Origin of the sequence: Zoogloea sp. (assembly GCF_041908905.1) — a bacterium.
In the GTDB taxonomy this organism is placed as follows: domain Bacteria; phylum Pseudomonadota; class Gammaproteobacteria; order Burkholderiales; family Rhodocyclaceae; genus Zoogloea.
Genome location: NZ_JAYREK010000008.1, coordinates 56,978 through 110,362, shown reverse-complemented (window position 1 = coordinate 110,362; position 53,385 = coordinate 56,978). Strand labels below are relative to the sequence as shown.

Genomic DNA, 53,385 nt, shown 5'->3' with positions numbered 1-53,385 from the left:
TTGATTCCCCGGCCCATCACCGCGCCGTCAACGAACAGGGCAAGGTTGCCGTCCTGGCCTTCGCGAACGCGACCGGCGGCCGCGAGGTTCCGGGTGTTGATCCTCTGCGGCGGCGCCTGGGGCGTCAGTCCGGTGCAGCCGCCCCGGCCCTGTTGTGGTGGGTGCTAGCGTGGTTGATCCTGTCCGTCGTGCTGCATGTGCTTCTGCCCGCGGGGGTTGCGTGATGGTCGCCAATCGCACCGCCCCAGCCTTCTTGGAGTACGCCGCCAACATGATGGCCCGGTTTGAGTACCGGACGCTGACCCTCGCCCAGCGGGGGCTGTTGTACTCGATGCGCCTGGAGTGCTGGGTCAATCAGTTCTTGCCCGAATCGGCGGAAGTTCTTGCCCGCATCCTGGGGTTCGACCCCGCAGAAATCGCCGCCGAGCTTCCTTATGTAATGCCGTTCTTCGAGGTCGAAAACGGCCGCATAACGTCGCCTGACCTGGAATCCTACCGCCATCGCGTTGAAGGCATCCGCGAGCGCCAAGCGCAGGGTGGAAAGGCTGGGGCAGCCAAGACCAACGCCCGCAAAACCCGCGCCGATACTGGCGTTTCGGGCAATCCGGGTAAGCCGTCGGGTAACTCGACGAGTAACCCGCGAGTATCCCGCCGGGTGTCTGTCGAGTCCTTTAACCCTAACCTTAACCCTAGCCCTAGCCAAGGGGGAGATGTTGGGGGCATAGAGGCTGCTGGTGTTTCTGACTTCACCCTGACCCCTGATTGGGAGGTGGAGCGATGAGCACCCAAGCCCAATCCGCCGCCCTGGCTGGGGCCGGGGTTATCAGCCTGCGGGACTATCAGGAAGGTCTGGTGAAGGAGGTCCGCGACTCGCTCAAGGCCGGGCGCCGCCGCGTCCTGGCCTACCTGCCGACCGGCGGGGGCAAGACCCGCGTTGCGACGGCCATCACGCAAATGACCCTGAGCAAGTCCAGGGGCCGCGTTGTCGTGCTGGCGAATCGCAAGCAGCTGGTGCACCAGTTCGCCGCCGCGCTCCGGGCCGCCGGGCTGGATGTGGGCATCCTCCAGGGCGAGAACACGCACGGCCTGCATCACCGCGTTGTCGTGGCCTCGATCGACACCATCCACGCCCGCAACTGCATCTTCGATGACGTGGCCGTGTTCATCATCGACGAGGCGCACGCCTGCGCCGGGAGCGAGAAGTACCGCGCCTTGCTGTTCCGCTACAGCCGCGTGCCCTGCATCGGCCTGAGCGCAACGCCCTTTGCCCGAGGGCTGGGCAAGCCGTACCCCGAGCTGGCGGATAGGCCGCTGTTCGAGGATTTGGTGATTGGCGCGACGGTGCAAGCGCTGGTGGATGCGGGGCATCTGACAGACCTCGAAATCTACGCACCGAGCAGCCCGGACATGACCGGCGCGAAAACCTCTCGCACCGCCGAGGGCGAGCAGGACTATCGGCAGGCCGACATCGAAGAGGCCGCCGACCGGCCGGAGCTGGTGGGCGACATCCTGCGGCACTGGTTCAAGCTCGCCGGAGGCGTCAAAACCATCTGCTTTGCATCGTCCATCGCGCACTCCCAGCACATCGTCGAGCAGTTCCGCGCCGCTGGCGTGAGTGCCGAGCACCTCGACTGCTACATGGACGACGAGACCCGCGCCGACATCCTGGGGCGCTTCGAGCGCGGTGGCTTCACCGTGTTGTCGAACGTCTCCCTGCTGTCCGAAGGCTTCGACGTGCCGGACACGAGCTGCATGATCTTGGCGAGGCCGACGAAGAGCCTCACCCGGTTCTTGCAGATGGTCGGCCGTGTCCTTCGCCCGGCGCCCGGCAAGACCCGCGCCTTGCTGCTGGATCACAGCGGCAGCGTGGAGCGCATCGGGCACCCCTTCGACGACCTACCGCTCGAACTGGACGACGGCAACGCCAGCAAGTCCGGCAGCAAGAAGCAGGAACGCAAGGCCAGCGAGCCGAAGCCCTGCCCGAGCTGCAAGTACGTCCGCGATGCCGGCGTCCATGAGTGCCCTAAGTGCGGCTTCGCGCCGCAGCGCCAGTCGGATGTGGAGGTGGCCGACGGCGAGCTCGTGAAGATCGACCGCAAGGCCCGGAAGCCGGCGACGCCCGACCGCAAGCAGCACGTCTATTCGCAGCTCCTGCACGTGGCCCGCGCCCGCGGGTATTCGCCCGGCTGGGTCTCGCACAAGTACCGGGAGATGTTCGACGTGTGGCCGCGTGGCATGAAAGCCGTTGAGGCCGCACCGACTGCCGAGCTGATGGGCTGGCTCAAGTCCCGCCAGATAGCAGCCGCCAAGGCCCGCGAGAGGGTGCAGGAGGGCCGCCAGCATGGGTAACCGTATCGACGTTCGCACCGCCGCCGCCGGCCGCTGGCGGTCCATCCTGATGACGCTGGGCATGGACGAGAAGGCCCTCAGCGGCAAGCACGGTCCCTGTCCTCTGTGTGGCGGGCGTGATCGATTCCGGTTTGACGACCGGGACGGGCGAGGGACGTACTTTTGCAGCGGCTGCGGCGCCGGTGACGGCGTGAAGTTGGCGATGGGCGTCACTGGCCTGTCGTTCAGGGACGCTGCCCGCGAAATCGAACGGCTGGCGGGTGTGGTGCAGCCCGTGACCGGCAAGCCCGAGCGCACCGACGAGGACAAGCTCGCCGCCCTGCGCCGGGTGTGGCGGGAGTCGAAGCCGATTCAGCGGGGGGACGAAGCCGCCCTCTACCTGGCCGGGCGAGGGCTGCGCCTGTACGACCTGCCGGAAGCCGTCCGGGTGCATCCCGGCCTGCGGTATCAGGACGGCGAGCACCAGGGCGTCTATCCCGCGATGCTGGCGACCGTGACCGCGCCGGATGGCCGCGCCGTGAGTCTGCACCGGACATACCTCCAGGACGGCCGCAAAGCGCCCGTGAGCGCGCCGAAGAAGCTCATGCAGGGGTTTCCCCTATCCGGCGCAGCAATTCGCCTGACGGCCGTTTCTGAGGTGCTGGGCATCGCCGAGGGCATCGAGACTGCGCTCGCCGCTGCCGAGCTGTTCGAGGTGCCGGTGTGGAGCTGCGTATCGGCGCAAGGCATCGAGTCGTTCGAGCCGCCGGCCGGCGTCAAGGAGGTGATCGTGTTCGCCGACCACGACGAGAACTTCGCCGGGCAGGCCGCCGCCTACCGGGCCGCCCATCGCCTCAAGCTCAAGGGCTTCGAGGTGGAGGTGTGCATTCCGCAGGTGCCGGGCGACTGGCTGGACTTTCACAGCAAAAATTTTGAACCACGGAGGTAAGCATGGCGATCAACAAAACGACCCTTCAGCAGATCCTGGACACCGTGCAGGAGCTGCACAACCTCGAGCAGATCGTCACGCGCGAGGCCGTTCGGGAGGTTACGGGGCTCGCCCTGACGACCGTTGATGACCGGCTCGCCGTGCTGGTGGATCGCGGCGACATTACGCGCATCGGCCGCGGGGTGTTCGTGCCGGCAGTGAAGCACCCGCCGGCCCGGCCGATCTCGAAAACCGTGCTCCCTGACGGCACGGTGAAGATCGAGATTGGCGATGTGCTGCTTGATCTGACCCCGAGGGAAGACCGGCACCTGGCCGCGATGATGGCGGGGGGAGCGGCTCAACTGGCGTCAATCGAGCTGGGCCACGAAAGCGCCACGCAGATTGCGGCGCTGCGTATGCGAGTGGGGCGGCTGGAGGCGGAACTGCGGGGCCTCGACGGGGAGCACCAGGGGGCAGATTGAGGGCGAGGGCTTCGGCGCGGGGTGGTTAGCAAAACTTAGTGCCCCGCCCATGTGGTGGGGCTTTTCTTTGGTACGCACGGACTTGGTACGCAGCCCGGTACGCAGGGAATCCGGGCCGCCGGATGCGGTTACCAAAGGGGCGGTTACCAGCGCGGTTACCACGGGAAGTCGCCGTAACAGACCAGACTGTAACGGCCGCTGTAACAGCGATGGGCGAGGGCTCGCCACTTCAGAAAACTTCAGGTTGCGACACCTGCCGGCCCGGTATCCAGGGGCGGTATCCATGCCCGGTATCCATCGCTCCGGCTGTTATCGAATGTTATGGTCCGCCCGTTGGTGGTCTGCCAACTCGGGAGCGCCCTCCTACTACTTTCGATAGATGTTATATGCATGGCTTCATGGCACTATGCCTGCCATTCACAAGAGCAGGAGAGGGAGCATGAACACCAAGAGGCCAATCTGCGGAGCTTCGACGCGATCGAGGCTCGGGGCAATCTGGGGTCTTGCTGTGCTGGCCATCCATTCCGGGCTCATTCCTTCAGCGCAGGCCCAGGTATTCAAGTGCAAGGACGACCGGACGGGGCAGATTGCCTACTCCCAAACGCCCTGCCATGGCTCCACTTCTGGCGGCCAAGTGAAGATCCAGGAAAACAGCATGGACACATCCGGCGAGATGGCGCAGGCCGCGCGCCTGAGCGCCAAACGACTACGCGAAGACCAGGAGCGAGAGGCGGCCCGCGCCGAGTATGTGGCACGGCTTCGAGCCGAACGGAGCGCATCCGAGCGGGCCGAGGTGGCGAGGGAGTGCACCGAGGTGTCCAAGCGGTACGACGAGGCCAAGAGCCGAATGGCGCCGTCGGAGCAGATGCTGAAACTGAAGAATGCCCGGCGGGTCGCCTGCGGGATGGAGCCCGAAGCCGGGGGCATGGCTGGAAGCCCAGCCCCCTTGAACATGCCTGCGCCGACGCCGGCCCCATCGGTCATTACCAGCTGCGACGCCAGCGGATGCTGGGACAACATGGGCGGGCGCTACAACAAGGGCGCCGGCCAAACGTACGTCCCAGCCCAAGGCGGAGGCCACTGCCAAATGGTCGGAGGGATGATGCGCTGTCCGTAACGGCGGGGCTGAGACAACGCGCCACAACGCAGCACACGACGCCTGAGCCCGCTTTAGGGTTTGAGGGTCCGGGCCGTCTCCCCAAGACTTGCGACATCGCAAACCGAGGGACCGACCCATGCACGCACTCACGCACGATCAGCGGAATGGACGGCCGCACCTTCTTCAGTGGGAGGCGGGCCGATGAACTGCACGTACCGATTCAAAGGCGCTGGCGGCGAGGACATCACCATCACCGGCAAGGCGGCCATGATGGCGGCGCTTGCGGATGGGCGACTTGATCATCTGCTGCCGGCGGGGACGCTGCCCGCGATGAACGGGGATGTGGCGGCCGGTGAGGTGCGCCGGGAAGATCCGGCCAGTGGCGAGAAAGAGCTCGCCGCGAAGGTCGCCCCCGAGGAGACGAAATCGAAGACGAAGCCCAGCATGATCACCGTGGATGGCGTGAAGCGCCCGACCACGAACAGCAAGGGCCAGCCGATCCACCCGACCGAGGAAGGGCTGCGCAACTTCTGGCGGTGGTTTGGTGACTCCAAGGCGGTGGATGATCAGGGCCGTCCGCTGGTGATGTACCACGGCACCAGCGCGAGCGAGGACGGCGACGCTTTCACCTCTTTCGACACCTACGGTTCCAACTACGGCCTGATGGGAGCCGGCGGGTATTTCACCGCAGACCCCGTCGTGGCCAGCAGCTACACCACGAAGGGGAAGGGAGCGACCCCGAGCGTCTATCCTGTGTATCTGCGCGTCACGGCGCCGATTGATATGGACGCCAAGGCAGACGCGCCGGCTTGGCGCAAGCAGTTTGATGGATCGGAGGTTTTCCACGAAGGCGGCGACACGAACGAGAGTTGGTATCGCGCGGCCGAGGATGGGCTGCGAGATCAGGGCGTCCCGAAGTGGGAAGGTGCGGAAGCGATGCAGGACGGCATCCGCGCAATGGGATTCGACGGCATCACGCACATTGGAGGCGGCCGCATCCAGGCCGATAGCGCCAAGCATCGGGTGTTCATCGTTTTCGACCCCGAGCAGGTCAAGTCTGCCTTTGGCAACACGGGCGCCTTCAGCGCGCAAAGCCCGGACATCCGCTTCAGCAACTCCCCCGACGAGCCCACCCCGACCGGCATCACCTACGACACCCTGCCGGGCGCCTTCGCCAAGCGATTCCCGAAGCTGGCCGGCGCGATCAAGACGATGCTGCGCCGGGGCGCCCTGGGCCAGAAAGGCGGCCTTGTCGTGCTCGACTCCAACGACAGCGCCGACATCGCCCGCGAGTTTGCCAGCCGCACCGGCTGGGACTACCGCGAGACGATGGAGATGTTCGAGTCGGTGGACGGCGCCGGGGTCAATGGCCTGTTCGACCCGAAATCGGGCCTGACCTTCGCCATCGGTCCGAACCTTTCGCCGGAGACCGTGCCGGGCGTGGTGCTGCATGAGGCCCTGCACGGCCAGCAGCGCAAGGACATCGACGCCAAGGCGCTGGCGCTGATCGACGGCCGCGCGAAGGAGGCTCCGGCCCTGCGCGCCTTCCTCGACCGCGTGGCGGAGCGCATGGACCAGGTGGGCGAGGCCGGCAACGCGACCGAGGCGGCGTCCTACATTGTGGAGATGGCTGTCACCGAAGGGCGCGGCGTGGGCTTCTCGGCGGCGGATGGCCCGATCCTGGCCTGGATCGAGAAGAACATCGGCCGGAAGGTGGCCGACCTGGTGCGCGGCTTCGTGGCGACCCTGCGCGCCTGGGCGCTGGCGCATGGCGTGCCGATGAAGTCGGTCGCCGTTGATGATCTGGTGGCCTACGCGATGGCCGGCGTGGGCAAGGCCGCCCGCGGCAAGGTGCTGACGCTGGACGAGGCCGGGGCGTGGGCGTCGAAGAGCGGGGCGCCGGGCCGGGCCGGCAAACACGCCCGCCCCGCTGCGACGATCGCCGCCGCCTGGGAAGCGCCGGAGCCCTCCAAGCTCTTCGGCGGACGGATCGACAAGGACGCGCTCATCTACACCCTGCAGAACAAGCAGATCGACACGAAGCGGGTGATCGACGCCATCGAGGCGAGGGTCGGCACGATTGCCGACGAGTGGAACCCCTACCTGCAGGAAGAGCTCTTCCACGGCCGCAGCGCGAAGGGCGTCAAGGATTTTCTCTCGAAGGAGATGCGCCCGCTTATCACGCGCATGCGCTTGAACCGCGTGACCCTGGCGGAGTTTGAGCGCTTTCTGCACGCCCGCCACGCCCCGGAGGCAAACGCCCACATCGCCCGGGCCAACCCGGACAATCCCGGCTTGCAGGATGGCGGCTCGGGCATGACCAACCAGGAGGCCGCCGCCTTCATGGCTGCGCTGGCGCCGGAGCGCCGCAAGGTGTTCGACTCGCTGGCCGCGCAGGTGGATGCAATCAACGCCAGCACCCGCCGGCTGCTGGTGGAATCCGGGCTTGAGACCGCGGAGACGGTGAAGGCATGGGAGGCCGCGTATCGGCATTATGTCCCGCTGCATCGCGAGGATGCGGAGCAAGGCGGGCTTGGAACGGGCCAAGGCTTCAGCGTCCGGGGGACGGCTGCCAAGCGCCGCACCGGCAGCACCCGGGCGGTGGTGGACATCCTGGCAAACGTCGCCCTGCAGCGCGAGCGCACCATCGTGCGGGCCGAGAAAAACCGCGTCGCCCAAGCGCTTTACGCCCTCGCCCTCAAGTCGCCCAACCCTGACTTCTGGCTGCCGATCAACCCTGACGAGGCCAAGGCCATGAAGCCGGCAGAGCGCCAGAAGATCGCCGACGAGCTGGCTTCCCTGGGGCTCGACCCGGCCGACGCGCAGAGCTTCGCGCGGGAGCCGGTGGAGCGCTACATCAACCCGGCTACCGGCCTGGTTGCGGAGCGGATCAATCCGACCTTGCGCGGCCGCGACAATGTGCTTTCCGTGCGGGTCAATGGGCGGGATCGCTTCGTGTTCTTCAACCACCGGGACGAGCGGGCGCAGCGGATGGCGGGGGCGCTGAAGAACCTGGACGCCGACCAGTTGGGCCGGCTGCTTCAGGTGTCCTCGAAGATCACCCGATGGTTTGCCGCGGTGAATACCCAGTACAACCCGATCTTCGGCATCGTCAATGCCCTGCGCGACGGGCAAGCGGCCTTGCTGCAGCTCTCGACCACGCCCATTCGTGGCGACGAGAAGAAGGTGTTGGCCGGGGCGCTGCCGGCGATGCGCGGCATCTATGCCGCCCTGCGTGCCGAGCGCGCGGGGGAGACCGCCCCGACCGATGAATGGGCGCGCCTCTTCGAGGACTTCCAGAAGGCCGGCGGGCAGACGGGATTCCGCGACCAGTTCGCGAACAGCCAAGCCCGGGCCGAAGCCCTGCGGCGGGAGCTTGACCCGGCGGCCTGGATGGATGGCCCGCTCGGGAAGATCTTCACCGCCAAGGGGGCGCTGAAGGTGCCGGCGGAGGTGGCGCAGAAGAAGGCCGAGGGCCTCTTCGGGTGGCTGTCCGACTACAACGACATGATGGAGAACGGGTTTCGACTGGCCGCCTACAAGGCCGCGCTTGATCGTGGCCTATCGAAGCAGAAGGCCGCCAGCCTCGCCAAGAACCTGACGGTGAATTTCAACCGCAAGGGGCAGGTCGCGACTCAGGCCGGCGCCCTGTACGCCTTCTTCAACGCCTCGATGCAGGGCTCCGCCCGCATGCTGCAGACCCTGAACGGCCCCATCGGCCGGAAGATCATCGGCGGCGGGCTGGCGCTGGGCGTGCTGCAGGCGCTGGTGTTGGCCGGCGCCGGCTTCGATGACGACGACCCGCCCGAGTTTGTGCGCGAGCGCTCCATCGTCATCCCCCTGGCGGATGGCAAATACCTTTCGGTTCCGCTGCCTCTCGGTTACCACGTCATCCCGGGCATGAGCCGGATTGCCACGGAGTGGGCCATCGGGGGATTCAAGGACACCCCCAAGCGAATCGCCGACATCCTGGGCATGCTGGCCGACACCTTCAACCCGATCGGCAACGCCGGTCTTTCGATGCAGACCCTGGCGCCGACGGCGCTCGACCCGCTGGCGGCCCTGGCCGAGAACCGGGACTGGACCGGCAAGCCTATCGCCCGCGAGGACATGAGCGGCCTTCACCCGACCCCGGGCCACACCCGGGCGAGGGACACCGCCAGCGCACTGAGCAAGGCCGTTGCCTATTGGGCAAACCTGGCGAGCGGCGGCACCGCCTACAAGCCGGGCTTCTTCTCGCCGACCCCGGATCAGATCGACTACCTCATTGGGCAGGTAACGGGGGGCGTTGGCCGCGAGGCGCTGAAGGCGGAGCAGACCGTCACGAGCATGATGACCGGCGAGGAACTGCCGGCGCACAAGGTGCCCTTGCTGGGCCGCTTCTACGGCGACACCACCGGGCAGGCCAGCGAGGGCGCGCGCTTCTACGCAAACCTGAAGGCCCTCAACCTGCACCGGGCCGAGATCCAGGGCCGGCGCAAGGACGGCGGCGACGTGGCAGGCTACCTTGCCGAGCACCCGGTGGCCCGGCTTGGCCTGGGCGGCCCGCTGAGGGCCGAGAGCGAGATCCGCAAGCTCCGCGAGATGAAGAGCGAAGCCGTGAATGGTGGGCAAACGGCGCGGGTGAAGATGATCGATGCGCGCATCACGTCCGTGATGAAGCGGTTCAATGAGCGGGTGGCCGCGTTGGAAGGAGGGGTTTGAATGACGACGCTGGATCTACGGGGCGCCGCGGCCCTGATGAAGGTGAATCCTCGAACCGTTGAGGCGATGGCGCGCGACGGGCGCCTGCCGGCCGCCAAGATCGGCCGTGCCTATGTGCTGATGGAGCGGGACGTGCTGGCCTTCATCGAGCGGCAGATTTCCACCCAGACAGCCGCACGGGGCGAGGGCAAGCCCACCGGGGGCGCCCGCCGGGGTGGGGCCGAGCACCGGGCCGAAGCCTATCCGCTCAGGTAGCGGGTACAGCTTGAAAGGAAAACGGGGTGATCGTGAGGAAAGAGCAGATCGAACAGGGCCGGGCGGCACTCGCCAAGCTGACGCCGGCAGAGCGGCAGAAGCTGGTGAAGTCGCTGGCGGTGATGCACAGCCGCAAGGCGAAGCGGGCGGAGCGGGAAGCCGAGGGCGCCCGAAATAATCAGCAAGGGGCTTGACGACTGCATGATGCCCGGCTGATACTTCGAGCGCCCCTGAGACAACAGGGGCCGGGCGTAGGAACCCGGAGAGCCAAGGCCGATGAGGCCGCGCACGACGCGGCTTTTTCACGTCGGCAGCATGGTTGCGCCTGTTCAATGGCGGGCCGTGCGGGGCAGCCGCGAGGCTGGCCGGACCTTGGCCCGGTATTCCTACCCCCGCACGGTTCCGCCGCCCCCGTAGGAAGGGGCTGCGGAGAACATCACCGCAAGCCAAGGAGCATCACCATGTCCAAGACCGACACCAGCACCGCCGCGCCCGCCCCCGTTACCGCCTCCAAAACCTTCCATTCCTGCAATCCGGCCCAGCAACACCTGTTTGCCGTGCGCCCTGGCGTCTCCGTAGAGGACGCCCTTGAAATCGCTTCCTGCCTCCTGGCATCGGCCCTGCGCACCGTTCGCGGTGCCGCGATGGAGCACGACGACGAGGCCCTGTTCGGGGCGGTCTTCCAGCTCGAGGCCGTGAAGGCGGTCGTGGATGCGGCCGGCCTGGCCGCGCCCACCGAGAATCAGGAAGGGGGCGAATGATGGCCGCCATCAACGCCGCCGCGCCTGCCGCAAACATCGAGCGCGCCCTCAGTTCCCCCATCTACTTCGCCCCGCCGACTTTCTGCCTGTGGGCAACCGAGCGCATCCAGACGCCGCGCCGCGTCATCCTGCCCGGCGAACTGCTTCACATTGATCCGACGATTCGGCCCGCCGAAGGCCGCATGGTGCTGGTGGGTGATCGCCTGGAGCTGTGGGCGGGTCAAGACGATGCGCGGGGCGTGCTGGTGGCCGTCATGACCTTCGAGGACGACGAAACCGAAGGGGGTGCAGCATGAGCGCCCCGGCCTTCACCCCCGGCCCCTGGCGTCGTGCCGGCCATCGCACCATTGCCGCCGGCACCGGCCTGAATGCCGTGACCGTCTGCGAAGTCTTCTCGGGGGGCGTGGGCCTCGACCAGGCGGACGGCAACGAAGCCTTGATCGCAGCCGCCCCCGAGCTGCACGCCGCCGCGGCGGAGGTCTTCGCTTGGATCGATTGCGGCTTTCTCACGGTGGGCGTGCTGGCCGATGACAGCCCGGCCCGCATGGCCGCCTGCGACCGGGCCATCGATGCGCTTGCCGCGGCCCTGGGCAGGGCTTCGGGGAGGTCGGCGTCATGAGAACCCTATCTGACGCCCTGGAGAAGCTGTATCAGCACGCCGAGCCGCACATGGCGCCCGAAGACCTCGACGCGGTAGCTCGCCGGCTGCTGGACTGAAGCCGCCCCAAATTTGGGGACACCCCACAACCATCCCGCCCGCGTGGCGGGTTTTTCGTTGGCGGCGGCGGGAGTCGGGCGAGGGAGAGGAAGCCGACCGTCTGGATTTGGCTACACAGTGGCTACACGAAGTCCGAAAAGCAAAAGGCCAACCCCGAAGGATTGGCCTAAGTGCTTGATGTTGCTGGTGGGCCCAGCAGGACTTGAACCCGCGACCAAGCGATTATGAGTCGCCTGCTCTAACCGACTGAGCTATGGGCCCGTAAAACGGTGGGGCCGCGGTGGCGGCCTGGGTGGATCACGCCTCGTTGTCGAGGAAGCTGCGCAGGCGCTCGGAGCGGCTGGGGTGGCGCAGCTTGCGCAGGGCCTTGGCTTCGATCTGGCGGATGCGCTCGCGGGTGACGTCGAACTGCTTGCCGACTTCTTCCAGCGTGTGGTCGGTGTTCATCTCGATGCCGAAGCGCATGCGCAGGACCTTGGCCTCGCGCGGGGTGAGGGAATCCAGCACCTCCTTGGTGGCGTCGCGCAGGCTGGAGTACAGCGCAGCCTCGGCCGGGGCCAGGGTGGCGTTGTCTTCGATGAAGTCGCCCAGGTGGGAGTCGTCGTCGTCGCCGATGGGGGTTTCCATCGAGATGGGCTCCTTGGAGATCTTGAGGATCTTGCGGATCTTCTCCTCGGGCATTTCCATCTTCTCGGCCAGGGTCGCCGGATCGGGCTCGTTGCCGGTCTCCTGCAGGATCTGGCGCGAGATGCGGTTCATCTTGTTGATCGTCTCGATCATGTGCACCGGGATCCGGATGGTCCGGGCCTGGTCGGCGATCGAGCGGGTGATGGCCTGACGGATCCACCAGGTGGCGTAGGTGGAGAATTTGTAGCCGCGGCGGTATTCGAACTTGTCGACGGCCTTCATCAGGCCGATGTTGCCTTCCTGGATCAGGTCGAGGACCTGCAGGCCACGGTTGGTGTATTTCTTGGCGATGGAGATCACGAGGCGCAGGTTGGCCTCGGTCATTTCGCGCTTGGCGCGGCGGGCCTTGGCTTCGCCGGTGGACATCTGCTTGTTGATGTCCTTGAGTTCCTTCAGCGGGATGCTGATGCGCTGTTCGAGGTCGATCAGCTTCTGCTGTTCCTCGAGGACGGCGGGCAGCATGCGCATCAGCACGGCGGCGTTGGCCGGGCCGGCGGCGATCTCCTTCTTCAGCCAGTCGAGGTCGGTCTCGCTGCCCGGGAAGCTCTTGATGAAGTGCGGGCGCGGCATGCCGGCCTTGTCGACGCAGAGGTTGAGGATCTTGCGTTCGTGGGCGCGGGCCTGGTCGACCATGTGACGCACGGCGTCGCACAGGCGCTCGGTGGTGCGGGCCGTGAAGCGGATGTTCATCAGCTCGTTGGAGACCTGCTCCTGGAGCTTGAGGTAGGCCTTGTCCTGGTAGCCCTTCTTCTGGAGAGCCGCGGCCATCTTCTCGTAGAGGCTGCGCAGGTTGGCGAAGCGTTCGAGGGCTTCGGCCTTCATCTTGATCAGCGACGCGGACTGGGCGCCGCCGCCGTCGCCTTCGGCCTCGTCGTCTTCTTCGGCTTCGTCTTCGACGTCGAGGTCGTCGCTTTCGGCCAGCTCTTCGATGGCTTCGACCGCGTTGGGGTCGATCAGGCCGTCGATGAGCTCGTCGATGCGCATCTCGTCCTTGGAGATCTTGTCGGCGGCGTCGAGGATGTCGGCGATCGTGGTGGGGCAGGCGGAGATCGCCTGGATCATGTGCTTCAGGCCTTCCTCGATGCGCTTGGCGATCTCGATCTCGCCTTCGCGGGTGAGGAGCTCGACGGTGCCCATCTCGCGCATGTACATGCGCACCGGGTCGGTGGTGCGGCCGAACTCGGAGTCGACGGCCGAGAGGGTCTGCTCGGCCTCGGCTTCGGCCTGCTCGTCGTCGACGACGGTGGGCGCGACTTCGGACATCAGCAGGTCTTCGGCGGCCGGGGCCACGTCGAAGACCTGGATGCCCATGTCGTTGAAGGTGCTGATGATCGACTCGATCTGCTCGGCGTCGACGAGGTCGTCGGGCAGGTGGTCGTTGATCTCGGCGTAGGTGAGGTAGCCGCGTTCCTTGCCCAGCGCGATGAGGGTCTTGAGCCGCGTGCGGCGGACTTCGGCCTCTTCAGCGGTCGGCGCCTCGGCGATCATCGGGGCAAGTTTGTCCTTGACCTTCGCTGCTCGCGGCTTGGCAGGCGCTTTGCGCGGTGTTTTGGGCTTTTCCGTGGTCATGGTTGTCCTCGATTGGTCGTCCGAGCGGTAGTCTGTAAGGTCTCGGCGAGCGAATTTCGCGAAACCGAAAATTATATTACGAATCCCGCACTTTTGCAGGGGTTCGGAGTTTCTGTTTGTGCAGTAGTAACTCGGCGAGCTGACGCCGCTCGGCGGGTGTCAGCCCGTTTTCCCGTTCGCGGGCGGTCAGGGCGTCGATTTCCCGGCTGACGGCATCGGCTTCCAGCTTCTTGAGCGTGTCGTTGAGCAAGGGTTCAATCGTCACTTCGTCGAAGGGCGTGTCGGCGAGCTGGCCGGCCATCCGGTCGATGGCCTCGGCGTGGGGGCTGCCGCGGTAATGTTCGAGCAGGGCGCCGATGCCGTGGGTGGGCAGTTCGCCGACGCTCATGGCGTCGACGATGGCGCGCAGCGCCCGGCCTTCGGGGCTGTCGTCGGGGAGCAGGTCGATGGGCAGCCGGGCTGCCCACACCGGGTGCTGGATGATCAGTTTGAGCAGGGTCTCGATGGCCGACAGCGGCTTCTGTCGCGGTGCCAGGCGGGGCAGGGCGTTGCGGCCCCGGCCGCGGAAATCCTGCCTGCCCCTGAAGCCGCCGCCCTCGAAGGGTGGGGCGTCGTCGAAACGGCGCGGCGCCGTGGCCGCCTTGAGGCCGAAGGCCTGCTCGACCTCTGCCTGGGTGAAGCCGGCGGCCTCGGCCAGCATCTTGATGACCTGCAGGCGCAGCAGCGGGGCGGCGATCCGGGTGACCAGCGGCTTGGCTTCGTGAACCAGCCTGGCGCAGCCTTCGGCGGTGCCGAGGTCGATGTCCTTCTTGAGCTCGGCCAGCAGGAATTCGGCCAGCGGCAGCGCGCGGTTCATCGCGGCGCGGAAGGCGTCGGGCCCCTCGGCGCGGACGAAGCTGTCCGGGTCATGCTCCTCGGGGAGGAACAGGAAGCTGAGGGTCTTGTTGTCGGCCAGGTGCTCGAGGCTTACCTCGAGGGCGCGCCCGGCGGCGCGGCGGCCTGCGGCGTCGCCGTCGAAGCAGAACACCACCCGGTCGGTCAGGCGCAGCAGCTTCTGGATGTGGTGGGGCGTGGCGGCGGTGCCGAGGGTTGCGACCGCGTTGCCGACGCCGAACTGGGCGAGGCCGACCACGTCCATGTAGCCCTCTACCACCAGCACGCACTCCTGGTCGCGGATGCTCTGGCGGGCCTGGACGAGGCCGTAGAGTTCGCGCCCCTTCTCGAAGATGGGGGTTTCGGGCGAGTTGAGGTACTTGGGTTCGCCCTTGCCGAGCACGCGGCCCCCGAAGCCGATCACGTTGCCGCGCTGGTCCTGGATAGGGAACATGATGCGGTCGCGGAAACGGTCGTAGCGGCGGCCTTCGTCGTTTTCGAGGACCAGGCCGCATTCGAGCAGGCCGGCGGCCTTGTAGTCGGCGAAGGCGGCCTGCAGGGCCTGCCAGCCCTCGGGGGCGTAGCCGAGCCCGTAGCGGGCGGCGATCTCGCCGGTGAGGCCGCGCTGCTTGAGGTAATCGATGGCCACTGCGCTGCGCTTGAGTTGCTCCTTGTAGAAGCGCGCCGCCTGGGCCATGAGTTCGGTCAGCGACTGGTCGCGGGCGTGGTTGGCGTTGGGCTTGAAGTCGTCCTGCGGGACTTCCATGCCCACCGTGCCGGCCAGCTCCTTGACCGCGTCGACGAAGCCCAGCCCGCTGTACTCCATCAGGAAGCTGATCGCGCTGCCGTGGGCGCCGCAGCCGAAGCAGTGGTAGAACTGCTTGCTGGGGCTGACCGAGAAGGAGGCGGATTTTTCGCCGTGGAAGGGGCAGCAGGCGAAATAATTTATGCCGCCCTTCTTGAGCGGCAGGTAGCGTTCGACGACTTCGACGATGTCAACGCGGGCGAGCAGATCCTGGATGAAGGATTGCGGGATCATGGAGGGCTGCCGGCGCGGAAGGGCGCCGTGTGCATGAATCCTAGTTGCTGAGGCGGGATTTCACCAGCTTTGAAACGTCGGCCATGTCGGCCTTGCCGGCCAGCTGCGGCTTGAGGACGGCCATCAGCTTGCCCATGTCGGCGGGACCGCTGGCGCCGGTGGCGGCCACGGCGGCATCGATGGCGGCGGCGATCTCGTCGGCGCTGAGGCCCGCGGGCTTGTAGGCGGACAGCACGTCGATCTCGAAGCGCTCGGCGCTGGCCAGGTCGAAGCGCTGGGCGCCTTCGTACTGGGCGGCGGAGTCGCGGCGCTGCTTGAGCATCTTGTCCACCACCGCGAGCACGGCGCCGTCGTCCAGCTCGATGCGCTCGTCGATTTCCTTTTGCTTGATGGCGGCGAGCAGCAGGCGCAGGGCGGACAGGCGGGCGCTGTCCTTGGCGCGCATGGCGGCTTTCATGTCTTCGTTGATGCGGACCTTGAGGGACATGGGCGGTTTTCCGGGCGGTGGGTTGCTACGGGCGAACGCTGTGCGCAGGTGTGCTGCGAGCGTGCGGACCAAAACGCAAACGCCACGCGCTCGCGCAGAAGCGCGTATCGCGTGGCGATTGGGAAGCGTGTACTCGGGGTGTTGCTTAGTACATCTTCGGCGGCAGGGTCTGGCTGCGCAGGCGCTTGTGGTGGCGCTTGACGGCGGCGGCCAGCTTGCGCTTGCGCTCGGCGGTCGGCTTCTCGTAGAACTCGCGGGAGCGGAGTTCGGGCAGCAGGCCCACTTTTTCAATGGTGCGCTTGAAGCGACGGATGGCAACTTCAAACGGCTCGTTTTCTTTGACGCGGATACCCGGCATTGCGTGCTTCCTCGAAAATTCTTTGGACGGAAAAACGAAGAGTATAACGAAGTCCCCGGAGACAACCAAGCCCCTTTTTCGCTTTGTGGGCCGTTGGCGGGTAAAATCCTGATTTTTGCGCGGGCCGATCATGCGTGTTCTGGGTATCGAAACCTCCTGTGACGAGACTGGGGTCGCCATTTACGACACTGGCAAGGGCTTGCTCGGCCATCGGCTGCATTCCCAGATCGATCTCCATGCGGCCTACGGCGGCGTGGTGCCGGAGCTCGCCTCCCGCGACCACGTGCGGCGCCTGCCCCTGCTGCTGCGGGAGACCCTGGCCCTGACGGGCTTGTCCATGGGCGACGTCGATGCGATCGCCTACACCGCCGGGCCCGGGCTGGCCGGCGCCCTGCTGGTCGGTTCGAGCGTGGCCGAGGCGCTGGGGGTTGCGCTGGGGGTGCCGACCCTGCCGGTGCATCACCTCGAGGGGCATCTGCTCTCGCCGCTGCTGTCCGCCGATCCGCCGGCCTTCCCGTTCGTGGCGCTGCTGGTTTCGGGCGGGCACACGCAGCTGATGCGGGTTTCCGGTGTCGGTGATTACGTGCTGCTTGGCGAGACTGTCGATGACGCCGCCGGCGAGGCCTTCGACAAGACCGCCAAGCTGATCGGCCTGCCTTACCCTGGCGGCCCGGCGCTGGCGAAGCTGGCCCTCGAAGGCCGGCCCGGGCGCTTCAAGCTGCCGCGCCCGATGTTGCACAGCAAGGATTTCGACTTCAGTTTCAGCGGCCTCAAGACCGCCGTGCTGACTGCCGCCACCGCGCCGGACTTCACGCCGGCCGATCGGGCCGATCTGGCCGCCGAATTCCAGGCGGCGGCGGTGGAGGTACTGGTCGCCAAGGCGATGGCGGCGCTCCGCCATTGCGGCTTGCGTCAGCTGGTGGTGGCTGGCGGTGTGGGGGCCAACCTGGCGCTGCGTGCGGCCCTCGATGCGGCAGCGGCGAAGCGCAAGGCGCGGGTGTTCTACCCCGAGCTGGAGCTGTGCACCGACAACGGCGCGATGATCGCCTTTGCCGGTGCGATGCGCCTGATGGCCGGGGAGCAGGTGGCGCCCTCGGACGGCCGTTTCGCCGTGCGGCCGCGCTGGAGCCTGCAGGAGATCGCCAAACCCCGGGCCGCGGCCTGAGTCCGGCTGGGGAGGTCAGGCGCCGGCGGCGTTCTTCTTCTTGCTGCCGATGCGGCTTTCCTGGCCCGCCATCAGGCGCTTGATGTTGTCCTTGTGGCGCCAGATCAGCAGGGCCGACATCACGCCGATGGCGATCACCCAGTCGGTGCCCAGCCCGAGCGCGAAGGCCACGGCCGGGGCGGCGAGTGCGGCGCAGAGCGCGGCGAGGGACGAGTAGCGCAGCGTGAAGGCGACGCCCAGCCAGACGCCCAGGGTGGCGAGGCCCAGCCAGCTGTTGGCGCCGATCAGCACGCCGGCGGCGGTGGCGACGCCTTTGCCGCCTTTGAAGCCAAGGAAGACCGGAAACAGGTGCCCCAGGAAGGCTGCCAGCCCGGCGGCTGGTACGGCCAGCGTGGCGGCCTCCATCGAGGGGGCCACGCTGGCAGCCAGAAACACGGCGAGCCAGCCCTTGAAGGCGTCGCCCACCAGGGTGAGGGCCGCGGCGAGCTTGTTGCCGCTGCGCAGCACGTTGGTGGCGCCCGGGTTGCCCGAGCCGTAGCTGCGCGGGTCGGCCATGCCGAACAGGCGGCTCACCACGACGGCGAAAGGCACGGAGCCGAGAAGGTAGGCGGCAACAAGAAGAAGGATGAGTTGCATTGTTTCGTGGAGTAGCAAGCTAGAATGGGCGCGATTTTAGCCGGGACGAGCAATGGATTTCATTTTTATCGAGGCGCTGCGGGTCAAGTCGCGCCTGGGCATCTATCCGCGGGAGCGGGTTGCCGAACAGACCCTTGAGTTGAATCTGACTTTCGGTGTGCCCGATGCAGCAGCCGAGCACGACGATATCGCCGACACGATCGACTATGCCCGGGTGATAGAGCGTATCCGGGAGGAGCTCGCGGTTCAGCAATTCAACCTCATCGAAACGCTCGGGGAGTTCATCGTGAAGCTATTGTTCGATGAATTCGGGGCGCCGTGGGTGAAACTGGCCATCGCCAAGATTGGCGTGATGAAGGACGTGCGGCGCGTCGGCGTATTCATCGAGCGCGGGCGCAATGGCGTGTCGCCGCCCGATCACGCGCCGACGGCAGGCCTGCCAGGCTGAGCAAGGCAGGCCCGGCGAGGCTCAGGCTGCGGTGACGGTCGGCGCTTCGGCGCGCAGTTCGTCGAGTTCCTTGCCCTGGGCCAGCCAGTCGATCACCCACTGGGGCTTGCGGCCGTGGCCGGTCCAGCCGATGGCGGGGTTTTCGGGGTGGCGGAACTTGATCACCGAGGCAGGCTTGGCCTTCTTGGCCGGCTTGGCGACCGCAGCTTTCTTGGCGGCGGGAGCGGCGGCCGGGGCCTTTTCACCCTCCTGGCCGATCACTTCATTGAGGCTCATGCCGTGTTCGGCGGCGAGCTTCTGCATGCGCTTCAGCAGGTCTTTCTTGGCGGTGTCGGAACGGCGACGAATCTCGGTCTCGACCTTCGTCTGCAGGCGGCGCAATTCCGCCAGGGAAAGGGATGACAGGTCCATGGTGTGTTTCCTTGATTTGCTGTTCTGGTGACTGGCGCCGGCAGGGAAATAGGCCCTCCGGTCGATCTTTTATTTACGCTATTATTTTGCCACCAATATCCGGCGCGCTGGCAAGTGTTTTACGGATGTTTTTCGCAATTTATTCGATTGCGACCTGCACCGGCCGTGCTTTTAGTGTCGGGACGATGTCATGGGGGTTTATGCCGACCAGAAAGCCCCTTCTGCCGCCGTTGATGTAAATGAGCGGCAACTCGAGAATGCTGGCTTCGACGAATACCGGCAGGGCCTTGCGGGTGCCGAACGGCGAGGTGCCGCCCACCAGATAGCCCGTGTGGCGCTGGGCCACGGCCGGGTCGCAGGGGCTGACCTGCTTGTGGCCCGCCTGTCGCGCGAGCTCCTTGGTGGAAACCTTGCGGTCGCCGTGCATCAGGATGATCAGGGGGTGGCGGCCTTCGTCTTCCATCACCAGGGTCTTGATCACGGCGTGTTCGTCGACCCCCAATTCCCGCGCCGAAACCCGGGTGCCGCCGTGTTCCTCGTAAGCGTAGGGGTGGCTCGAAAATGCAATGCGGTGTTCGCGCAGGAAACGGGTGGCGGGCGTTTCGGGGGAGTTGCCTGAAGAGCGTGACATGGTGGTTCGATATGGGCTGAAATGATCCGTGGGGTTTGCGTGCAATGGCGGGGTTTCAGACGACGCCCTCGTGTCGCAATAGCCAGCGCTTGGTGTCGATGAGAAGGCCGCCGGCGTGATGGGCAAAGCCGCCGAGCCCGTTGGCCGCAATGACCCGGTGGCACGGAATCACGATGGGGAATGGATTGTCGCCACAGGCCTGGCCGACGGCGCGGGGAATGCTCCCGACGGCGTTCGCCAGCTGGCTGTAAGTTCTTGTTTCACCGAGTGGAATCTCGCTGATCGCGGCCCATGTCCGGCGCCGGAAAGGGCTGCCCCGGGGTGCCAGCGGGAGGTCGAATCGATAGGCGGGGTCGTCCAGATAGCGTTTCAATTGCAGAACCGCCTTTTCGGCAATCGGGTCGGAGGGGGTTGGGGTCGTCTCGCCGCCGGGGAGAAAGACGATTTCCAGGAGGTATTGGCTGCCGGTCATGATGCCGAGCGCGCCGAATGGCGTCGGCAGGATGGCCGAAAAGGGCTGGGTGCCGGGGAGGGCGTTGTAATCGGGGGCGAGCATGAAGGAATTCTGCGCCCGCCCGCTCGAGGCGGCAAGGTCACCTATTTCCGCTCGTGCCAAAAAGCCCGCCAAGGGCCGTGGTCAAGGCAATTCCCGCCCGCAATAATCTCTCGCCGGACGGTGCCGGCGGCAGTGCGGAAAGCCCTGCGGCGGGATAAAACAGCCGTTCGCAGCGAGACGGGCAGGGTTTTGCCGGGTGGTCTTTGTCGTGCAGACAGAAAAACGCCCGTCCGTCGCCCGGTTGGGCGAGGGGGCGGGCATCTTAAGCCGGCCGGCCCGGGATGTTCCCGGGCGGAGGGCGTGCTGTCGGGCGCGTCAGGCGCGAACCTGGCCGTCGCCGAAGACGATCCATTTCTGGCTGGTCAGGCCTTCTAGGCCGACCGGGCCGCGGGCGTGGATCTTGTCGGTGGAGATGCCGATCTCGGCGCCGAGGCCGTATTCGAAGCCGTCGGCGAAACGGGTGGAGGCGTTGATCATCACCGAGGCTGAATCCACTTCGCGCAGGAAGCGCATCGCGCGGGTGTAGTTCTCGGAGACGATGGCTTCGGTGTGGCCGGACGAATAGCGGTTGATGTGCGTGATCGCAGCGTCGAGGCCGTCGACCACCTTGATGGCGATGATCGGGGCGAGGAACTCCTCGGACCAGTCGGCTTCGGTGGCCTCCTTGAGCTGGGCGTCGGCGATGCCGGCCTGGCGCAGGATCGCCAGGGACGCCGGGCAGGCGCGCAGCTCGACGCCCTTGCCGGCCAGCATGCGGCCGATGGCGGGCAGCTGGGTTTCGGCGACGGTGGCATCGACGAGCAGCGATTCGGTGGTGTTGCAGGTGCCGTAGCGCTGGGTCTTGGCGTTCTCGACGATGGCGAGGGCCTTGGCCGGGTCGGCGAACTCGTCCACATACACGTGGCAGTTGCCGTCCAGGTGCTTGATGACCGGCACGCGGGCGTCGCGGGTGATGCGCTCGATGAGGCCCTTGCCGCCGCGGGGGACGATGACGTCCACGAACTCGGGCATCGTGATCAGCTCGCCGACGGCGGCCCGGTCGGTGGTCTCGACGACCTGGATCGCCGTCTCGGGCAGGCCGGCGGCGGCGAGGCCGGCGCGTACGCAGTCGGCGATGGCCTGGTTGGCATTGAGGGCTTCCTTGCCGCCGCGCAGGATGGCCGCGTTGCCCGACTTGAGGCACAGCGCGGCGGCGTCGGCGGTGACGTTGGGGCGGGCCTCGTAGATGATGCCGATGACGCCCAGCGGTACGCGCATCTTGCCGACGGTGATGCCCGAGGGGCGGCGCTTGAGTTCGCCCATCTCGCCCACCGGATCGGGCAGCGCGGCGACCTGCTCGAGGCCGACGGCCATCGCCTCGATGCCCTTGGCCGACAGGGTGAGGCGGTCGATCATCGCCGGCTCGAGGCCGTTGGCGCGGGCTTCGGCGAGGTCGCGCTGGTTGGCTTCGAGCAGCTGCGCGGCGCGGGCGCGGATTTCGGCGGCCATCGCGAGGAGGGCCTTGTTCTTGGCGTCGGTGGAGGCGGCAGCCACGCTGCGCGAGGCTTCGCGGGCCTGGCGGCCGACGGTCTGCATGTAGGTCTTGATGTCCATCGTCTTCGGTCTCGTGGTGGTGCGCGGGGGCTGTCAGCGCCGCGTCGGGGCCGCGCTGCGGGTGAGGCGCAGGCAGAGCTGGAGGAACTCGTCCCACACGTCGCCGCCGGCTAGGCCCTTGATCATCCGGTCAATCTTCGCCGCATGCAAGATCGCGGTGCGCAGGGTGGCGGCCGGCAGGCGGGGCAGGGCGCGCTGCACGCCCTGCTTGCGGCGCTCGTCGAAGACGCGCTCGGCCTTCAATAGGGCGGGCAGCGGCTGGCCGTCGTCGAGGCCCTGGCGCAGGTTGGCAAGGCTGCGGATCTCGCTGGTGAGGGCCCACAGCACCAGCAGCGGGGCCTCGCCCTCACCCTTCAGGCCTTCGAGCAGGCGGGCACAGCGGGCCGGATCGCCGTCGAGCAGGGCCTGGCGGAGTTTGTCGACGTTGTAGCGGGCGACGTTGAGCACTGCGCCGCGTACGTCGTCGAGGCTGAGGTCGCCCGGCGGGTGGAGCAGGCCGAGCTTGAGGATCTCCTGGTGGGCGGCGAGGAGGTTGCCCTCCACGTGATCGGCGATGAAGCCAAGGGCTTCGGCCGGCGCCCGCTGTTGCTGGCGGGCCAGGCGCTGGGCGATCCAGTCGGGCAGGCGCTCGCGCTCGGGAGCGTTGAGCTCGACGGCGATGCCGGCCTCGGCGAGGGCCACGAACCAGGCGGCCTTGCGCGTCGCCCAGTCGAGCTCGGGCAGGGTGACCAGGGTGACGACGCCGTCGTCGAGCTGGCGGGCGTAGCGCTGCAGGGCTTCGCCGCCTTCGCGGCCGGGCTTGCCATTGGGGATGCGCAGGTCGACCAGCTTGCTGGCGCCGAACAGCGACAGGTTGCCGGCGGCCGACTGCAGCTCGCTCCAGCGGAAACCCTGGCCGGCGACCAGCACCTCGCGCTCGGCGTAGCCCTGCTTGCGGGCCGCGGCGCGGATCGCATCGCCGGCTTCGAGCACCAGCAGGGGTTCGTTGCCGTGGAGGACGTAGAGCGGGGCGAGCGGCTTGTCGAGTTGGGCGGCGAGCTGCTCGGGGCGCAGGTTCACGGCGTGGGTGCCGCTGCCGGCATCTTGGCGGCGGACAGGCGGCGCAGCAGCTGCTGCACCAGGTCGTTCAGCATGTCGCGGTAGAGCAGGATTTCTTCCTGTTCCTTGGCGAGCAGCTGGGTGTCGTCGAAGGCCAGGTCGCGGTAGAGATAAACCTCGCTGGCGGGCAGTGCCTCCTGGCCGGTCTTGACGTCCACCAGGCGGAAGATGAAGCGGTGGCGCAGCTGGTACTCGCGCACCTTGCCCTGGGTATTGAGGGCCAGGATGACCTTCTCCTTCCGGTCGGCGAGCACGTCGAGGCGCACCTGGGCGTCTTCGGCCCGTTCGGCGATCACGGTGTCGCCGTTGGCGCGGATCTGGCGGCGCAGCGCCGCGGTGAGCTCCGCGTAGGGCGACATGCCCAGGTAGATCGACTCGAAGGGCATCGGGCGCGCGCCGCGCAGCTTGAAGCCGCAGCCGGCGACGAGGAGCGGGGTGGCGCCGAGGAGGGCGAGGGCCCGGCGGCGGCCGGGCTGTTGCGGATGGCTCATGGGCGGGCTTCCTTCTGCAGGCGCTGGCGTTCTTTCTCGTAGGCGTCGTAGCTGGGTGCCGGCGGTTCACGGTTGATGTCGCGGCCCGGCTCGTACTGGCGCCGGGCGTTTTCCTGGCGCAGGCCTTCGTACCAGCCGCGCTCCCCCGGCACGCCGGCGCAGGCGGCCAGGGTGAGCAGCAGGAGGGTGGCGAGGCCGGCGCGCATCGCGGGTTGCCCGGAGGTCAGCAGACGATGTTGACCAGCCGGCCCGGCACGACCACCACCTTCTTGGCCGGCTTGCCTTCCATGAACTTGACGGCCATCTCGTGGGCGAGGGCGGCGGCTTCGATGGTGTCCTTGGGCGCATCTGCGGCCACGCGGACGGCGCCACGCAGCTTGCCGTTCACCTGCAGCATCAGCTCGATCTCGTCCTGGGCCAGCGCGGCCTCGAGGGGCTCGGGCCAGGCGGCGGCGAGGATGTCGTCGCCGTAGCCCAGCTCGCGCCACAGGGCGTGGCTGATGTGCGGGGTGAGCGGCGAGAGCACGCGCAGCAGGATGCCGAAGCCTTCCTCGATGACCTCGGCGGCGAGGGCGCCGTCGCGGGGGGCTTTCTCGAGGGCGTTGAGCATCTTCATCGTGGCCGAGGCGACGGTGTTGAACTGCTGCTTGCCGAGGTCGTAGTTGGCCTGCTTGAGGAGCAGGTGGATCTCGCGGCGCAGGGTGGCCAGGGCCTCGGGCAGCTTGGCCGTGGCGAGGCTGCGCCCGGCGCCGAGCTGCGGGCGGATCTCGGTGGCCAGCAGGTGGCCGAAGCTCCATACCCGGCGCAGGAAGCGGTAGGCGCCCTCGACGCCGGCATCGGACCACTCGAGGGTCTGCTCGGGCGGCGCAGCGAACATCATGAAGAAGCGCGCGGTGTCGGCACCGTATTGCTCGATCAGGGCCTGCGGGTCCACGCCGTTGTTCTTGGACTTGGACATGGTGGTGAGTTCGTGCTCGAGCACCGTGCCGTCGGCCTTGAGGGTGGCGCCGGTGATCTGGCCCTTGGCGTCCTTCTGGATGTCGAGCTCGCTCTCCCAGTAATAATTTTTGCCGCCGCCTTCGGGTTTGTGGAAGAAGGCGTTGTTGAGGACCATGCCCTGGGTGAGCAGGTGGGCGAAGGGCTCGCGGTACTCGACGAGGCCCAGGTCGCGCATCACCTTGGTCCAGAAGCGCGAGTAGAGCAGGTGCAGGATGGCGTGCTCGATGCCGCCGATGTACTGGTCGACGGTCATCCAGTAATTGGTCTCGTCGTCGACCATCCTGTCGGCGCCGAACCGGGTGGCGTAGCGGGCGTAGTACCAGGACGAGTCCACGAAGGTGTCCATGGTGTCGGTCTCGCGGCGGGCCGGCTTGCCGCAGCTCGGGCAGGTGCAGGCCAGGAAGTCGTCGCGCTTGTGGAGCGGGTTGCCGGAGCCGTCGGGCACGCAGTCTTCGGGCAGCACCACCGGGAGCTGGTCGTCGGGCACCGGCACCGAGCCGCAGCTGTCGCAGTGGATGATGGGGATCGGGCAGCCCCAGTAGCGCTGGCGGCTGATGCCCCAGTCGCGCAGGCGCCATTGCACCTTCTTCTCGCCAAGTCCTTGGGCGGAAAGTAGAGACGCGACTTTATCTACGGCTTCGCTGTATGAAAGACCATTCAGTGCGCCCGAGTTAATAAGCTCTCGTTCGCAGAGTTCGCTGGGGTCGTCCGGCTTGAGTCCGTACCACGGCTGCCATTCGCCATTTGGATCCACTTGGATGATATTGGCTCCTCGTGGTGGCCTTGTTCCTCTTGGCATGTCATTGATTGGGCCATGCAACTGATACACGGGCTTAATTTCGATGCCGTACTTCCTGGCGAACGCGAAGTCGCGCTCGTCGTGGGCGGGCACGCCCATCACGGCGCCGTCGCCGTAGCTCATCAGCACATAGTTGCCGACCCACACCTCGACCTGCCTGCCGGTGAGGGGGTGGGTGACGAACAGGCCGGTGGGCAGGCCTTCCTTTTCCATGGTCGCCATGTCGGCTTCCATCACCGAGCCGTGCTTGCACTTCTCGATGAAGGCGGCGAGCTCGGGGTTGTTGCGAGCCGCGTGCAGGGCCAGCGGATGTTCGGCGGCCACCGCGCAGAAGGTGACGCCCATGATGGTGTCGGCGCGGGTGGTGAACACCCACAGCTTGCCGTCGTTGATGAGCTGGCCGTCGTCGCCGGCGATGGCGTGGCTGAAGGCGAAGCGCACGCCGGTGCTCTTGCCGATCCAGTTGGCCTGCATCAGCTTGACCCGCTCGGGCCAGCCGCCGAGGGTGTCGAGGTCGGACAGCAGCTCGTCGGCGTAATCGGTGATCTTGAGGTAGTAGCCGGGGATCTCGCGCTTCTCGACCAGCGCGCCGGTGCGCCAGCCGCGGCCGTCGATGACCTGCTCGTTGGCGAGCACCGTTTGATCGACCGGATCCCAGTTGACCACCTGGGTCTTGCGCTCGGCGATGCCTTTTTCGAGCATGCGCAGGAAGATCCACTGGTTCCACTTGTAGTACTCGGGCGTGCAGGTGGCCAGCTCGCGGCTCCAGTCGATGGCAAAGCCCAGCGACTTGAGCTGCTGCTTCATGTAGGCGATGTTGTCGTAGGTCCACTTGGCCGGCGGGACCTTGTTCTTGATCGCGGCGTTCTCGGCGGGCAGGCCGAAGGCGTCCCAGCCCATCGGCTGCAGGACGTTGTAGCCCTTCATCTTGTGGAAGCGCGACAGCACGTCGCCGATGGTGTAGTTGCGCACGTGCCCCATGTGCAGCTTGCCCGAGGGGTAGGGGAACATGGACAGGCAGTAGTACTTGGGCTTCGAGGCGTCGGCCTGGACGCGGAAGGCTTGGGTAGCGTCCCAGTGCTGCTGGGCGGCGCGCTCGATGTCGGCGGGTTTGTACTGTTGTTTGTCCTGCATGTCCGTAGCGGGTCGTGATTGGAACGAAACCGCGCATTATAAACCCCTCCGGCGGCGCCGGGTTTGACGTGCTCAAGACCTTGATGTGGCAATGGTTTTCGGGCGTGGAAGGGGTTTGTCCTCATGCCACCGTTCGGCGGCTCTGCTACAATTGGGGTATTGCATTGCAGCATTTCCCCATGTCCGAGCCCTTCGTTCGCCTCGAAAACGTCCGCTTCGCCTATGGCGAGAGGGCGATCCTGCGCGATATTTCGCTGTCGATCCCCCGTGGCAAGGTGGTTGCCATCATGGGTGGCAGCGGCTGTGGCAAGACCACCCTGCTGCGCCTCATCGGCGGCCAGGAAAAGGCCGTTGGCGGGCGGGTGGTGGTGGATGGCCAGGACGTGGCCGGCCTTGGCCGGGAGGCGCTCTACGCGCTGCGCCGGCGGATGGGCATGCTGTTCCAGTTTGGGGCCTTGTTCACCGACATGACGGTGTTCGACAACGTGGCCTTCCCGCTGCGCGAGCACACCGACCTGCCCCCCGAGCTGATCGACGACCTGGTGCTGATGAAGCTTCATGCGGTGGGGCTGCGCGGCGCGGCGCGCCTGATGCCGGGCGAGCTCTCCGGCGGCATGGCGCGGCGGGTGGCGCTGGCCCGCACGATCGCCCTCGACCCCGCGCTGCTGATGTACGACGAGCCCTTCACCGGGCTCGACCCGATCTCGCTGGGCGTGATCGGCCAGTTGATCCGGCGCCTCAACGACGCCCTGGGGGCGAGCTCGGTGATCGTCACCCACGACATCCAGGAGTCCCTGCAGATCGTCGATTACATCTATTTCATCTCCGAAGGCCGGGTCGCCGCCGAGGGGACGCCCGACGAGATCCGCCACACGAAAGACCCCTTCGTGCATCAGTTCGTGCATGCCGAGGCCGATGGCCCGGTGCCCTTCCACTATCCGGCCGGCGACTATGGCCAGGCCCTCACCGGAGGCCGCGGCTGATGGGCGGCGTGGTACGCAGGCTGGGTGCGATGGTGGTGAACGGGGTGTGGCAGCTGGGCTTTGCCGCGCGCTTCTTCTGGCTGATCCTGGTGTATTCGGGCCAGTCCTTCACGCGCCTGCACCTCACCATCCGCGAGCTGTATTTCAGCGGCGTGCTGTCGCTGCTGATCATCCTGGTGTCGGGGCTGTTCGTCGGGCTGGTGCTCGGCCTGCAGGGCTACGAGATCCTGCAGCGCTACGGTTCCACCGATGCGATGGGCACGATGGTGGCCCTGTCGCTGCTGCGCGAGCTGGGGCCGGTGGTGGCCGGCCTGCTCTTCGCCAGCCGGGCCGGCTCGGCGGTGACGGCCGAGATCGGCCTGATGAAGGTCACCGAGCAGCTCAAGGCGATGGACATGATGGCCGTCAGTCCCATCGCCCGGGTCGTCGCGCCGCGCTTCTGGGGCGGGGTGATCTCGATGCCGCTGCTCGCGGCGCTGTTCTCGGCGATGGGCATCTTCGGCGGCTGGTTGATCGGAGTGGTCTTCATCGGGGTCGATGACGGCGCCTTCTGGTCGCAGATGCAGGCGGCGGTGGATTTCCGCTACGACGTGCTGAACGGCGTGTTCAAGAGCTTCGTCTTCGGCGTGGCGGTGGCGCTGATCGCGGTGTTCGAAGGTTACGATTGCGTGCCCACTGCCGAGGGCGTGTCGCGGGCGATCACCCGCACGGTGGTGAGTTCGGCGCTGGCGATCCTGGCGCTCGATTTTGTGATGACGTCTTTCATGTTCAGAGGTCTCTGATGAGTCGTACGACGCTCGATCTGTGGGTCGGGGTTTTCGTGGCGGTCGGGATTGCCGCGCTGCTGTTCCTGGCGCTCAAGGTGGGCAGCATCTCGGGGTCGGGTATCCAGTCGCCTTACACCCTCAGCGCCCATTTCGACAACATCGGCGGCCTCAAGGTGCGCGCACCGGTGAAGAGCGCCGGGGTCCTGGTGGGGCGCGTCGAGGAAATCCGCTACGACAATGAACGCTTCCAGGCCGAGGTGGTCTTCACGGTGGATGGGCGCTACAAGTTCCCCGTCGATACCTTCGCCAACATCCTGACTTCCGGCCTGCTCGGCGAGCAGTACATCGGCCTCGACCCCGGCGGTGAGGAGAAGAGCCTCTCTCCGGGCGACGTCATCAAGAAGACCCAGTCGGCCGTTGTGCTCGAAAAGCTGATCAGCCAGTTCATGTTCGACAAGGCGGCGGACGGCCAGCCCGCGCCGGCCAAGTAAGGCGCGGGCGGCACCAACAGAGAGCGCCGGCCGGCTGGCCGGCGGTACGACGATGAAGAAAAGCAAGAACACTCATCAGACAAGGGTTCTCTGGCGCGGCATCGCCACGCTGGCGCTCGGCCTCGGGCTGACGGCCTGCGCGTCCCCCGGCGGGCACCCCAAGGACCCCCTCGAGCCCCTCAACCGGGCCACCTTCAAGTTCAACGAGCAGGCCGACCGTTTCGTGATCCGCCCGGCGGCGGAGGTCTATGATTACGCGCCACTGCCGGTCAAGACGGTGGTCGGCAACTTCTTCGGCAACCTGGGCGACATCTGGATCGGGGTGAACAACCTGCTCCAGGGCAAGGTCGCCGAGGCCCTCTCCGACGGCGGGCGCTTCCTGGTGAACAGCACCGTCGGCCTGCTGGGGGCCTTTGACGTGGCCACCGAGATGGGTCTCGAGAAGCACGACGAAGACCTCGGCCAGACCCTCGGTGTGTGGGGCGTCGGCGAAGGGCCCTACCTCGTGCTGCCGATCCTTGGGTCGAGCAACTTCCGCGACACCCTGGGCCTGGTGGGCGATATCTACGCCGACCCGGTGATCCAGCACAAGGAGGTCGCCACCCGCAACTCCGCCACCGGCCTGCGCCTGGTGCACAAGCGCAGCGTGCTGCTGGGGGCCGACACCACGGCCGAGCAGGCCGCCCTCGACAAATACGAATACCTCCGCAGCTTCTACATGCAGTACCGCCTCAACCAGGTGTACGACGGCAACCCGCCGCGTCCGAAAGACCCGGACGACGAAGAGGCGCGGCGCGACGACCCCGCCGCTCCGGTCGTTGCCTCGGCCCCGCAGAACCTAGCCACGAAAGAAGACCAGGAATGAAAAAGACCTTCTCCCTGCTTGCCGCGCTGGCCCTCAGCCTCGGTGTCCAGTTCGCCGCCTTCGCCAACACCATCACGCCGGACGCCCTCATCAAGGGCGTCACCGACGACGTGATCGCCATCGTCCGCCAGGACAAGGCGATCCAGTCGGGCGACACCCGCAAGGCCGTCGAGCTGGTCGAGACCAAGGTGCTGCCGTACTTCGACTTCGCCCACATGACCCGCCTCGCCGTGGGCAAGGACTGGCGCCAGGCCAGCCCCGACCAGAAGGCCGCGCTGACCCACGAGTTCAAGACCCTGCTGGTGCGCACCTACTCCAACGCGCTCACCCAGTACCGCAACCAGGTGATCGACTTCAAGCCGCTGAAGGCCAAGCCCGAGGACACCGACGTGATCGTCCGCACCGAGGTGCGCCAGGCCGGCGCCAAGCCGGTGCAGATCGACTACGCCCTCGACAGGCAGGCGGACGGCTGGAAGGTGTACGACGTCATGGTGGCCGGGGTCAGCCTGGTCACCAACTACCGCGACAGCTTCGGCCAGGAAGTCCGGACGGGCGGTATCGACGGCCTGATCAAGTCCCTCAAGGACAAGAACAAGCAGCTCGAAACCACCGTCCAGGCCAAGCAATGATCCGCCTCGAGGGTTCGCGCCTGGCCGTCTCCGGCCCGCTGACCATCGCCACCGTCGCCGCCCTCAAGGGCGAAGGCGCGGCCCGGGTGGCCGAGGCCGACCAGGTCGTCGACCTGTCGGCGGCCGGCCCGGTGGACTCCGCCGCGCTGGCGCTGCTCCTCAGCTGGACCCGCGCCGCCCGGGGGGCGGGGCGCACACTCTCCATCGTCGGTGCGCCGCAGGCCCTGCTCAGCCTGGCCGCCCTCTACGACGTCGATGCCATCCTGCCGCTGGCGCGCTGAGCGCCCCAGCCGGCCTTCACTCTCCGACCTGACATGACTCCTGCGATCCGCATTGCCGGCGTCACCAAGCGTTTCCGTTCCCTTCAGGCCCTGGCCGGGGTGGATCTCGAGGTGGCGCAGGGCGAATTCTTCGGACTGCTCGGCCCTAACGGCGCCGGCAAGACGACCCTGATCTCCTCCCTCTCAGGCCTCGCCCGGCCCGACAGTGGCACCCTCGAAGTCATGGGCCACGACGTCGTACGCGACTATCGCGCCGCCCGCATGGCCCTCGGCGTGGTGCCCCAGGAACTCGTCTTCGACCCCTTCTTCTCGGTGCGCGAGATGCTGGTGCTGCAGTCCGGCTATTTCGGGATCAAGAAGAACGACGACTGGATCGACGAGATCCTCCACCACCTAGACCTCACCACCAAGGCCAACGCCAACATGCGCATGCTGTCGGGCGGCATGAAGCGCCGGGCGCTGGTGGCCCAGGCCCTGGTGCATCGCCCGCCGGTGATCGTCCTCGACGAGCCCACCGCCGGCGTCGACGTGGAGCTCCGTCAGGGGCTGTGGACCTTCATCCGCAAGCTCAACCAGGACGGCCACACCATCGTCCTGACCACCCACTACCTCGAAGAAGCCGAAACCCTGTGCGGGCGCATCGCCATGCTCAAGGCCGGCCGCATCGTGGCCCTCGACACCACCGCCAACCTGCTGCAGCGCTTCGCCAGCCACACGCTGCAGGTCAAGCTGGCGGCCCCGGTGGCGCTGCCGCCGCTCCTGGCGGCCAAGGTGCTGCGCGAGGTGGCCGGCGGGCTGGAGTTCGGCTTCGAGCATTTCGACGACGTGGCCGACATCCTGGCCGGCGTGCGCGCGGCCGGTGGTTCCATCATCGACATGGCCCTCGGCAAGCCCGACATGGAACAGGTCTTTGTCGGCATCATGAACCAGAACTGAGGCGACCCATGGAAGGCTTCAAGACCCTGCTCTACAAGGAGTGCCTGCGTTTCTGGAAGGTCGGCTTCCAGACGGTGCTCTCTCCGGTGCTCACCGCGGTGCTCTACCTGCTGATCTTCGGCCACGTGCTCGAAGACCACGTCCAGCCCTTTCCGGGCGTCAGCTACACGGCCTTCCTGGTGCCCGGCCTGGTGATGATGACGGTGCTGCAGAACGCCTTTGCCAACAGCTCCTCGTCGCTGATCCAGAGCAAGATCACCGGCAACATCGTGTTCGTGCTGCTGCCGCCGATCTCCTATCGTGAGTTCTACGCCGCCTACGTGATCGCCGCGGTGCTGCGGGGCGCGATGTGCGGCGTCGGCGTGTTGCTGGCGGCGCTGCCCTTTGCGTCCTTCGACATCGCCCAGCCCGGCTGGATCGTCGCCTTCGCGCTGATCGGCGGCGCCTTCCTGGCCAGCCTGGGGGTGATCGCCGGCATCTGGGCCGACAAGTTCGACCAGCTGGCGGCCTTCCAGAACTTCCTGATCATGCCGCTCACCATGCTGTCCGGGGTGTTCTACTCGATCCATTCCCTGCCGGCCTTCTGGCAGGGGGTGTCGCATTTCAACCCGTTTTTCTTCATGATTGACGGTTTCCGCTATGGTTTCTTCGGTGTCTCGGACGTCTCCCCATGGACGAGCATCGGAGTCGTGTTGACCTGTTTCATCGTGCTTGCCGTGATCACCCTGCAGATGCTTGCACGGGGTTACAAGCTGCGCGCCTGAGGACTGTAAAAAATGTTTCAAGCAAGTGAAATCGAGCGGCTGATCGCCGCGGGCCTCGAATGCGACTTCCTGCAGATCGAGGGTGACGACGGCACCCACTTCACCGGCATCGTGGTCAGCCCGGCCTTCGAAGGCAAGCGCCGGGTGCAGCAGCACCAGGCCGTCTACGCCACCCTCGGCAAGCTGATGGGCAACGAGATCCACGCCCTCCAGCTCAACACCTACACGCCCGCCCAGTGGGCCGAACTCATCAAGGAACTGGGCTGAGAGCCCGTTGATCCATGGATAAACTGCTGATCGAGGGCGGTGTCCGCCTGTCCGGCGAAGTCGCCATCTCCGGCGCCAAGAACGCGGCGCTGCCCATCCTGTGCGCGGCGCTGCTGACCACCGAGCCCGTCACCTTCACCAACGTGCCGCGTCTCAACGACGTCAGCACCCTCCTGCGCCTGCTGGAGCAGATGGGGGTCAAGGTGAGCCGCGACGGCGACGCCGTCACGCTGGACGCCAGCGGGGTGGACAAGCCAATGGCCTCCTACGAGATGGTCAAGACGATGCGCGCCTCCATCCTGGTGCTCGGCCCGCTGGTGGCCCGCTTCGGCGAGGCCCAGGTGAGCCTGCCCGGCGGCTGCGCGATCGGCGCCCGCCCGGTGGACCAGCACATCAAGGGTCTGCAGGCGATGGGCGCGGCGGTCAGCGTCGAGCACGGCTACGTCCACGCCAAGGTGCCGCGCCTGAAGGGCGCCCGCCTCTTCACCGACATGGTCACCGTCACCGGCACCGAAAACCTGATGATGGCAGCCTGCCTCGCCGACGGCGAGACCGTCATCGAGAACGCCGCCCGGGAGCCCGAGGTCGTCGACCTGGCCAACTGCCTGGTGGCGATGGGGGCGCAGATCTCCGGTGCCGGCGGCGACGTGATCCGCATCCGCGGCGTCGAAAAGCTCCACGGCGCCACCCACCGGGTGATGCCCGACCGCATCGAGACCGGCACCTATCTGTGCGCGGCGGCCGTGACCGGCGGCGAAGTGCGCCTCACCGGCACCTCGGCGAGCTACCTCGACGCCGTCATCGACAAGCTGATGGACGCCGGCTGCGAAGTCTTTGCCGAGCGCGACGCGATCCGCCTCAAGGCGCCGGCCCGCCTCACCGCGGTGAGCCTGCGGACCTCGCCGTATCCGGCCTTCCCGACCGACATGCAGGCCCAGTTCATGGCCATCAACGCGGTTGCCGACGGCTCCGCGGTGATCCGCGAGACGATCTTCGAGAACCGCTTCATGCACGCGGTCGAGCTGCAGCGCCTCGGCGCCGACATCAAGATCGACGGCAACACCGCCTTCGTGAAGGGCGTCGCCCGCCTGCAGGGGGCCACCGTGATGGCCACCGACCTGCGCGCCTCGGCGAGCCTGATCATCGCCGGCCTGGTGGCCGAAGGGCAGACCACCATCGAGCGCATCTACCACCTCGACCGCGGCTACGAGCGCCTCGAGGAGAAGCTGAGCGCGCTGGGGGCCCGGGTCAGCCGGCTGCGCTGAGGCCGCGCCGGCTCCGGGGCGGGCCCCTGTGGGGTCAGGCCCCGTGGCTGACCGCCAGGATCCGCAGCTGGATCGCGTGGCCTTCCGGGGTCTGCCAGTCGATGCTCTGGCCCACCGAGAGGCCCAGCAGGGCGCTGCCCGCGGGCGAAAAAATGGAAACCTTGCCGTCGGCGGCGTTGGCCTCGTGGGGCCAGGCGAGAGTCAGTTCGTACTCGCGGCCCGAGGTTTCCTCGCGAAAGCGGGCGCGGCTGTTCATCATGATGATGTTGTCGGGCATCGCGTCGCCGTCGAGGACGTTGGCGCGGTCGAGCTCGGCGCGGAGGCCGTCGAGGTCGCTGCGGTTGCGGGTCGGCGGCTTGGACAGCAGCCCCTCCAGGCGTTCGAGATCGCTGGTGGATACGGTGATTTCGGGTTTCATGCAAAGCTCCTGGAACTGGAAAACGAAAAGGGCCGAAGCCGCCCAGGGCGGTTCAGCCACGGTTGAAGGCTAACAGAACGGGCGCCGCGAACAAAGCCCGCCGGCGGGCCGAAGCGCGGCCTGATCGGCTAGAATCACCTTTTAGGCACACAGATGACCATCTTGAACGGCATAACGCTCGCCCTTTCGAAGGGCCGAATCTTCGAAGAAACCCTGCCGCTGCTCGCCGCCGCGGGGATCACGCCGACGGACAACCCCGAGACCTCGCGCAAGCTCATCATCGGCACCAACCGGCCCGACGTGCGCCTCGTCATCGTGCGGGCCACCGACACGCCGACCTACGTGCAGTACGGTGCCGCCGACATGGGCATCGCCGGCAAGGACGTGCTGATCGAGCATGGCGGCGCAGGGCTCTACCAGCCCCTCGACCTCAACATCGCCAAGTGCCGGCTGTGCGTGGCCGCCCCCACGGATTTCGACTACGCCGCGGCGATCAAGCGGGGCGCGCGCATCCGCGTGGCCACCAAGTACGTCAACGCCGCGCGGGAACACTTCGCTGCCAAGGGGGTCCATGTGGACCTGATCAAGCTGTACGGCTCGATGGAACTCGCCCCGCTGGTCGGGCTGGCCGACGCCATCGTCGACCTCGTCTCCACCGGAAGCACCCTCAAGGCCAACAACCTGGTCGAGGTCGAGGACATCATGCCCATCAGCTCCCGCCTCGTCGTCAATCAGGCCTCCCTCAAGCTGAAGCGCGAGCTCATCCAGCCGGTGCTGGAGGCCTTTGCAGGAGCCGTCAAGCAATGAGTGAACAGATCCGCCGCCTGTCGTCCGCCGACGCGGGCTTCTCCGCCACCCTCGACGCCCTGCTGGCCTTCGAGGGCAGTACCGACGCGGCCATCGAGGACGCCGTCGCCAACATCCTGCAGGCCGTGCGCCGGGACGGCGACGCGGCGGTGGTCGAATTCACCCGCCGCTTCGATCATCTCGACGTCGCCGACATGGCGGCGCTGGAGCTGCCGAAGTCCGAACTCGAGGCGGCGCTGGCCAGCCTCACCGTGGCGCAGCGGGAGGCCCTCGACCTCGCCGCCGCCCGCGTGCGCAGCTATCACGAGCGCCAGGTGCTCGAATCCTGGCGTTACACCGACGAGTCGCCGGGCATGGCGGGCACCCGCCTCGGGCAGAAGGTCACCCCGCTCGACCGGGTCGGCCTGTACGTGCCGGGGGGCCGCGCCTCCTACCCCAGCTCGGTGCTGATGAACGCGATCCCTGCCAAGGTGGCCGGCGTCGCCGAGCTGATCATGGTCGTGCCCACGCCCCGGGGCGAGAAGAACCCGCTGGTGCTGGCCGCCGCCGCGATCACCGGCGTCGACCGGGTGTTCACCATCGGCGGCGCCCAGGCCGTCGCCGCGCTGGCCTACGGCACCGCCACCATCCCGCAGGTGGACAAGATCGTCGGCCCCGGCAACGCCTATGTGGCGGCCGCCAAGCGCCGTGTCTTCGGCACCGTGGGCATCGACATGGTGGCCGGCCCCTCCGAGGTGCTGATCATCTCCGACGGCTCGGGCAACCCCGACTGGGTGGCGATGGACCTCTTCGCCCAGGCCGAGCACGACGAGCTGGCCCAGTCCATCCTGCTGTGCACCGACGCCGCCTTCATCGCCCGCGTGGAGGAGAGCATCGCGCGGCTGTTGCCCGAGATGCCCCGCCGCGACACCATCGCCACGTCCCTGAAGAACCGCGGCGCGCTGATCCACGTGCACGACCTCGCCGAGGCCTGCCGGATCGCCAACCGCATCGCGCCGGAGCACCTCGAGCTGTCCCTCGCCGATCCCTACCAGTGGATCGACCAGATCCGCCACGCCGGGGCGATCTTCATCGGTCACTATTCGGTCGAGGCGCTGGGCGACTATTGCGCCGGCCCCAACCACGTGTTGCCGACCATGCGCAGCGCGCGTTTCTCCAGCCCGCTGGGGGTGTACGACTTCCAGAAGCGCACCAGCCTCATCGACATTTCGGAGGCGGGGGCCCAGCTCCTCGGCAAGGTCGCGTCGGTGCTGGCCCATGGCGAAGGTCTGCAGGCCCATGCCCGCTCGGCCGAGATGCGCCTGAAGGGCTGAGTTCTCCGCCCCTAGCCACAAAAAAGCCGCACCCTCGGGTGCGGCTTTTCATTGCTTCGGCGGAATCAGCCGAGGATCTCCTGCAGCGCCTCGACCAGCTGCACGCACTGGGCGTCGGTGCCCACCGTGATGCGCAGGAACTGGTCGATCCGCGCCGCCTTGAAGTGGCGCACGATGATGCTGCGCTCCCGCAGCGCGGCGGCCAGCTGGGCGGCGTCGCGGCCCGGGTGGCGGGCGAACACGAAGTTGGCGGCGGAGGGCAGCACCTCGAAGCCGAGGGCGCCAAGTTCGGCGGCGAGGGCCTCGCGGCTGGCGATGACCTGGCGCCGGGTGGTCTCGAAGTGGGCCTCGTCGTCCATCGCGGCGCTGGCGCCCACCAGCGCCAGGCGATCCAGCGGATAGGAGTTGAAGCTGTCCTTGACCCGCGTGAGGGCCTCGACGAGCTCCGGCTGGCCGATCGCGAAGCCGACCCGCAGCCCGGCCAGCGAACGGCTCTTGGACAGCGTCTGGGTGACCAGGACGTTGGGGTGCTGCTTCACCAGCGCGACGGCGGTGGGGATCACGTCCAGCCCGCCGAAATCCACGTAGGCCTCGTCGATCACGATCGGCGCGTCGGGCAGGCCGGCGGCGAGCCGGGCGATCTCGGCGAGCGACAGCAGGCGGCCGGTGGGGGCGTTGGGGTTGGGGAAGATTACCGCGCCCACGCCGTCGGCGCCGCGGGCCAGGTAGTCGTCGATGCGGATCGAGAAATCGTCGGCCAGCGGCACCGCCTCGAAGGCGATGCCGTAGAGGCCGCAGTACACCGGGTAGAAGCTGTAGGTGATGTCCGGGAAGAGCAGGGGCCGCTCGTGCTTGAGCAGGGCCTGGAAGGTGTGGGCGAGCACTTCGTCGGAGCTGTTGCCCACGAAGACCCACTCGGGCGCGACGCCGAAATGCCGCGCCACCGCGGCCTTGAGCGCGCTGCCCGTCGGGTCGGGGTAGAGCTTGAGGCGGTCGGCGTCGTCGCCGAGTTCGGCGCGGATCGCCGCCAGCACGCGCGGGCTCGGCGGGTAGGGGTTCTCGTTGGTGTTGAGCTTGACCAGGTTGGCGAGCTTGGGTTGCTCGCCGGGGACGTAGGGCGTCAGGTCGTGGACGACGGGGCTCCAGAAGCGGCTCATGGCAGATCGGCTCGGCGGCAGCGCGTGCCGCAAGGGACGGTGAAAACGCTAGATGCTATCATGCCCTTCGTTCCCCCAGTTTCGACTGTTTTTCCTGGAAAACCACGCAATGCGGCACGCCGAAATATCCCGCGACACCCTCGAGACCAAGATCCGAGTCAAGATCGATCTCGACGGCAGCGGCAAGAGTCAGCTCAACACCGGCATCGGGTTCTTCGACCACATGCTCGACCAGATTGCCCGCCACGGCAGTTTCGACCTCGAGGTCGAGGCCGTCGGCGACCTGCACATCGACGGGCACCACACCGTCGAGGATGTGGGCATCACCATCGGCCAGGCCTTTGCCAGGGCGGTCGGCGACAAGAAGGGTCTGACCCGTTATGGCCACGCCTATGTGCCCCTCGACGAGGCCCTGTCCCGCGTGGTGGTCGACCTCTCCGGCCGCCCCGGGCTGGAGTTCGAGGTGCCCTTCACCGCCGGCATGATCGGCGCGCTGGACACCCAGCTGGTCTATGAATTCTTCCAGGGCTTCGTCAACCACGCCGGCGTCAGCCTGCACATCGACAACCTGAAGGGCCGCAACGCCCATCACCAGTGCGAAACCGTCTTCAAGGCCTTCGGCCGTGCGCTGCGCATGGCGGTGACGCCCGACCCGCGCCAGGCCGGCGTGATCCCGTCCACCAAGGGGGCCCTATGAACAAGGTCGCGATCATCGATTACGGCATGGGCAACCTGCGCTCGGTGGCCAAGGCCATCGAGCATGTGGCGAGCGCCTCCGAGGTGGTGGTCACCTCCGACCCGGCCGAGGTGCTGGCCGCCGACCGGGTGGTCTTCCCCGGCCAGGGCGCGATGCCCGACTGCATGCGCGAGCTCGACGCCCGCGGCCTGCGCCCGGCGGTGCTCGAGGCGGCCCGCAGCAAGCCCTTCCTGGGCATCTGCATTGGCCAGCAGATGCTCTTCGAGCACAGCGAGGAGGGCAACGTGCCCGGGCTTGGCGTGTTCAGGGGCGAGGTCCGGCGCTTCCCCGCCGACAAGATGGTCGGTGCCGACGGCATCCGCCTGAAGGTGCCCCACATGGGCTGGAACGAGGTCTGGCAGAAGCAGGCCCACGCCCTGTGGGCCAACATCCCCGACGGCGCCCGCTTCTACTATGTGCACAGTTACTACGTCGACCCGGCCGATCCGGGCATCGTCGCGGCCACCACCGACTACGGCATCCCCTTTACCGGGGCGGTAGCGCAGGCTAATATCTTTGCCGTCCAGTTTCACCCAGAAAAAAGTGCCGAGGCGGGTCTGCAGCTCCTGTCGAACTTCATGTCCTGGAAGCCCTGATTCCTCGCACCTTTCCATTCCGCCGTTCCGGTTCCAACTCCTCTTCCGCAATCTCTCGCTATGCTGCTGATTCCCGCTATTGACCTCAAGGACGGTCACTGCGTGCGCCTTAAACAAGGCGAAATGGACGCTGCCACGGTCTTCTCCGAAGATCCACGGGCCACCGCCCGCCACTGGATCGAACAGGGAGCCCGCCGACTGCACGTGGTCGACCTCAATGGCGCCTTCGCCGGCAAGCCCAAGAACCAGACCGCCATCAAGGCGATCCTGGCCGAGGTCGGCGACGAGATTCCCGTTCAGCTGGGCGGTGGCATCCGTGACCTCGACACCATCGAGCGCGCCCTCGACGCTGGCATCACCTACGTGATCATCGGCACCGCGGCGGTCAAGAACCCGGGCTTCCTGCACGACGCCTGCAGCGCCTTCCCCGGCCACATCATCGTCGGCCTGGACGCCAAGGAGGGCAAGGTGGCCGTCGATGGCTGGTCCAAGCTCACCGGCCATGACGTCATCGACCTCGCCAAGAAGTTCGAGGACTACGGCGTCGAAGGCGTGATCTACACCGACATTGGCCGTGACGGCATGCTGTCGGGCGTCAACATCGAAGCCACCGTCAAGCTGGCCCAGGCCCTGCGCATCCCGGTCATCGCCAGCGGTGGCATCGCCACTGTGGCCGACGTCGAGGCGCTGTGCGCGGTCGAGGCCGAAGGCATCACCGGTGCCATTACCGGCCGGGCGATCTACGAAGGCACCCTCGACTTCGCCACGGCGCAGGCCCGTGCCGACGAGCTCAACGGGGCTGCCTGACTACATGCTCGCCAAGCGCATCATTCCCTGTCTCGACGTCAACGCGGGTCGGGTCGTCAAGGGCGTCAATTTCGTTGAACTGCGGGACGCTGGCGACCCGGTCGAGGTGGCCCGCCGCTACGACGAGCAGGGCGCCGACGAGATCACCTTCCTCGACATCACCGCCAGCTCCGACGACCGCAACATCATCCTGCACGTGGTCGAGCAGGTCGCCGAGCAGGTCTTCATTCCCCTCACCGTCGGTGGCGGCGTGCGCTGCGTCGACGACGTCCGGCGCCTCCTCAACGCCGGTGCCGACAAGGTCAGCATGAACACCGCGGCGGTCAACAACCCGCAGCTGGTCGCCGACGCGGCCGGCAAGGTCGGCAGCCAGTGCATCGTGGTCGCCATCGACGCCAAGCAGGTCGCCCCGGGCAAGTGGGAGGTGTTCACCCACGGCGGGCGCAATCGCACTGGCCTGGACGCCATCGAATGGGCGCAGAAGGTCGAGTCCCTCGGCGCCGGCGAGATCCTGCTCACCAGCATGGACCGGGACGGCACCAAGAACGGCTTCGACCTCGGCCTCACCCGCGCGGTCTCCGACGCGATCTCGATCCCGGTGATCGCCAGCGGCGGGGTCGGCAACCTCGACCACCTGGCCGACGGCGTCACCCTCGGCCGCGCCGACGCGGTGCTCGCCGCGAGCATTTTCCATTTCGGCGACCACACCGTGCGCGAAGCCAAGGAGCTCATGCGTGCCCGCGGGATCGAGGTGCGCCTGTGAGCGCCGCCTGGCTCGACGAACTCGCCTGGGACAAGGACGGCCTGATCCCGGCCATCGCCCAGGACGCCGACACCGGCGACGTGCTGATGTTTGCCTGGATGAACCGTGACGCGCTGGCGCGAACGGCTGAAACAGGCGAGGCGGTATATTTCTCCCGATCGCGCGGCAAGCTGTGGCACAAGGGCGAGGAGTCCGGCCACACCCAGAAGGTCCGCGAGATCCGCATCGACTGCGACAACGACGTGGTCCTCCTCAAGATCGAGCAGGTGGGCGGCATCGCCTGCCATACCGGCCGGCGCAGCTGCTTCTTCCAGAAGTATTTCGCCGACGGGCGCTGGGAGGCCGTCGAACCGGTTCTGAAAGACCCGAAGGAGATTTACAAATGATCGACATCGAAGTGCTGCACCGGGTGGCCCAAACCCTCGCCGAGCGCAAGGAAGCCAGCCCCGACTCGTCCTACGTGTCCAGCCTGTTCCACAAGGGCACCGACGCGATCTGCAAGAAGGTCGCCGAGGAAGCCGCCGAGACCATCATGGCGGCCAAGGACAAGGACCTGCTGCACGTGGTCTGGGAAGTGACCGACGTGTGGTTCCACACCATGGTGCTGCTGGCCCACTTCGGCCTCTCCGTGGACGACGTGCTCGCCGAGTTCCGCCGCCGCGAAGGCGTCTCGGGCATCGACGAGAAAAAAGCGCGAACCCAGGGCTGAGGGGCGGGTCACATGCATGATTGCCTGTTCTGCCGCATCGCCCGCGGCGAGATCCCGGCCGCCAGGGTGTATGAAGACGAGCTGGTCCTGGCCTTCAAGGACATCCAGCCCCAGCGTCCGGTGCATGTGCTGGTGATCCCCAGGAAGCACATCACCTCGCTGGCCCACGTGGGCCCCGACGATGAGGCGGTCCTCGGGCGGATGCTGGCGGTTGCCGGCCAGATTGCCGTCGATCAAGGCAGCACCGACGGTTTCCGGTCCATCATCAACACTGGCCGCGTAGGCGGGCAGGAAGTCATGCATGTGCACATGCACGTCGTCGGTGGGCCGGATCCGGTCGGGCCGATGCTCAAACGGTAGTCTTTAGGAGAATTCAATGGGTTCCTTCAGCATTTGGCACTGGCTGATTGTCTTGGTGATCGTGATGCTCGTGTTCGGCACCAAGAAGCTTCGCAACATCGGCCAGGATCTCGGCGGCGCAGTGAAGGGCTTCAAGGACGGCATGAAAGAGGCCGAGGGCGACAGCCAGAAGATCGGCGATGCCGCCAGCAAGACCATCGACGCGGAAGCCCGGGAAAAGAACAAGTCCTGAGCCAGACCCGGCATCAGGCGCGGCGGAGGGGCGCATCGAGTCGCCCCTTTGTCGTTTGTGGCGCCCGCCGGCCTCTGCTACCTCCCCACAACTAGGCGAATCAGATGTTCGACATCGGTTTTTCTGAACTCATGGTCATCGGCATCGTGGCGCTGCTGGTGCTCGGCCCCGAGCGGCTGCCGAAGGTGGCACGCACCACCGGCCACCTGCTGGGCCGCCTGCAGCGCTACGTGGCCGATGTGAAGTCGGACATCAACCGCGAGATGCAGCTCGAGGAGCTCAAGAAGCTGCAGGAGGAGGCGCGCAAGTCGGCGATGGCCTTCGAAAGCTCGGTGAGGAGCGAGGTGGCCAGCGTCGAGGGAGGCCTGTCGTCCTCGCTGCAGTCGGCCTCCGCGGCGATCGGCGACCTCGAGAACAGCCTCAAGTCGAACCCGCCGGCTGCGCCCGATATCGTCGACACCGGCCACAGCCACGACGTGGTCTCCGACCTCCTCGACAAGCAGCTCGCCGAGGCCGAGCAGCACGCCGGCCCGCCGGTCTTCGTCGATGCGCCGCCCGCCGCGGCGCCTGCCACGCCGGTGACGGCCCCCGTGTCCCCTGAAGCCGGCGCCGCCGGCAAGAGCGTCCAGTCATGAACGAGCAGCAGGAAGACAGCTTCATCTCCCACCTGGTCGAGCTGCGCGACCGCCTGCTCAGGGCCGTGGTCGCGGTGGTGGTGGTGTTCGTGTGCCTGATGCCCTGGGCCGGCGACATCTACGACATCCTCGCCCATCCGATGATGACGGCGCTGCCCGAGGGCACCAAGATGATCGCCACCGGCGTCGTCACCCCGTTCTTCGTGCCGATGAAGGTCACGCTGCTGGTGGCCTTCGTGATCGCCCTGCCGTTCGTGCTGTACCAGGCCTGGTGCTTCATCGCGCCGGGCCTGTATGCCCACGAGAAGCGCCTCGGCCTGCCGCTGGTGGTGGGCAGCACGGTGCTGTTCCTGGCAGGGATGGCCTTCTGTTATTTCTTCGTGTTCGGCACGGTGTTCAAGTTCATCGCCCAGTTTGCGCCGAAGAGCATCACGCCGGCGCCGGACATCGAGCAATACCTGGCCTTCGTGATGTCGATGTTCCTGGCCTTCGGCATCACCTTCGAGGTGCCGGTGATCGTGATCGTGCTGGTCAAGCTGGGGATTGTCGACGTGGCCAAGCTCAAGGAGGCGCGGCCCTACGTGATCGTCGGCGCCTTCGTGATCGCCGCGGTGGTCACGCCGCCAGATGTGGTGTCGCAGCTGATGCTGGCGGTGCCCATGTGCCTGCTCTACGAGCTGGGGATCTTCCTGGCCCGCTTCGTCTCGAAGACACGGGCCGACGAGGTCGTGAGCAACTGAGCCGGAGGGCGCCCGTGAGGCGCCCTCGTCGTATCCGGCCGGTCTGCGCCGCCTTCGCCAGGCGCGATCGCCCCATGGCTGGCCTGACCCGCCGGCCTTGCGCCGGGGGCGGTGGTCCAGCGCCCGGGGCGGGGTTCGCGACGGTTCTCCGCCATTTCATCCGCCATGTCCCTGGTGTCGTGCCGAAGGGGCCGCCGTCGCGCGTGGCGTGCCCTGTTTCACCCAGACAACGCCCTGTCTCGCGGTAGTGGCCCGGCGCGCTGCCGCGCTGTCGCCGCGCGCCTCGCCGGTGGCGGCTGCAATGCTATGGCCATGAAAAAGCCCTCAAGTGCCGGATGATGCGTCCGTAATCAAACGTACTGTCCGGTAGCGGGGGGGGGTATGCGTTCATCCTGGTTTCGGGCGATTCGTGCGGCCTGCCAGCTGGCGGCGTGCCTGCTCGTGTTGCTGGCACCGTCGCTGGCGCGGGCCGACCTGCTGTCGGATATCCGGCAGCGCGGGGTGCTTCGGGTCGGCGTGGCGGTTGGAGTACCCCTCTTCAGTTATCTCGATGCCAGGCAGGAGCTCGTCGGTTCCGACGTGGATACGGCCCGGGAGCTGGCCGCTGCCCTCGGGGTCCGGCTGGAAATCGTGCGTCTCACCAACGCCGGGCGGCTCACTGCGCTGGAAGGGCGGGATGTGGACATGGTGGTGTCGAGTCTGTCGATCACGCCGGAGCGGGAGCGGGTTGTCGGCTTCTCGTTGCCCTATGCGCGCCTGTATGTGGTGCTCGCCGGGCGGCCCGCGCTGCGCATCAGCGGCTATGCCGATCTGGCCGGCCTCGACGTCGGCGTGACCCGCAACACGGCCAGCGGTGCCCTGGTGGCGGCCTCTGCGCCGCGGGCCCGGCTGGTCAGCTTCGAGAGCGACATGGCCCTGATCAAGGCCGCCATCGCGGGCAAGGTCGACCTCTTCTCGACCCAGACGGCGGTGCTCGACGAGGTGAACCGCCAGGCCGGCAGCAAGCTGTTCGAGGAGAAGTTCGTCCAGCAGGAGTTCGACGTCGCGATCGCCATGCCCCGCGGAGAAAAGGCCTTGCGCGCCTGGGTCAATGGCTGGGTCAATGGCTGGGTCTTCGCGCAGTTGCAGAACGGCCGGCTCAACGAGCTCTTTCGACGTCACCACGGGCACGATCTGCCGGCCGACCTCAGGCCGGCCGCGGGAGGAGGGCGCTGAATGGCGGGTTTTTCGATGCGGGCCGGGCTGCATGGGCTGCTCCTCGTGCTGCTGCTCATGCCCGGCCTGGCGGCGGCCACGCTGCTGAACGAGATCCGGGCCCAGGGGCGGTTGCGCGTGGCGATCGCCGGGGCCCTGCCACCCTACAACCATTACACGCCCGATGGCACGGCCCAGGGGTCCGACGCGGACATCGCGCGGGCGATGGCGCGGGATCTGGGGGTCCGGCTCGAAGTCGTCCGGGTGGTCAATTCCGACCGGGTGGCGGCCTTGCTCGCCCGCCGCGCGGACGTGGTCATCTCGGCCCTGTCGATCAGCCCCGAGCGGGAGCGCCTGATCGCCTTCTCCGTGCCCTACGCCACCATCGACACGGTGATCGCGGCGCCGCCGCCGCTGCAGCTGTCGTCACCGCTCGATCTCCGGGGGCGCCGGGTGGGCGTGCTGGCCGGCAGCGCCAACGCCGAGCATCTGCTGCAGAATGCCCCGGGGGTGAAGCTGCTCAGCTACGCCGAACATGACCGGCTGGTGGAGGCCTACCTGGCCGGTGAGTTCGAGATCCTGTCGGTCACCCGCAACGTGGTGGACGAGGTCAATGCCCGTCGCCCGCCGCGGCCCCTCGTGGAGCACTTCCGGCAGATGGAGTTCGAGGTGGCGGTGGGCATGCCCCGCGGCGAGAAGGCCCTGCGCGACTGGATCAACGCCTGGATCGTGGTACGCCTGCGTGACCACACCCTGGCGGGAATCCATCTCCGCCATCACGGGCGACGGCTGCTCGCGCTGCCGGGCGCCGCGGGGCGCTGAGATGGGGGCCCTGCTGCCGTCTCCCGGCACGCTGCGGCGGCTGTCGTGGCTGGCCTTGCTCCTGCTCGCACCGCCGCTGGCGGCCCTCGAGGTCGCCGGCGGTGTCCGCCTGCTGCGGGCCGCCGACGAGCAGCCGGCCGATTACCCGACCGTCCAGGCCGTCCAGTTCATGGGCCAGAGCCTGTACAGGCAATCGGGCGGCAGGCTGGCGATACAGGTCTACTCCGCTTCCCTGCTGGGCGACGAGGCGGCCCTGGTGCCGCCGACCCAGCGCGGCGAGCTCGACCTCAACCGGGTCAGCGTGCAGACCCTGGAAGACCTCTGTCCGGCGCTCCGGGTGCTGTCGCTGCCCTTTTTGTTCCGCGACGTGGAGCACCTCGGCCGCGTGCTCGACGGGCCGATCGGGGCCGAGCTGCTGCAAGCCCTGGACGGCCACGGGCTGGTCGGGCTGGCCTTCTTCGAGACGGGAGGCCGGGTGATCGGCACGGTCGGCCGTCCGGTGCGCCGTCTGGAGGACCTGAAGGGGCTGAAGATCCGCGTGGAGTCTTCGGCCCTGGCCGCGGCCATCGTCGAGGCCTGGGGCGCGCGGCCGGTCCGGCTGCCGTTCTCCCAGACCGGCAATGCCCTCGCGACGCGGTTGATCGACGGCGCTGAGGGCAATCTCCTCGCCTATGCCGGCGCCGAACATCACCGCCATGCTCCTTCGCTGGCGCTTACCCGCCACAGTTTCGCCCCGGAGGTGCTGGTCATCTCCCGGCGCAGCTGGGACAGGCTGTCGACGGCCGAGCAGGGCATGCTGCGCCGGGCTGCCCGGGAGGCCCGGCCGCTGGTGCGGGACATCTGGCAGCAGCGGGAGGAGCGGGTCGAGGCCATGCTGCGTCTGGCTGGCGTCAACTTCGTGGAGATCCCGGCCTCCGAGCGTGCCCGCTTCGAGGCGGCGCTGCAGCCGCTCCACGAGCGGCTCGCCGGCGGGGCCGGGCAGCGGCGGCTGATCGCCAGAATCCGCGCCCTCCGATGAAGTCCCGCCGCCTCGCCGCGCTGCTCGCCCGCCTGAATGCCGGGCTGCGCGCCATCTCCCTCGGCCGGCGGCTCACCCTGCTGTCGCTGCTCAGCGTGGCCGGGCTGGCGCTGTTGCTGGCGCTCGATCTGGTCAGCAACGGGCTGAAGGACGCCTATTTCGATTCCATCGAGGCGCTCAACGTGCAGCACCGCCAGCTCCAGCACTTCAACACCGAGACGGCGCGCCTGCAGGCCGCGATCCGGCAGTATCTGGCCGCGCCCGACGAGACGCTGGTGCGGCAGATCGACGTGGCGACCGGGCAGCTGTTTGCCGAGCTGGAGGCACGCCAGCAGGTCCGCGGCAGCGACGCCGCGGAGCTGGCGTCCCTGCGCCAGTCATTGCGCAGCTTCGTCGGCGGCTACGAGGAGCTCAAGCGCATCAACGTGGAGATCGAGCGCATCTACCACAGCGAACTTCTCGCGCCGGGCCAGCACTCCGCCCGCCTGCTCTCGCTGCTGCTCAACACCAGCGCCGACAACCGGGGCCGCGCCCTGATCGCGCCGGCCACCCGGTCGCTGATCGACGCCTTCGTGGACGCGCTCCTCAAGATGAACGCCTACTACGCCCGGCGGGAGGTCAACGTGAGCCTCGCGACGCGCACCGCCCTGGAGCGGGTGGCCCAGCTCTCACCCCTCATCGAGCAGCTCACCCACAGCGAGTTCGAACGCACCGTGCTGCGCGATCTGCGCGAGCGCACCCACCGCATGATCTCCGGCCTGGGCAGCCTGCAGCGCGCCTACGCCCGGCGGGGCGCCGTGATGGAGCGCCAGATCGAGGCCAGCCAGCAGGAGATCGCCCGCGGGGCGGCGTCCCTCGACGCGCGCCATGCCGACATCGAGGCCGAGCTGCGCGCCCGCTACACCCGCCGCATGGCGCTCATCAACGGCCTGTCGGTGCTCGTCAGCGTGCTCGTCGTCGGCGTCACCCTGCTGCTCGGGGTGCTGGTGACGGCGTCGATCCGCGAGCCCCTGCAGGCGCTGTTGCGCACGGTGGAGGCTTTCTCCCGCGGTCATTTCGATGCGCCCGTTCCCGACGTCGGCGCCAACGAACTCGGCCGGCTGGCCGGCGCCCTGCGGGAGTTCCGCCAGAGCGCGCAGCAGCGGGCCGCCGCGGAGCGGGCGCTGCGCGAGAGCGAGGCGCGGCTGCGGACCCTGTCGGACATGTCGAGCGACGTCTTCTGGGAGCTCGATGCCGATTTCCGCTTCTCGGCGCTGTCCGGCCGCCAGGCCAGCGCGCTGCGCGCCCAGGGGGTGCTGGCCCTGGGCCGGACGCCGTGGGACAGCCCTCGCGTGAAGGGCGATCCGCTGGAGTGGGCCCGCCTGCGTGCCGCCCTCGAGACCCACCAGCCGTTCCGGGACATCCATTTCCAGGTCGAGCTCCCCGACCAGGGAGGCATCGACCTGCAGGTCAGCGGCGATCCGGCGTTCGGGCACGACGGCGTGTTCTGCGGCTTTCGCGGGACCGGCAAGGACATCTCGAAGCAGAAGGCGATCGAGGCGGAGATCCGCCAGCTCAACCAGTCCCTCGAGCTGCGTGTGGCCGAGCGCACGGCCGAGCTGCGCCAGACCAACGAGCGGCTGGCCCACGCCCTCGAACACCTGGTGCACGCCGAGAAGCTCGCCTCCCTGGGCAACCTCGTCGCCGGCGTGGCCCATGAGCTGAACACGCCGTTGGGCAACACCCTGCTCACCGCCTCGCACCTCCGCAACCGTCTGCGCGAGCTGCAGGACGTGTTTGCCGTCGGCACCATGCGGCGCTCCGAGCTCGCCGCCTTCATCGAGCTGTCCCGGGATGGGCTCGAACTCATCGAGCGCAACCTCAACCGGGCCGCCGGGCTGCTGGCCAACTTCAAGCAGGTGGCCGTCGACCAGACCAGCGCCCAGCGGCGCAGCTTCGATCTGCGCAAGACCATCGACGAGGTGGTCGCGACCCTGATGCCCGGCCTGCGCAGGCGCCGGCTGGTGCTCGCCGTGGATATCCCGGAGGGGCTGCTCCTGGACAGCTTCCCGGGGCCGCTGGAGCAGGTGATCGGCAACATCGTCACCAACGCCTCCCTGCACGCCTTCGGCCCGGACGAGGCCGGGGAGGTCTCGATCGCCGCGGAGCCCGCTGCGGCGGGCTTCATCCGCTTGCGCATCCGCGACAACGGCTGCGGCATTCCGCCGGAAGTGCGGGGGCGGGTTTTCGACCCGTTCTTCACCACCCGGATGGGGCAGGGCGGCAGCGGGCTGGGGCTGTATATCGTCTATAACATCGTCACCAGCCTGTTCGGCGGCAGCATCGAGGTGAGCAGCCAGCCCGGGCGGGGCACGTGTTTCACGATCGACCTGCCGCTCTGCGCGCCGGATGTTCCCCAGGGCCTCGCCAGCGTGATGAGCGTCGCCCCGGGCCTGCCGCCATCCGCCGGCCGCGCTTGACCTGGCCCGGAGCCGGGGAGTAAAAAAGCCAGGGGCATCCAGCCGGATCGCCCGCCCAAGCCCGCCGGAGCGAGCGCCCTGGGGTGCCGGATCATGAAGATCAATCCCTTCGCCTACCATCTGTGGCAGCGTTTCTGGGCCATCGCGTCGCCCTACTGGCGCAGCCAGGAGCGCGTCAAGGCCTGGGGGCTGCTGGCCCTGCTGGTGGTCCTGCTGCTCGCCCAGACGCGCTTCGCGGTGATGCTCAACGAGCAGACCGGGGAGTTCACCTCGGCCCTCGCCGCCCGCGACGAGGCGCGCTTCTGGGAGTCGATCCGCTTCTGCCTGGTGCTGCTGGCCCTGGCGGTGCCGATCTTCGCCTTCTACTTCTTCGTGCGCGACACGCTGGGCATCCAGTGGCGGCGCTGGCTGACCAACCGCTTTCTCGAAAACTACTTCAGCCACCGCCAGTTCTACGAGCTCAACGCCAGCACCCTCATCGACAACCCGGACCAGCGGATCGCCGAGGACGTGGGCACCTTCTGCACGCGCTCGCTGTATTTCCTGCTGATCTTCATCGGCTCCTTCCTGCAGCTGGTCGCCTTCAGCCAGGTGCTGTGGTCGATCTCCCACGCGCTGGTGTACGTGCTGGTGGCCTACGCGGTCTCCGGCACCCTGATCGCGGTGGTGTTCTTCGGCTCGCGGCTGATGAGCCTCAACTTCCAGCAGATCCGGCGTGAGGCGGACTTTCGCTACAGCCTGGTGCGGGTGCGCGAGAACGCCGAGTCGATCGCCTTCTACCGCGGCGAGGCCCAGGAGCTGCACCAGGTGCGGCGGCGCTTCAACGCGGCCTTCAAGAACTACAGGCAGCTGATCCGCCAGCAGCTCGGCCTCAACTTCTTCCAGTATGCCTACAGCCTGCTCAACATCGTGCTGCCCAGCGCCATCGTCGCCTCCCAGGTGCTGTCTGGGGAGCTGGAGGTGGGGCGCGCGGTGCAGGCGGCCGGCGCCTTCGCGGCGGTGCTGAGCGCGATCTCGCTGATCGTCGAGAACTTCGAGAGCCTGTCGCGCTTCACCGCCGGCGTGGACCGCCTCGACACCCTGGCCCGGGTGCTGCTGGACCCCGCCATCGAGCCCGGCTCACGCAAGGGGAGCGTCATCGGCGCCGCCGAAGCGCCCCACCTGGCCCTGCAGAACGTCACGCTGAACACGCCCAACTACGAGCGCGTCCTGGTGAAGAGCCTGTCGCTCACCGTGCGTCCGGGCGAGGGGCTGCTCATCGTCGGTGACAGCGGCTGCGGCAAGAGCTCGCTGCTGCGGGCCATCGCCGGGCTGTGGTATGCCGGCAGCGGCAGCATCCTGCGCCCGCCGCCCGAGGAGATGCTCTTCCTGCCCCAGCAGCCCTACATGCAGGTCGGCACCCTGCGCAGCCAGCTGCTCTACCCGCACCGGACGGGCGCGATGTCCGACGCCCACCTGCTGAAGGTGCTGGAGCAGGTCAACCTCGGCGACCTGGCCGGGCGGGTCGGCAGCCTGGACGTGGAGCTGGACTGGGAGAAGGTGCTCTCCGTCGGCGAGCAGCAGCGCCTGGCCTTTGCCCGGGTGCTGCTCTACCAGCCCCGCTATGCGATCCTCGACGAGGCCACCAGCGCCCTCGACAGCGCCAACGAGGCGGCCCTCTACGGGCAATTGCTGGCGGCCGGCATCACGCTGATCAGCATCGCCCACCGGGCAGCGGTGGTCCGCTACCACACCCAGGTGCTCGAGCTCACCGGTGATACCGGCTGGGCGCTGCATGCCGCGGACCGCTACCCCGGCCTGCGGAGTTGAGGCCAGGGAGCGCGAGTTATCCTGCCGGGGGTAAAGGTGTATCCAGGTGAGCTTAACTTTTTACCTTCGGAGGCTGATGAGTCAGCCTGGGGGAGATAAATGCTTATCTTCCGAGGGTAAATGTCGAGGTTGGGGAGGATAAATAGTCAGCTTCCGAGGGTAACGAATTATCCTCGGGAGGATAAATGCCGAAGCCCGGAGGCTAAAAAGTTATCCTCCACCGCCTCGAGAGTTAGCCTCCGAGGCCGGCTCTCGAGGCTCCGCAGACAACTCACCCCGGCTCCGCAAGGGGGGGCGTGGTGGTGGCTGCGGAGGCGAGGGGGGTCACACGTTGAACAGGAAGTTCAGCACGTCGCCGTCCTTGACCACGTATTCCTTGCCTTCGGAGCGCATCTTGCCGGCTTCCTTGGCGCCGGCTTCGCCCTTGTACTTGATGAAGTCGTCGAAGGCGATGGTCTGGGCACGGATGAAGCCGCGCTCGAAGTCGGTGTGGATCACGCCGGCGGCCTGGGGGGCGGTGTCGCCCACGTGGATGGTCCAGGCGCGGACTTCCTTGACGCCGGCGGTGAAGTAGGTCTGCAGGCCCAGCAGCTGGTAGCCGGCGCGGATCAGGCGGTTGAGGCCGGGCTCCTCGAGGCCCAGGTCGGCCAGGAAGGCCATCTTGTCCTCGTCGTCGAGGTCGGCCAGTTCGGCCTCGATCTTGGCGCACAGCACGACCACCGGGGCGCCTTCCTTGGCGGCGTGCTCGCGCAGGCGGTCGAGGTAGGGGTTGTTCTCGAAGCCGTCCTCGGTGACGTTGCCCACGTACATCGCGGGCTTGAGGGTCATCAGGCACAGGGGCTTGAGGAGCAGCTTCTCGTCGTCGGAGAGCTGCAGGGTGCGCGCCGGCAGGCCCTCGTTGAGGTGGGGCAGCAGCTTCTCGAGCAGCGCGACGAGCTTCTGGGCGTCCTTGTCGCCGGCGCGGCCCTTCTTGCTTTCGCGGTGGATGGCCTTCTCGACGGCGGACATGTCGGCCAGCGCGAGCTCGGTGACGATGGTCTCGATGTCGGCGATCGGGTCGACCTTGCCGTTCACGTGCACCACGTTCTCGTCGTCGAAGCAGCGCACCACGTTGACGATGGCGTCGGTCTCGCGGATGTTGGCGAGGAACTGGTTGCCCAGGCCTTCACCCTTCGAGGCGCCCGCCACCAGGCCGGCGATGTCGACGAACTCGACGATGGCCGGCTGCACCTTCTGGGGCTTGACGATCTCGGAGAGGGCGTCGAGGCGCGGGTCGGGCACTTCGACGATGCCGACGTTGGGCTCGATGGTGCAGAAGGGGTAGTTCTCGGCGGCGATGCCGGCCTTGGTGAGGGCGTTGAAGAGGGTCGATTTACCGACGTTGGGCAGGCCGACGATGCCGCATTGGAGAGCCATGGAAATCCTTTGATGTTCAGTGGTTTCCGGCAGGGTGTGCCGGACAGCCCGCTATTGTAAAGCGGCGGGCGGCGCTTCTGAAGGGGCGCGGTTCGACGCCCTGTCTTGCAGGGGGCGGGTCAGCCCGCCTGCCGGGCGCGCTGCCACAGGTAAACCGCCAGGGTGACGAGGATGGCGGAGAAGCTGACGAAGGACCAGTTGGCGATCGACAGGCCGAGGAAGCTCCAGTCCACCACCGAGCAGTCGCCCGCGCCGCGGAAGATCATCGGCAGCGCCGCGCTGAGGGGGAAGCTCTCGAGCATGTATTCGAGGCCGGGGCCGCACTCGGAGACCGCGGGCGGGAACCACTGCATCCACGACTGCCGCGCCGCGACGCCCAGCCCGGCGAGGGCGGCGATGGCCAGCAGCAGGGCGTAGCCCGACACGCCGCGGCGCCCCGGGTTGTGCAGCCCGGCGAGCAGGCCGATCAGCCCGCAGGTGGCCAGGGCGTAACGCTGCATGATGCACATCGGGCAGGGCTCGATGCCCTGCGCGTGCTGCAGGTAGAGCCCGAAGGCGAGCAGGGCCGCGCAGGCGGCGAAGAGGAGCAGGGCCAGGAGGCGGAAGGGGAGGCGGTAAAGCATGGGAGGCGGATGGCTGAAGGGAATCTGGCTGACCATTGTAGCCGGCGAGGGTTCCCCGCGCCGGCAGGTGGCCGTGGCCGGGGGGGCAAAGCACGAGGGGCGCACCGTGATGCGCCCCTCCCGTGCGGCCGCTGCGAGGCGGATCAGCTGCTCTTGATCATGGTGCCGACGCCGTGGTCGGTGAGGATCTCGAGGAGCAGGCAGTGTTCGACGCGGCCGTCGATGATGTGCACGCTCTTCACGCCGTTGCGGGCGGCGTCGAGGGCGGAGGCGATCTTGGGCAGCATGCCGCCGGAGAGGGTGCCGTCGGCCACCAGGTCGTCGATGTCGCGGGGGGTGAGGCCGGTGAGGAGCTTGCCCTGCTTGTCGAGCACGCCCGAGGTGTTGGTGAGCAGCACCAGCTTCTCGGCCTTGAGGATCTCTGCCAGCTTGCCGGCAACCACGTCGGCGTTGATGTTGTAGCTCTCGCCGTCCTCGCCCACGCCGATCGGGGCGATCACCGGGATGAAGTCGCCCTTGTCGAGGAAGGCGATCAGGCTCGGGTCGATGTCGGTGATGTCGCCGACCTGGCCGATGTCGATCAGGTCGCCCGGGTTGCCCTTGTCTTCCATCATCAGCTTCCTGGCGCGGATGAAGTTGGAGTCCTTGCCGGTGAGGCCGACGGCCTTGCCGCCGGCCTGGTTGATGAGGCTGACGATCTCTTTATTGACCTGGCCGCCGAGCACCATCTCGACGACCTCCATGGTCTCGGCGTCGGTGACGCGCATGCCCTGCACGAACTCGCCCTTCTTGCCGACGCGGGAGAGCATCGTTTCGATCTGCGGGCCGCCGCCGTGGACGACCACCGGGTTGAAGCCCACCAGCTTGAGCAGCACCACGTCGTGGGCGAAGCATTCCTTGAGGTGCGGGTCGGTCATCGCGTTGCCGCCGTACTTGATGACCAGGGTCTTGTCCTGGAAGCGACGGATGTAGGGCAGGGCTTCGGCGATGATCGCGGCTTTCTGGGCGGGGGACAGGTTGGAGGTGTCGATGTGCTCGGTCATGGTCTCGTGCGGCGCAGAAGGGTGATTACGGGTAGCCGCGATTGTAATCCCTGCGGCGGGGCTTGGAGCGCCCCGCGCGTGACACCGGCCGACAACGAAAGGGGCGGAAAGCTCGCGCCTCCCGCCCCCTGGCGGCCACCTGCGGGCTGCTGGTGGTTTATTCGATGATCAGGCGCTTGGCCTGCGGAGCGACCTTCTTGGGCAGGGTGAGTTCCAGCACCCCGTCGTTGA

Annotated in this window: 60 protein-coding genes and 1 tRNA gene (2 of these 61 only partly in view); 41 read left to right on the top strand and 20 right to left on the bottom strand. The window is 67.4% G+C overall.

The annotated features are described in order from the left end of the window. The 12 genes from ACE3OU_RS07410 to ACE3OU_RS07355 form a co-directional block, all read left to right on the top strand. Nucleotides 1–224, top strand: the end of a protein-coding gene (locus tag ACE3OU_RS07410; RefSeq protein ID WP_374240901.1) for a Rha family transcriptional regulator. It extends 676 nt beyond the left edge of the window; 224 of the gene's 900 nt are visible here — the last part of the coding sequence; its start codon lies beyond the left edge, outside the window; its stop codon occupies nt 222–224. Further along, nucleotides 224–781: a hypothetical protein gene (locus tag ACE3OU_RS07405; RefSeq protein ID WP_374240900.1), complete on the top strand. Its 558-nt coding sequence runs from the start codon at nt 224–226 to the stop codon at nt 779–781. Before ACE3OU_RS07410 ends, ACE3OU_RS07405 begins: the two co-directional genes overlap by 1 nt. After that, nucleotides 778–2,349 (top strand): DEAD/DEAH box helicase, encoded by a 1,572-nt coding sequence (locus ACE3OU_RS07400; RefSeq protein WP_374240899.1) that lies wholly within the window; start codon nt 778–780, stop codon nt 2,347–2,349. Before ACE3OU_RS07405 ends, ACE3OU_RS07400 begins: the two co-directional genes overlap by 4 nt. Beyond that, nucleotides 2,342–3,277: a toprim domain-containing protein gene (locus ACE3OU_RS07395; protein ID WP_374240898.1), complete on the top strand. Its 936-nt coding sequence runs from the start codon at nt 2,342–2,344 to the stop codon at nt 3,275–3,277. The genes ACE3OU_RS07400 and ACE3OU_RS07395 overlap by 8 nt, the downstream gene beginning before the upstream one ends. Before the next feature lie 2 nt (nt 3,278–3,279). Further along, entirely contained in the window at nt 3,280–3,738 is a 459-nt protein-coding gene (locus ACE3OU_RS07390) for a hypothetical protein (protein ID WP_374240897.1), read from the top strand. Nucleotides 3,739–4,177: 439 nt separating this feature from the next. Then, the gene (locus ACE3OU_RS07385; RefSeq protein WP_374240896.1) at nt 4,178–4,855 is read left to right on the top strand and encodes a DUF4124 domain-containing protein; all 678 of its coding nucleotides are present in this window, start codon (nt 4,178–4,180) and stop codon (nt 4,853–4,855) included. A 183-nt stretch (nt 4,856–5,038) separates the two neighbouring features. Next, nucleotides 5,039–9,541 (top strand): LPD38 domain-containing protein, encoded by a 4,503-nt coding sequence (locus tag ACE3OU_RS07380; protein ID WP_374240895.1) that lies wholly within the window; start codon nt 5,039–5,041, stop codon nt 9,539–9,541. Continuing rightward, nucleotides 9,542–9,796: a helix-turn-helix domain-containing protein gene (locus ACE3OU_RS07375; protein WP_374240894.1), complete on the top strand. Its 255-nt coding sequence runs from the start codon at nt 9,542–9,544 to the stop codon at nt 9,794–9,796. It abuts the gene before it with no gap. Between the two features lie 26 nt (nt 9,797–9,822). Next, nucleotides 9,823–9,990, top strand: coding sequence for a hypothetical protein (locus ACE3OU_RS07370; protein ID WP_374240893.1), 168 nt, complete (start codon nt 9,823–9,825; stop codon nt 9,988–9,990). A 267-nt stretch (nt 9,991–10,257) separates the two neighbouring features. Beyond that, complete coding sequence (locus tag ACE3OU_RS07365; RefSeq protein WP_374240892.1) at nt 10,258–10,557, top strand: DUF3077 domain-containing protein; 300 nt, start codon at nt 10,258–10,260, stop codon at nt 10,555–10,557. Beyond that, a complete protein-coding gene (locus ACE3OU_RS07360; RefSeq protein ID WP_374240891.1) occupies nt 10,554–10,853 on the top strand; it encodes a hypothetical protein in 300 nt (99 codons plus the stop codon). Before ACE3OU_RS07365 ends, ACE3OU_RS07360 begins: the two co-directional genes overlap by 4 nt. Next, nucleotides 10,850–11,176 (top strand): hypothetical protein, encoded by a 327-nt coding sequence (locus tag ACE3OU_RS07355; RefSeq protein WP_374240890.1) that lies wholly within the window; start codon nt 10,850–10,852, stop codon nt 11,174–11,176. The genes ACE3OU_RS07360 and ACE3OU_RS07355 overlap by 4 nt, the downstream gene beginning before the upstream one ends. Before the next feature lie 283 nt (nt 11,177–11,459). Here the strand turns inward: ACE3OU_RS07355 and ACE3OU_RS07350 are convergent. The 5 genes from ACE3OU_RS07350 to rpsU all read right to left on the bottom strand — a co-directional run bounded on the left by ACE3OU_RS07350 (nt 11,460) and on the right by rpsU (nt 16,288). Further along, a tRNA-Ile gene (locus ACE3OU_RS07350) sits at nt 11,460–11,536 on the bottom strand. 36 nt (nt 11,537–11,572) lie between these two features. Beyond that, the gene (rpoD, locus tag ACE3OU_RS07345; RefSeq protein ID WP_374240889.1) at nt 11,573–13,531 is read right to left on the bottom strand and encodes an RNA polymerase sigma factor RpoD; all 1,959 of its coding nucleotides are present in this window, start codon (nt 13,529–13,531) and stop codon (nt 11,573–11,575) included. Nucleotides 13,532–13,607: 76 nt separating this feature from the next. Next, nucleotides 13,608–15,443 (bottom strand): DNA primase, encoded by a 1,836-nt coding sequence (gene dnaG / locus ACE3OU_RS07340; RefSeq protein WP_374240888.1) that lies wholly within the window; start codon nt 15,441–15,443, stop codon nt 13,608–13,610. A 40-nt stretch (nt 15,444–15,483) separates the two neighbouring features. Then, nucleotides 15,484–15,930: a GatB/YqeY domain-containing protein gene (locus ACE3OU_RS07335; RefSeq protein ID WP_374240887.1), complete on the bottom strand. Its 447-nt coding sequence runs from the start codon at nt 15,928–15,930 to the stop codon at nt 15,484–15,486. A gap of 145 nt (nt 15,931–16,075) precedes the next feature. Continuing rightward, nucleotides 16,076–16,288: a 30S ribosomal protein S21 gene (rpsU, locus tag ACE3OU_RS07330; protein ID WP_079432811.1), complete on the bottom strand. Its 213-nt coding sequence runs from the start codon at nt 16,286–16,288 to the stop codon at nt 16,076–16,078. Between the two features lie 130 nt (nt 16,289–16,418). Here rpsU and tsaD point away from each other — a divergent pair, with 130 nt between their 5' ends. Then, nucleotides 16,419–17,453: a tRNA (adenosine(37)-N6)-threonylcarbamoyltransferase complex transferase subunit TsaD gene (gene tsaD / locus ACE3OU_RS07325; protein WP_374240886.1), complete on the top strand. Its 1,035-nt coding sequence runs from the start codon at nt 16,419–16,421 to the stop codon at nt 17,451–17,453. Between the two features lie 15 nt (nt 17,454–17,468). On the opposite strand, the gene plsY is transcribed toward tsaD, so the two are convergent. Next, nucleotides 17,469–18,089 carry a glycerol-3-phosphate 1-O-acyltransferase PlsY gene (plsY, locus tag ACE3OU_RS07320; RefSeq protein ID WP_374240885.1) on the bottom strand — a complete coding sequence of 207 codons (621 nt, stop codon included), beginning with the start codon at nt 18,087–18,089 and terminating at the stop codon, nt 17,469–17,471. A 52-nt stretch (nt 18,090–18,141) separates the two neighbouring features. Between plsY and ACE3OU_RS07315 the strand changes: the two genes are divergently transcribed. Next, nucleotides 18,142–18,537, top strand: coding sequence for a dihydroneopterin aldolase (locus ACE3OU_RS07315; RefSeq protein WP_374240884.1), 396 nt, complete (start codon nt 18,142–18,144; stop codon nt 18,535–18,537). 21 nt (nt 18,538–18,558) lie between these two features. On the opposite strand, the gene ACE3OU_RS07310 is transcribed toward ACE3OU_RS07315, so the two are convergent. The 8 genes from ACE3OU_RS07310 to leuS form a co-directional block, all read right to left on the bottom strand. Beyond that, the gene (locus tag ACE3OU_RS07310) at nt 18,559–18,948 is read right to left on the bottom strand and encodes an H-NS family nucleoid-associated regulatory protein (protein WP_374240883.1); all 390 of its coding nucleotides are present in this window, start codon (nt 18,946–18,948) and stop codon (nt 18,559–18,561) included. A 139-nt stretch (nt 18,949–19,087) separates the two neighbouring features. After that, on the bottom strand, nt 19,088–19,579 hold the full coding sequence (ybaK, locus tag ACE3OU_RS07305; RefSeq protein WP_374240882.1) for a Cys-tRNA(Pro) deacylase: 492 nt from the start codon (nt 19,577–19,579) through the stop codon (nt 19,088–19,090). A 55-nt stretch (nt 19,580–19,634) separates the two neighbouring features. Continuing rightward, entirely contained in the window at nt 19,635–20,135 is a 501-nt protein-coding gene (locus ACE3OU_RS07300) for a methylated-DNA--[protein]-cysteine S-methyltransferase (RefSeq protein ID WP_374240881.1), read from the bottom strand. Between the two features lie 315 nt (nt 20,136–20,450). Continuing rightward, the gene (locus tag ACE3OU_RS07295) at nt 20,451–21,728 is read right to left on the bottom strand and encodes a glutamate-5-semialdehyde dehydrogenase (protein ID WP_374240880.1); all 1,278 of its coding nucleotides are present in this window, start codon (nt 21,726–21,728) and stop codon (nt 20,451–20,453) included. Nucleotides 21,729–21,761: 33 nt separating this feature from the next. Continuing rightward, entirely contained in the window at nt 21,762–22,787 is a 1,026-nt protein-coding gene (gene holA / locus ACE3OU_RS07290) for a DNA polymerase III subunit delta (protein WP_374240879.1), read from the bottom strand. After that, entirely contained in the window at nt 22,784–23,317 is a 534-nt protein-coding gene (gene lptE / locus ACE3OU_RS07285; RefSeq protein WP_374240878.1) for an LPS assembly lipoprotein LptE, read from the bottom strand. The genes holA and lptE overlap by 4 nt, the downstream gene beginning before the upstream one ends. Beyond that, nucleotides 23,314–23,523: a hypothetical protein gene (locus ACE3OU_RS07280; RefSeq protein ID WP_374240877.1), complete on the bottom strand. Its 210-nt coding sequence runs from the start codon at nt 23,521–23,523 to the stop codon at nt 23,314–23,316. Before ACE3OU_RS07280 ends, lptE begins: the two co-directional genes overlap by 4 nt. Nucleotides 23,524–23,540: 17 nt before the next feature. Further along, a complete protein-coding gene (gene leuS, locus ACE3OU_RS07275; RefSeq protein ID WP_374240876.1) occupies nt 23,541–26,249 on the bottom strand; it encodes a leucine--tRNA ligase in 2,709 nt (902 codons plus the stop codon). 179 nt (nt 26,250–26,428) lie between these two features. Here leuS and ACE3OU_RS07270 point away from each other — a divergent pair, with 179 nt between their 5' ends. From ACE3OU_RS07270 to murA, 10 genes are read left to right on the top strand one after another with little or no spacing between them, the layout of a single operon-like run. Beyond that, entirely contained in the window at nt 26,429–27,232 is an 804-nt protein-coding gene (locus ACE3OU_RS07270; protein ID WP_374240875.1) for an ABC transporter ATP-binding protein, read from the top strand. Further along, entirely contained in the window at nt 27,232–28,014 is a 783-nt protein-coding gene (mlaE, locus tag ACE3OU_RS07265; RefSeq protein WP_374240874.1) for a lipid asymmetry maintenance ABC transporter permease subunit MlaE, read from the top strand. Before ACE3OU_RS07270 ends, mlaE begins: the two co-directional genes overlap by 1 nt. Continuing rightward, on the top strand, nt 28,014–28,490 hold the full coding sequence (mlaD, locus tag ACE3OU_RS07260) for an outer membrane lipid asymmetry maintenance protein MlaD (protein WP_374240873.1): 477 nt from the start codon (nt 28,014–28,016) through the stop codon (nt 28,488–28,490). Before mlaE ends, mlaD begins: the two co-directional genes overlap by 1 nt. Nucleotides 28,491–28,542: 52 nt before the next feature. Further along, complete coding sequence (locus tag ACE3OU_RS07255) at nt 28,543–29,355, top strand: VacJ family lipoprotein (RefSeq protein WP_374240872.1); 813 nt, start codon at nt 28,543–28,545, stop codon at nt 29,353–29,355. Beyond that, entirely contained in the window at nt 29,352–29,984 is a 633-nt protein-coding gene (locus tag ACE3OU_RS07250) for a phospholipid-binding protein MlaC (protein WP_374240871.1), read from the top strand. The genes ACE3OU_RS07255 and ACE3OU_RS07250 overlap by 4 nt, the downstream gene beginning before the upstream one ends. Then, nucleotides 29,981–30,265 carry a lipid asymmetry maintenance protein MlaB gene (locus ACE3OU_RS07245; RefSeq protein WP_374240870.1) on the top strand — a complete coding sequence of 95 codons (285 nt, stop codon included), beginning with the start codon at nt 29,981–29,983 and terminating at the stop codon, nt 30,263–30,265. The genes ACE3OU_RS07250 and ACE3OU_RS07245 overlap by 4 nt, the downstream gene beginning before the upstream one ends. 33 nt (nt 30,266–30,298) lie before the next feature. After that, nucleotides 30,299–31,201: an ABC transporter ATP-binding protein gene (locus tag ACE3OU_RS07240; protein ID WP_374240869.1), complete on the top strand. Its 903-nt coding sequence runs from the start codon at nt 30,299–30,301 to the stop codon at nt 31,199–31,201. Nucleotides 31,202–31,209: 8 nt separating this feature from the next. Next, a complete protein-coding gene (locus ACE3OU_RS07235; protein ID WP_374240868.1) occupies nt 31,210–31,965 on the top strand; it encodes an ABC transporter permease in 756 nt (251 codons plus the stop codon). 12 nt (nt 31,966–31,977) lie between these two features. Then, nucleotides 31,978–32,232, top strand: a complete 255-nt coding sequence (locus tag ACE3OU_RS07230) for a BolA family protein (protein WP_374240867.1) — start codon at nt 31,978–31,980, stop codon at nt 32,230–32,232. A gap of 14 nt (nt 32,233–32,246) precedes the next feature. Further along, nucleotides 32,247–33,497, top strand: a complete 1,251-nt coding sequence (murA, locus tag ACE3OU_RS07225; protein WP_374240866.1) for a UDP-N-acetylglucosamine 1-carboxyvinyltransferase — start codon at nt 32,247–32,249, stop codon at nt 33,495–33,497. A 34-nt stretch (nt 33,498–33,531) separates the two neighbouring features. Here the strand turns inward: murA and rnk are convergent, their stop codons facing one another. After that, complete coding sequence (rnk, locus tag ACE3OU_RS07220; RefSeq protein WP_374240865.1) at nt 33,532–33,915, bottom strand: nucleoside diphosphate kinase regulator; 384 nt, start codon at nt 33,913–33,915, stop codon at nt 33,532–33,534. A gap of 162 nt (nt 33,916–34,077) precedes the next feature. Between rnk and hisG the strand changes: the two genes are divergently transcribed. Next, nucleotides 34,078–34,722, top strand: a complete 645-nt coding sequence (gene hisG / locus ACE3OU_RS07215; protein ID WP_374240908.1) for an ATP phosphoribosyltransferase — start codon at nt 34,078–34,080, stop codon at nt 34,720–34,722. After that, complete coding sequence (gene hisD / locus ACE3OU_RS07210; protein ID WP_374240864.1) at nt 34,719–36,035, top strand: histidinol dehydrogenase; 1,317 nt, start codon at nt 34,719–34,721, stop codon at nt 36,033–36,035. The genes hisG and hisD overlap by 4 nt, the downstream gene beginning before the upstream one ends. Before the next feature lie 65 nt (nt 36,036–36,100). Here the strand turns inward: hisD and hisC are convergent, their stop codons facing one another. Continuing rightward, nucleotides 36,101–37,192, bottom strand: coding sequence for a histidinol-phosphate transaminase (gene hisC, locus ACE3OU_RS07205; RefSeq protein WP_374240863.1), 1,092 nt, complete (start codon nt 37,190–37,192; stop codon nt 36,101–36,103). Nucleotides 37,193–37,301: 109 nt separating this feature from the next. Here hisC and hisB point away from each other — a divergent pair, with 109 nt between their 5' ends. From hisB to ACE3OU_RS07130, 15 genes are all read left to right on the top strand, one after another. Then, on the top strand, nt 37,302–37,889 hold the full coding sequence (gene hisB / locus ACE3OU_RS07200) for an imidazoleglycerol-phosphate dehydratase HisB (RefSeq protein ID WP_374240862.1): 588 nt from the start codon (nt 37,302–37,304) through the stop codon (nt 37,887–37,889). After that, nucleotides 37,886–38,524, top strand: coding sequence for an imidazole glycerol phosphate synthase subunit HisH (gene hisH, locus ACE3OU_RS07195; RefSeq protein WP_374240861.1), 639 nt, complete (start codon nt 37,886–37,888; stop codon nt 38,522–38,524). Before hisB ends, hisH begins: the two co-directional genes overlap by 4 nt. Before the next feature lie 60 nt (nt 38,525–38,584). Then, nucleotides 38,585–39,331: a 1-(5-phosphoribosyl)-5-[(5-phosphoribosylamino)methylideneamino]imidazole-4-carboxamide isomerase gene (gene hisA / locus ACE3OU_RS07190; RefSeq protein WP_374240860.1), complete on the top strand. Its 747-nt coding sequence runs from the start codon at nt 38,585–38,587 to the stop codon at nt 39,329–39,331. Between the two features lie 4 nt (nt 39,332–39,335). Beyond that, nucleotides 39,336–40,094, top strand: coding sequence for an imidazole glycerol phosphate synthase subunit HisF (gene hisF / locus ACE3OU_RS07185; protein ID WP_374240907.1), 759 nt, complete (start codon nt 39,336–39,338; stop codon nt 40,092–40,094). Then, a complete protein-coding gene (gene hisI / locus ACE3OU_RS07180; protein WP_374240859.1) occupies nt 40,091–40,480 on the top strand; it encodes a phosphoribosyl-AMP cyclohydrolase in 390 nt (129 codons plus the stop codon). The genes hisF and hisI overlap by 4 nt, the downstream gene beginning before the upstream one ends. Then, on the top strand, nt 40,477–40,803 hold the full coding sequence (locus ACE3OU_RS07175; RefSeq protein ID WP_374240858.1) for a phosphoribosyl-ATP diphosphatase: 327 nt from the start codon (nt 40,477–40,479) through the stop codon (nt 40,801–40,803). Before hisI ends, ACE3OU_RS07175 begins: the two co-directional genes overlap by 4 nt. Before the next feature lie 12 nt (nt 40,804–40,815). Further along, nucleotides 40,816–41,163: a histidine triad nucleotide-binding protein gene (locus ACE3OU_RS07170; RefSeq protein ID WP_374240857.1), complete on the top strand. Its 348-nt coding sequence runs from the start codon at nt 40,816–40,818 to the stop codon at nt 41,161–41,163. 16 nt (nt 41,164–41,179) lie between these two features. Further along, complete coding sequence (tatA, locus tag ACE3OU_RS07165; protein ID WP_374240856.1) at nt 41,180–41,395, top strand: Sec-independent protein translocase subunit TatA; 216 nt, start codon at nt 41,180–41,182, stop codon at nt 41,393–41,395. A gap of 104 nt (nt 41,396–41,499) precedes the next feature. Further along, the gene (gene tatB / locus ACE3OU_RS07160) at nt 41,500–42,030 is read left to right on the top strand and encodes a Sec-independent protein translocase protein TatB (protein WP_374240855.1); all 531 of its coding nucleotides are present in this window, start codon (nt 41,500–41,502) and stop codon (nt 42,028–42,030) included. After that, nucleotides 42,027–42,770, top strand: a complete 744-nt coding sequence (tatC, locus tag ACE3OU_RS07155) for a twin-arginine translocase subunit TatC (protein WP_374240854.1) — start codon at nt 42,027–42,029, stop codon at nt 42,768–42,770. Before tatB ends, tatC begins: the two co-directional genes overlap by 4 nt. Nucleotides 42,771–43,151: 381 nt before the next feature. Beyond that, nucleotides 43,152–43,985 carry a transporter substrate-binding domain-containing protein gene (locus ACE3OU_RS07150; RefSeq protein ID WP_374240853.1) on the top strand — a complete coding sequence of 278 codons (834 nt, stop codon included), beginning with the start codon at nt 43,152–43,154 and terminating at the stop codon, nt 43,983–43,985. Next, nucleotides 43,986–44,786 carry a transporter substrate-binding domain-containing protein gene (locus tag ACE3OU_RS07145; RefSeq protein WP_374240852.1) on the top strand — a complete coding sequence of 267 codons (801 nt, stop codon included), beginning with the start codon at nt 43,986–43,988 and terminating at the stop codon, nt 44,784–44,786. A gap of 1 nt (nt 44,787) precedes the next feature. Next, nucleotides 44,788–45,804 carry a TRAP transporter substrate-binding protein DctP gene (gene dctP / locus ACE3OU_RS07140; RefSeq protein ID WP_374240851.1) on the top strand — a complete coding sequence of 339 codons (1,017 nt, stop codon included), beginning with the start codon at nt 44,788–44,790 and terminating at the stop codon, nt 45,802–45,804. Then, the gene (locus tag ACE3OU_RS07135) at nt 45,801–48,263 is read left to right on the top strand and encodes an ATP-binding protein (RefSeq protein ID WP_374240850.1); all 2,463 of its coding nucleotides are present in this window, start codon (nt 45,801–45,803) and stop codon (nt 48,261–48,263) included. The genes dctP and ACE3OU_RS07135 overlap by 4 nt, the downstream gene beginning before the upstream one ends. 93 nt (nt 48,264–48,356) lie before the next feature. Next, complete coding sequence (locus ACE3OU_RS07130; protein WP_374240849.1) at nt 48,357–50,072, top strand: ABC transporter ATP-binding protein/permease; 1,716 nt, start codon at nt 48,357–48,359, stop codon at nt 50,070–50,072. Between the two features lie 324 nt (nt 50,073–50,396). Here the strand turns inward: ACE3OU_RS07130 and ychF are convergent, their stop codons facing one another. The 4 genes from ychF to ACE3OU_RS07110 form a co-directional block, all read right to left on the bottom strand. Further along, nucleotides 50,397–51,488: a redox-regulated ATPase YchF gene (gene ychF, locus ACE3OU_RS07125; RefSeq protein WP_374240848.1), complete on the bottom strand. Its 1,092-nt coding sequence runs from the start codon at nt 51,486–51,488 to the stop codon at nt 50,397–50,399. A gap of 119 nt (nt 51,489–51,607) precedes the next feature. After that, on the bottom strand, nt 51,608–52,111 hold the full coding sequence (locus tag ACE3OU_RS07120; protein WP_374240847.1) for a disulfide bond formation protein B: 504 nt from the start codon (nt 52,109–52,111) through the stop codon (nt 51,608–51,610). A gap of 143 nt (nt 52,112–52,254) precedes the next feature. After that, a complete protein-coding gene (gene argB / locus ACE3OU_RS07115; RefSeq protein ID WP_374240846.1) occupies nt 52,255–53,154 on the bottom strand; it encodes an acetylglutamate kinase in 900 nt (299 codons plus the stop codon). A gap of 157 nt (nt 53,155–53,311) precedes the next feature. Further along, nucleotides 53,312–53,385 carry the end of an Hsp20/alpha crystallin family protein gene (locus tag ACE3OU_RS07110; RefSeq protein ID WP_374240845.1) on the bottom strand. It continues 352 nt past the right edge of the window, so 74 of the gene's 426 nt are visible here — the last part of the coding sequence; its start codon lies beyond the right edge, outside the window; its stop codon occupies nt 53,312–53,314.

What these genes read in the sequence shown, in the direction of transcription:
- rnk (WP_374240865.1), bottom strand. Translation starts at nt 33,915, where the DNA reads ATGAAACCCGAAATCACCGTATCCACCAGCGATCTCGAACGCCTGGAG.
- ybaK (WP_374240882.1), bottom strand. Translation starts at nt 19,579, where the DNA reads ATGTCACGCTCTTCAGGCAACTCCCCCGAAACGCCCGCCACCCGTTTC.
- ACE3OU_RS07250 (WP_374240871.1), top strand. Translation starts at nt 29,352, where the DNA reads ATGAAAAAGACCTTCTCCCTGCTTGCCGCGCTGGCCCTCAGCCTCGGT.
- ACE3OU_RS07310 (WP_374240883.1), bottom strand. Translation starts at nt 18,948, where the DNA reads ATGGACCTGTCATCCCTTTCCCTGGCGGAATTGCGCCGCCTGCAGACG.
- mlaE (WP_374240874.1), top strand. Translation starts at nt 27,232, where the DNA reads ATGGGCGGCGTGGTACGCAGGCTGGGTGCGATGGTGGTGAACGGGGTG.
- argB (WP_374240846.1), bottom strand. Translation starts at nt 53,154, where the DNA reads ATGACCGAGCACATCGACACCTCCAACCTGTCCCCCGCCCAGAAAGCC.
- ACE3OU_RS07395 (WP_374240898.1), top strand. Translation starts at nt 2,342, where the DNA reads ATGGGTAACCGTATCGACGTTCGCACCGCCGCCGCCGGCCGCTGGCGG.
- ACE3OU_RS07255 (WP_374240872.1), top strand. Translation starts at nt 28,543, where the DNA reads ATGAAGAAAAGCAAGAACACTCATCAGACAAGGGTTCTCTGGCGCGGC.
- ACE3OU_RS07145 (WP_374240852.1), top strand. Translation starts at nt 43,986, where the DNA reads ATGGCGGGTTTTTCGATGCGGGCCGGGCTGCATGGGCTGCTCCTCGTG.
- murA (WP_374240866.1), top strand. Translation starts at nt 32,247, where the DNA reads ATGGATAAACTGCTGATCGAGGGCGGTGTCCGCCTGTCCGGCGAAGTC.
- plsY (WP_374240885.1), bottom strand. Translation starts at nt 18,089, where the DNA reads ATGCAACTCATCCTTCTTCTTGTTGCCGCCTACCTTCTCGGCTCCGTG.
- ACE3OU_RS07230 (WP_374240867.1), top strand. Translation starts at nt 31,978, where the DNA reads ATGTTTCAAGCAAGTGAAATCGAGCGGCTGATCGCCGCGGGCCTCGAA.
- ACE3OU_RS07280 (WP_374240877.1), bottom strand. Translation starts at nt 23,523, where the DNA reads ATGCGCGCCGGCCTCGCCACCCTCCTGCTGCTCACCCTGGCCGCCTGC.
- hisA (WP_374240860.1), top strand. Translation starts at nt 38,585, where the DNA reads ATGCTGCTGATTCCCGCTATTGACCTCAAGGACGGTCACTGCGTGCGC.
- ACE3OU_RS07300 (WP_374240881.1), bottom strand. Translation starts at nt 20,135, where the DNA reads ATGCTCGCCCCCGATTACAACGCCCTCCCCGGCACCCAGCCCTTTTCG.
- ACE3OU_RS07365 (WP_374240892.1), top strand. Translation starts at nt 10,258, where the DNA reads ATGTCCAAGACCGACACCAGCACCGCCGCGCCCGCCCCCGTTACCGCC.
- dnaG (WP_374240888.1), bottom strand. Translation starts at nt 15,443, where the DNA reads ATGATCCCGCAATCCTTCATCCAGGATCTGCTCGCCCGCGTTGACATC.
- ychF (WP_374240848.1), bottom strand. Translation starts at nt 51,488, where the DNA reads ATGGCTCTCCAATGCGGCATCGTCGGCCTGCCCAACGTCGGTAAATCG.
- ACE3OU_RS07405 (WP_374240900.1), top strand. Translation starts at nt 224, where the DNA reads ATGGTCGCCAATCGCACCGCCCCAGCCTTCTTGGAGTACGCCGCCAAC.
- ACE3OU_RS07385 (WP_374240896.1), top strand. Translation starts at nt 4,178, where the DNA reads ATGAACACCAAGAGGCCAATCTGCGGAGCTTCGACGCGATCGAGGCTC.
- ACE3OU_RS07360 (WP_374240891.1), top strand. Translation starts at nt 10,554, where the DNA reads ATGATGGCCGCCATCAACGCCGCCGCGCCTGCCGCAAACATCGAGCGC.
- mlaD (WP_374240873.1), top strand. Translation starts at nt 28,014, where the DNA reads ATGAGTCGTACGACGCTCGATCTGTGGGTCGGGGTTTTCGTGGCGGTC.
- ACE3OU_RS07135 (WP_374240850.1), top strand. Translation starts at nt 45,801, where the DNA reads ATGAAGTCCCGCCGCCTCGCCGCGCTGCTCGCCCGCCTGAATGCCGGG.
- tatB (WP_374240855.1), top strand. Translation starts at nt 41,500, where the DNA reads ATGTTCGACATCGGTTTTTCTGAACTCATGGTCATCGGCATCGTGGCG.
- ACE3OU_RS07240 (WP_374240869.1), top strand. Translation starts at nt 30,299, where the DNA reads ATGACTCCTGCGATCCGCATTGCCGGCGTCACCAAGCGTTTCCGTTCC.
- ACE3OU_RS07400 (WP_374240899.1), top strand. Translation starts at nt 778, where the DNA reads ATGAGCACCCAAGCCCAATCCGCCGCCCTGGCTGGGGCCGGGGTTATC.
- ACE3OU_RS07270 (WP_374240875.1), top strand. Translation starts at nt 26,429, where the DNA reads ATGTCCGAGCCCTTCGTTCGCCTCGAAAACGTCCGCTTCGCCTATGGC.
- leuS (WP_374240876.1), bottom strand. Translation starts at nt 26,249, where the DNA reads ATGCAGGACAAACAACAGTACAAACCCGCCGACATCGAGCGCGCCGCC.
- ACE3OU_RS07335 (WP_374240887.1), bottom strand. Translation starts at nt 15,930, where the DNA reads ATGTCCCTCAAGGTCCGCATCAACGAAGACATGAAAGCCGCCATGCGC.
- ACE3OU_RS07380 (WP_374240895.1), top strand. Translation starts at nt 5,039, where the DNA reads ATGAACTGCACGTACCGATTCAAAGGCGCTGGCGGCGAGGACATCACC.
- hisF (WP_374240907.1), top strand. Translation starts at nt 39,336, where the DNA reads ATGCTCGCCAAGCGCATCATTCCCTGTCTCGACGTCAACGCGGGTCGG.
- ACE3OU_RS07375 (WP_374240894.1), top strand. Translation starts at nt 9,542, where the DNA reads ATGACGACGCTGGATCTACGGGGCGCCGCGGCCCTGATGAAGGTGAAT.
- ACE3OU_RS07245 (WP_374240870.1), top strand. Translation starts at nt 29,981, where the DNA reads ATGATCCGCCTCGAGGGTTCGCGCCTGGCCGTCTCCGGCCCGCTGACC.
- ACE3OU_RS07170 (WP_374240857.1), top strand. Translation starts at nt 40,816, where the DNA reads ATGCATGATTGCCTGTTCTGCCGCATCGCCCGCGGCGAGATCCCGGCC.
- ACE3OU_RS07175 (WP_374240858.1), top strand. Translation starts at nt 40,477, where the DNA reads ATGATCGACATCGAAGTGCTGCACCGGGTGGCCCAAACCCTCGCCGAG.
- rpoD (WP_374240889.1), bottom strand. Translation starts at nt 13,531, where the DNA reads ATGACCACGGAAAAGCCCAAAACACCGCGCAAAGCGCCTGCCAAGCCG.
- ACE3OU_RS07235 (WP_374240868.1), top strand. Translation starts at nt 31,210, where the DNA reads ATGGAAGGCTTCAAGACCCTGCTCTACAAGGAGTGCCTGCGTTTCTGG.
- ACE3OU_RS07390 (WP_374240897.1), top strand. Translation starts at nt 3,280, where the DNA reads ATGGCGATCAACAAAACGACCCTTCAGCAGATCCTGGACACCGTGCAG.
- hisH (WP_374240861.1), top strand. Translation starts at nt 37,886, where the DNA reads ATGAACAAGGTCGCGATCATCGATTACGGCATGGGCAACCTGCGCTCG.
- ACE3OU_RS07150 (WP_374240853.1), top strand. Translation starts at nt 43,152, where the DNA reads ATGCGTTCATCCTGGTTTCGGGCGATTCGTGCGGCCTGCCAGCTGGCG.
- ACE3OU_RS07130 (WP_374240849.1), top strand. Translation starts at nt 48,357, where the DNA reads ATGAAGATCAATCCCTTCGCCTACCATCTGTGGCAGCGTTTCTGGGCC.
- hisB (WP_374240862.1), top strand. Translation starts at nt 37,302, where the DNA reads ATGCGGCACGCCGAAATATCCCGCGACACCCTCGAGACCAAGATCCGA.
- ACE3OU_RS07120 (WP_374240847.1), bottom strand. Translation starts at nt 52,111, where the DNA reads ATGCTTTACCGCCTCCCCTTCCGCCTCCTGGCCCTGCTCCTCTTCGCC.
- dctP (WP_374240851.1), top strand. Translation starts at nt 44,788, where the DNA reads ATGGGGGCCCTGCTGCCGTCTCCCGGCACGCTGCGGCGGCTGTCGTGG.
- ACE3OU_RS07315 (WP_374240884.1), top strand. Translation starts at nt 18,142, where the DNA reads ATGGATTTCATTTTTATCGAGGCGCTGCGGGTCAAGTCGCGCCTGGGC.
- ACE3OU_RS07295 (WP_374240880.1), bottom strand. Translation starts at nt 21,728, where the DNA reads ATGGACATCAAGACCTACATGCAGACCGTCGGCCGCCAGGCCCGCGAA.
- tatA (WP_374240856.1), top strand. Translation starts at nt 41,180, where the DNA reads ATGGGTTCCTTCAGCATTTGGCACTGGCTGATTGTCTTGGTGATCGTG.
- hisD (WP_374240864.1), top strand. Translation starts at nt 34,719, where the DNA reads ATGAGTGAACAGATCCGCCGCCTGTCGTCCGCCGACGCGGGCTTCTCC.
- hisC (WP_374240863.1), bottom strand. Translation starts at nt 37,192, where the DNA reads ATGAGCCGCTTCTGGAGCCCCGTCGTCCACGACCTGACGCCCTACGTC.
- tatC (WP_374240854.1), top strand. Translation starts at nt 42,027, where the DNA reads ATGAACGAGCAGCAGGAAGACAGCTTCATCTCCCACCTGGTCGAGCTG.
- tsaD (WP_374240886.1), top strand. Translation starts at nt 16,419, where the DNA reads ATGCGTGTTCTGGGTATCGAAACCTCCTGTGACGAGACTGGGGTCGCC.
- lptE (WP_374240878.1), bottom strand. Translation starts at nt 23,317, where the DNA reads ATGAGCCATCCGCAACAGCCCGGCCGCCGCCGGGCCCTCGCCCTCCTC.
- rpsU (WP_079432811.1), bottom strand. Translation starts at nt 16,288, where the DNA reads ATGCCGGGTATCCGCGTCAAAGAAAACGAGCCGTTTGAAGTTGCCATC.
- ACE3OU_RS07355 (WP_374240890.1), top strand. Translation starts at nt 10,850, where the DNA reads ATGAGCGCCCCGGCCTTCACCCCCGGCCCCTGGCGTCGTGCCGGCCAT.